The 57671-nt window shown below is 40.6% G+C and carries 57 protein-coding genes and 3 pseudogenes (2 of these 60 cut by a window edge); 35 read left to right on the forward strand and 25 right to left on the reverse strand.

Features of this window, described 5'->3' with window-relative positions; genetic code table 11:
- Both dltD and HBA50_RS00300 read left to right on the forward strand, forming a co-directional pair.
- Nucleotides 1-909: the 3' portion of a D-alanyl-lipoteichoic acid biosynthesis protein DltD gene (gene dltD, locus HBA50_RS00295; protein WP_045500008.1), read on the forward strand. It extends 363 nt beyond the left edge of the window; only the last 909 of its 1272 coding nucleotides appear in the window; its start codon lies off the left edge, out of view; the stop codon is at nucleotides 907-909.
- A 24-nt stretch (nucleotides 910-933) separates the two neighbouring features.
- Complete coding sequence (locus HBA50_RS00300; RefSeq protein WP_045500011.1) at nucleotides 934-1413, forward strand: GNAT family N-acetyltransferase; 480 nt, start codon at nucleotides 934-936, stop codon at nucleotides 1411-1413.
- A 31-nt stretch (nucleotides 1414-1444) separates the two neighbouring features.
- On the opposite strand, the gene HBA50_RS00305 is transcribed toward HBA50_RS00300, so the two are convergent.
- The 4 genes from HBA50_RS00305 to HBA50_RS00320 form a co-directional block, all read right to left on the reverse strand.
- Nucleotides 1445-2272, reverse strand: a complete 828-nt coding sequence (locus tag HBA50_RS00305) for a Cof-type HAD-IIB family hydrolase (RefSeq protein ID WP_045500014.1) — start codon at nucleotides 2270-2272, stop codon at nucleotides 1445-1447.
- Between the two features lie 41 nt (nucleotides 2273-2313).
- The gene (locus HBA50_RS00310) at nucleotides 2314-3060 is read right to left on the reverse strand and encodes a DeoR/GlpR family DNA-binding transcription regulator (protein ID WP_045500017.1); all 747 of its coding nucleotides are present in this window, start codon (nucleotides 3058-3060) and stop codon (nucleotides 2314-2316) included.
- A 232-nt stretch (nucleotides 3061-3292) separates the two neighbouring features.
- Complete coding sequence (locus tag HBA50_RS00315; RefSeq protein ID WP_045500020.1) at nucleotides 3293-4465, reverse strand: CynX/NimT family MFS transporter; 1173 nt, start codon at nucleotides 4463-4465, stop codon at nucleotides 3293-3295.
- A gap of 76 nt (nucleotides 4466-4541) precedes the next feature.
- Nucleotides 4542-5063 carry a TetR/AcrR family transcriptional regulator gene (locus tag HBA50_RS00320; protein ID WP_045500023.1) on the reverse strand — a complete coding sequence of 174 codons (522 nt, stop codon included), beginning with the start codon at nucleotides 5061-5063 and terminating at the stop codon, nucleotides 4542-4544.
- Nucleotides 5064-5232: 169 nt separating this feature from the next.
- Here HBA50_RS00320 and HBA50_RS00325 point away from each other — a divergent pair, with 169 nt between their 5' ends.
- The 4 genes from HBA50_RS00325 to HBA50_RS00340 all read left to right on the forward strand — a co-directional run bounded on the left by HBA50_RS00325 (nucleotide 5233) and on the right by HBA50_RS00340 (nucleotide 7721).
- Nucleotides 5233-6093 carry a cation diffusion facilitator family transporter gene (locus tag HBA50_RS00325; RefSeq protein WP_045500026.1) on the forward strand — a complete coding sequence of 287 codons (861 nt, stop codon included), beginning with the start codon at nucleotides 5233-5235 and terminating at the stop codon, nucleotides 6091-6093.
- Nucleotides 6094-6244: 151 nt separating this feature from the next.
- Nucleotides 6245-6847: a DUF3796 domain-containing protein gene (locus tag HBA50_RS00330; RefSeq protein WP_045500029.1), complete on the forward strand. Its 603-nt coding sequence runs from the start codon at nucleotides 6245-6247 to the stop codon at nucleotides 6845-6847.
- Nucleotides 6848-6849: 2 nt separating this feature from the next.
- The gene (locus HBA50_RS00335) at nucleotides 6850-7077 is read left to right on the forward strand and encodes a helix-turn-helix transcriptional regulator (protein ID WP_045500032.1); all 228 of its coding nucleotides are present in this window, start codon (nucleotides 6850-6852) and stop codon (nucleotides 7075-7077) included.
- Nucleotides 7074-7721 carry a Maf family protein gene (locus HBA50_RS00340; protein ID WP_045500035.1) on the forward strand — a complete coding sequence of 216 codons (648 nt, stop codon included), beginning with the start codon at nucleotides 7074-7076 and terminating at the stop codon, nucleotides 7719-7721. The genes HBA50_RS00335 and HBA50_RS00340 overlap by 4 nt, the downstream gene beginning before the upstream one ends.
- A gap of 98 nt (nucleotides 7722-7819) precedes the next feature.
- Here HBA50_RS00340 and HBA50_RS00345 read toward each other — a convergent pair whose 3' ends face one another.
- Both HBA50_RS00345 and HBA50_RS00350 read right to left on the reverse strand, forming a co-directional pair.
- Nucleotides 7820-8992, reverse strand: a complete 1173-nt coding sequence (locus HBA50_RS00345; protein WP_045500038.1) for a family 1 glycosylhydrolase — start codon at nucleotides 8990-8992, stop codon at nucleotides 7820-7822.
- 40 nt (nucleotides 8993-9032) lie between these two features.
- Nucleotides 9033-11684 (reverse strand): hypothetical protein, encoded by a 2652-nt coding sequence (locus HBA50_RS00350; RefSeq protein ID WP_045500041.1) that lies wholly within the window; start codon nucleotides 11682-11684, stop codon nucleotides 9033-9035.
- A gap of 242 nt (nucleotides 11685-11926) precedes the next feature.
- Here HBA50_RS00350 and HBA50_RS00355 point away from each other — a divergent pair, with 242 nt between their 5' ends.
- The 3 genes and pseudogenes from HBA50_RS00355 (at nucleotide 11927) to HBA50_RS00365 (ending at nucleotide 13265) form a co-directional block, all read left to right on the forward strand.
- The gene (locus tag HBA50_RS00355; RefSeq protein ID WP_045500044.1) at nucleotides 11927-12445 is read left to right on the forward strand and encodes an AAA family ATPase; all 519 of its coding nucleotides are present in this window, start codon (nucleotides 11927-11929) and stop codon (nucleotides 12443-12445) included.
- Nucleotides 12446-12449: 4 nt separating this feature from the next.
- A pseudogene (locus tag HBA50_RS00360) lies at nucleotides 12450-12620 on the forward strand (phosphomethylpyrimidine kinase); the annotation flags it as partial.
- A gap of 27 nt (nucleotides 12621-12647) precedes the next feature.
- Nucleotides 12648-13265 (forward strand): SAP domain-containing protein, encoded by a 618-nt coding sequence (locus HBA50_RS00365; RefSeq protein WP_045500047.1) that lies wholly within the window; start codon nucleotides 12648-12650, stop codon nucleotides 13263-13265.
- A 389-nt stretch (nucleotides 13266-13654) separates the two neighbouring features.
- Here HBA50_RS00365 and HBA50_RS00370 read toward each other — a convergent pair.
- From HBA50_RS00370 to HBA50_RS00415, 10 genes and pseudogenes are all read right to left on the reverse strand, one after another.
- Nucleotides 13655-14919 (reverse strand): annotated as a pseudogene (locus HBA50_RS00370) (tyrosine-type recombinase/integrase).
- Between the two features lie 88 nt (nucleotides 14920-15007).
- A complete protein-coding gene (locus tag HBA50_RS00375; protein ID WP_024408500.1) occupies nucleotides 15008-15256 on the reverse strand; it encodes a MerR family transcriptional regulator in 249 nt (82 codons plus the stop codon).
- Nucleotides 15249-15851, reverse strand: a complete 603-nt coding sequence (locus HBA50_RS00380; protein WP_045500050.1) for a replication protein — start codon at nucleotides 15849-15851, stop codon at nucleotides 15249-15251. Before HBA50_RS00380 ends, HBA50_RS00375 begins: the two co-directional genes overlap by 8 nt.
- 204 nt (nucleotides 15852-16055) lie before the next feature.
- A complete protein-coding gene (locus HBA50_RS00385; protein ID WP_045500052.1) occupies nucleotides 16056-16664 on the reverse strand; it encodes a hypothetical protein in 609 nt (202 codons plus the stop codon).
- Entirely contained in the window at nucleotides 16661-17761 is a 1101-nt protein-coding gene (locus tag HBA50_RS00390; protein WP_045500054.1) for a P-loop NTPase family protein, read from the reverse strand. Before HBA50_RS00390 ends, HBA50_RS00385 begins: the two co-directional genes overlap by 4 nt.
- Nucleotides 17761-18081 (reverse strand): hypothetical protein, encoded by a 321-nt coding sequence (locus HBA50_RS00395; RefSeq protein ID WP_003032314.1) that lies wholly within the window; start codon nucleotides 18079-18081, stop codon nucleotides 17761-17763. The genes HBA50_RS00390 and HBA50_RS00395 overlap by 1 nt, the downstream gene beginning before the upstream one ends.
- Before the next feature lie 201 nt (nucleotides 18082-18282).
- Nucleotides 18283-18732: an RNA polymerase sigma factor gene (locus tag HBA50_RS00400; RefSeq protein ID WP_045500059.1), complete on the reverse strand. Its 450-nt coding sequence runs from the start codon at nucleotides 18730-18732 to the stop codon at nucleotides 18283-18285.
- A gap of 319 nt (nucleotides 18733-19051) precedes the next feature.
- Entirely contained in the window at nucleotides 19052-20467 is a 1416-nt protein-coding gene (locus HBA50_RS00405) for a helix-turn-helix domain-containing protein (RefSeq protein ID WP_045500061.1), read from the reverse strand.
- A 50-nt stretch (nucleotides 20468-20517) separates the two neighbouring features.
- Nucleotides 20518-20856: a Cd(II)/Zn(II)-sensing metalloregulatory transcriptional regulator CadX gene (cadX, locus tag HBA50_RS00410; protein ID WP_045500064.1), complete on the reverse strand. Its 339-nt coding sequence runs from the start codon at nucleotides 20854-20856 to the stop codon at nucleotides 20518-20520.
- Nucleotides 20857-20867: 11 nt separating this feature from the next.
- Nucleotides 20868-21482, reverse strand: a complete 615-nt coding sequence (locus HBA50_RS00415; RefSeq protein WP_045500067.1) for a CadD family cadmium resistance transporter — start codon at nucleotides 21480-21482, stop codon at nucleotides 20868-20870.
- A gap of 28 nt (nucleotides 21483-21510) precedes the next feature.
- Here HBA50_RS00415 and HBA50_RS10210 point away from each other — a divergent pair, with 28 nt between their 5' ends.
- Complete coding sequence (locus HBA50_RS10210; protein ID WP_071788395.1) at nucleotides 21511-21696, forward strand: FanG protein; 186 nt, start codon at nucleotides 21511-21513, stop codon at nucleotides 21694-21696.
- A 78-nt stretch (nucleotides 21697-21774) separates the two neighbouring features.
- On the opposite strand, the gene rpmG is transcribed toward HBA50_RS10210, so the two are convergent.
- Both rpmG and rpmF read right to left on the reverse strand, forming a co-directional pair.
- Nucleotides 21775-21924 carry a 50S ribosomal protein L33 gene (gene rpmG, locus HBA50_RS00425; protein ID WP_001265622.1) on the reverse strand — a complete coding sequence of 50 codons (150 nt, stop codon included), beginning with the start codon at nucleotides 21922-21924 and terminating at the stop codon, nucleotides 21775-21777.
- A gap of 15 nt (nucleotides 21925-21939) precedes the next feature.
- Nucleotides 21940-22122 carry a 50S ribosomal protein L32 gene (gene rpmF, locus HBA50_RS00430; protein ID WP_000290416.1) on the reverse strand — a complete coding sequence of 61 codons (183 nt, stop codon included), beginning with the start codon at nucleotides 22120-22122 and terminating at the stop codon, nucleotides 21940-21942.
- A 252-nt stretch (nucleotides 22123-22374) separates the two neighbouring features.
- Between rpmF and ilvD the strand changes: the two genes are divergently transcribed.
- Entirely contained in the window at nucleotides 22375-24096 is a 1722-nt protein-coding gene (gene ilvD / locus HBA50_RS00435) for a dihydroxy-acid dehydratase (protein WP_371259007.1), read from the forward strand.
- A 69-nt stretch (nucleotides 24097-24165) separates the two neighbouring features.
- Here ilvD and HBA50_RS00440 read toward each other — a convergent pair whose 3' ends face one another.
- Nucleotides 24166-24507 (reverse strand): metal-sulfur cluster assembly factor, encoded by a 342-nt coding sequence (locus tag HBA50_RS00440; protein WP_005591447.1) that lies wholly within the window; start codon nucleotides 24505-24507, stop codon nucleotides 24166-24168.
- Between the two features lie 184 nt (nucleotides 24508-24691).
- Between HBA50_RS00440 and hisS the strand changes: the two genes are divergently transcribed.
- From hisS to HBA50_RS00550, 23 genes and pseudogenes are all read left to right on the forward strand, one after another.
- Entirely contained in the window at nucleotides 24692-25972 is a 1281-nt protein-coding gene (gene hisS / locus HBA50_RS00445; protein ID WP_045500078.1) for a histidine--tRNA ligase, read from the forward strand.
- 202 nt (nucleotides 25973-26174) lie between these two features.
- Nucleotides 26175-26462: a WXG100 family type VII secretion target gene (locus HBA50_RS00450; RefSeq protein WP_045500081.1), complete on the forward strand. Its 288-nt coding sequence runs from the start codon at nucleotides 26175-26177 to the stop codon at nucleotides 26460-26462.
- 77 nt (nucleotides 26463-26539) lie between these two features.
- A complete protein-coding gene (esaA, locus tag HBA50_RS00455; protein ID WP_045500084.1) occupies nucleotides 26540-29518 on the forward strand; it encodes a type VII secretion protein EsaA in 2979 nt (992 codons plus the stop codon).
- Between the two features lie 11 nt (nucleotides 29519-29529).
- On the forward strand, nucleotides 29530-29994 hold the full coding sequence (gene essA, locus HBA50_RS00460; protein WP_045500087.1) for a type VII secretion protein EssA: 465 nt from the start codon (nucleotides 29530-29532) through the stop codon (nucleotides 29992-29994).
- 94 nt (nucleotides 29995-30088) lie between these two features.
- Nucleotides 30089-30337, forward strand: coding sequence for an EsaB/YukD family protein (locus HBA50_RS00465; protein WP_045500090.1), 249 nt, complete (start codon nucleotides 30089-30091; stop codon nucleotides 30335-30337).
- Entirely contained in the window at nucleotides 30330-31586 is a 1257-nt protein-coding gene (gene essB / locus HBA50_RS00470) for a type VII secretion protein EssB (protein WP_045500093.1), read from the forward strand. The genes HBA50_RS00465 and essB overlap by 8 nt, the downstream gene beginning before the upstream one ends.
- A gap of 23 nt (nucleotides 31587-31609) precedes the next feature.
- A complete protein-coding gene (essC, locus tag HBA50_RS00475; RefSeq protein ID WP_045500095.1) occupies nucleotides 31610-36010 on the forward strand; it encodes a type VII secretion protein EssC in 4401 nt (1466 codons plus the stop codon).
- Between the two features lie 12 nt (nucleotides 36011-36022).
- Entirely contained in the window at nucleotides 36023-36340 is a 318-nt protein-coding gene (locus HBA50_RS00480) for a hypothetical protein (protein ID WP_045500097.1), read from the forward strand.
- Nucleotides 36341-36377: 37 nt separating this feature from the next.
- Nucleotides 36378-38516, forward strand: coding sequence for a hypothetical protein (locus HBA50_RS00485; protein WP_045500100.1), 2139 nt, complete (start codon nucleotides 36378-36380; stop codon nucleotides 38514-38516).
- Complete coding sequence (locus HBA50_RS00490; protein ID WP_045500103.1) at nucleotides 38482-39390, forward strand: hypothetical protein; 909 nt, start codon at nucleotides 38482-38484, stop codon at nucleotides 39388-39390. The genes HBA50_RS00485 and HBA50_RS00490 overlap by 35 nt, the downstream gene beginning before the upstream one ends.
- A gap of 18 nt (nucleotides 39391-39408) precedes the next feature.
- A complete protein-coding gene (locus HBA50_RS00495) occupies nucleotides 39409-39810 on the forward strand; it encodes a hypothetical protein (protein ID WP_045500107.1) in 402 nt (133 codons plus the stop codon).
- A gap of 334 nt (nucleotides 39811-40144) precedes the next feature.
- Nucleotides 40145-40828 (forward strand): hypothetical protein, encoded by a 684-nt coding sequence (locus HBA50_RS00500; protein WP_045500110.1) that lies wholly within the window; start codon nucleotides 40145-40147, stop codon nucleotides 40826-40828.
- A gap of 131 nt (nucleotides 40829-40959) precedes the next feature.
- Nucleotides 40960-41823: a hypothetical protein gene (locus tag HBA50_RS00505; protein ID WP_235285278.1), complete on the forward strand. Its 864-nt coding sequence runs from the start codon at nucleotides 40960-40962 to the stop codon at nucleotides 41821-41823.
- Nucleotides 41820-42215 (forward strand): hypothetical protein, encoded by a 396-nt coding sequence (locus tag HBA50_RS00510; RefSeq protein WP_045500115.1) that lies wholly within the window; start codon nucleotides 41820-41822, stop codon nucleotides 42213-42215. Before HBA50_RS00505 ends, HBA50_RS00510 begins: the two co-directional genes overlap by 4 nt.
- A 113-nt stretch (nucleotides 42216-42328) precedes the next feature.
- Nucleotides 42329-42847 (forward strand): annotated as a pseudogene (locus tag HBA50_RS00515) (type VII secretion protein EssC); the annotation flags it as partial.
- Nucleotides 42848-42887: 40 nt separating this feature from the next.
- Nucleotides 42888-43346 carry a hypothetical protein gene (locus HBA50_RS00520; protein WP_045500121.1) on the forward strand — a complete coding sequence of 153 codons (459 nt, stop codon included), beginning with the start codon at nucleotides 42888-42890 and terminating at the stop codon, nucleotides 43344-43346.
- On the forward strand, nucleotides 43347-44351 hold the full coding sequence (locus HBA50_RS00525) for a hypothetical protein (protein WP_045500124.1): 1005 nt from the start codon (nucleotides 43347-43349) through the stop codon (nucleotides 44349-44351). It begins immediately after the preceding gene.
- A gap of 56 nt (nucleotides 44352-44407) precedes the next feature.
- Complete coding sequence (locus HBA50_RS10455) at nucleotides 44408-44542, forward strand: hypothetical protein (protein WP_257000650.1); 135 nt, start codon at nucleotides 44408-44410, stop codon at nucleotides 44540-44542.
- Complete coding sequence (locus HBA50_RS00530) at nucleotides 44539-45540, forward strand: hypothetical protein (protein ID WP_045500127.1); 1002 nt, start codon at nucleotides 44539-44541, stop codon at nucleotides 45538-45540. Before HBA50_RS10455 ends, HBA50_RS00530 begins: the two co-directional genes overlap by 4 nt.
- Nucleotides 45518-45880: a hypothetical protein gene (locus tag HBA50_RS00535; protein WP_045500130.1), complete on the forward strand. Its 363-nt coding sequence runs from the start codon at nucleotides 45518-45520 to the stop codon at nucleotides 45878-45880. The genes HBA50_RS00530 and HBA50_RS00535 overlap by 23 nt, the downstream gene beginning before the upstream one ends.
- A 187-nt stretch (nucleotides 45881-46067) precedes the next feature.
- Nucleotides 46068-46280 carry a hypothetical protein gene (locus HBA50_RS00540; protein ID WP_045500133.1) on the forward strand — a complete coding sequence of 71 codons (213 nt, stop codon included), beginning with the start codon at nucleotides 46068-46070 and terminating at the stop codon, nucleotides 46278-46280.
- A 167-nt stretch (nucleotides 46281-46447) separates the two neighbouring features.
- On the forward strand, nucleotides 46448-48202 hold the full coding sequence (gene aspS / locus HBA50_RS00545; RefSeq protein WP_045500137.1) for an aspartate--tRNA ligase: 1755 nt from the start codon (nucleotides 46448-46450) through the stop codon (nucleotides 48200-48202).
- Entirely contained in the window at nucleotides 48189-49124 is a 936-nt protein-coding gene (locus tag HBA50_RS00550; protein ID WP_166492626.1) for a YitT family protein, read from the forward strand. Before aspS ends, HBA50_RS00550 begins: the two co-directional genes overlap by 14 nt.
- A 130-nt stretch (nucleotides 49125-49254) precedes the next feature.
- Here HBA50_RS00550 and pulA read toward each other — a convergent pair whose 3' ends face one another.
- The 6 genes from pulA to HBA50_RS00580 form a co-directional block, all read right to left on the reverse strand.
- Nucleotides 49255-51330 (reverse strand): type I pullulanase, encoded by a 2076-nt coding sequence (gene pulA / locus HBA50_RS00555; protein WP_045500142.1) that lies wholly within the window; start codon nucleotides 51328-51330, stop codon nucleotides 49255-49257.
- 15 nt (nucleotides 51331-51345) lie between these two features.
- On the reverse strand, nucleotides 51346-52329 hold the full coding sequence (locus HBA50_RS00560; protein ID WP_045500145.1) for a LacI family DNA-binding transcriptional regulator: 984 nt from the start codon (nucleotides 52327-52329) through the stop codon (nucleotides 51346-51348).
- 9 nt (nucleotides 52330-52338) lie between these two features.
- Nucleotides 52339-53151: a DUF1189 family protein gene (locus tag HBA50_RS00565; protein ID WP_045500148.1), complete on the reverse strand. Its 813-nt coding sequence runs from the start codon at nucleotides 53149-53151 to the stop codon at nucleotides 52339-52341.
- A 104-nt stretch (nucleotides 53152-53255) separates the two neighbouring features.
- Nucleotides 53256-54098 carry a sugar ABC transporter permease gene (locus HBA50_RS00570; protein WP_005592080.1) on the reverse strand — a complete coding sequence of 281 codons (843 nt, stop codon included), beginning with the start codon at nucleotides 54096-54098 and terminating at the stop codon, nucleotides 53256-53258.
- Between the two features lies 1 nt (nucleotide 54099).
- Nucleotides 54100-55389: a carbohydrate ABC transporter permease gene (locus tag HBA50_RS00575; protein ID WP_045500151.1), complete on the reverse strand. Its 1290-nt coding sequence runs from the start codon at nucleotides 55387-55389 to the stop codon at nucleotides 54100-54102.
- 145 nt (nucleotides 55390-55534) lie between these two features.
- Nucleotides 55535-56794: an extracellular solute-binding protein gene (locus tag HBA50_RS00580; RefSeq protein WP_045500153.1), complete on the reverse strand. Its 1260-nt coding sequence runs from the start codon at nucleotides 56792-56794 to the stop codon at nucleotides 55535-55537.
- Between the two features lie 326 nt (nucleotides 56795-57120).
- Here HBA50_RS00580 and malQ point away from each other — a divergent pair, with 326 nt between their 5' ends.
- Nucleotides 57121-57671, forward strand: partial view of a 4-alpha-glucanotransferase gene (gene malQ, locus HBA50_RS00585; RefSeq protein WP_045500156.1) — the 5' portion only. 958 nt of this gene lie beyond the right edge of the window; the window shows 551 of its 1509 coding nt (coding positions 1-551); the start codon lies at nucleotides 57121-57123; its stop codon lies off the right edge, out of view.

A 57671-nucleotide genomic window follows, 5' to 3' on the forward strand; every position in this document is an offset into this window, starting at 1 on the left:
AATAAGACGGCTGTCTACGTCGTTTCTCCACAATGGTTTACCAAAAAAGGCTATGATGCAGCAGCTTTTCAGCAGTATTTCAATAGCGACCAGCTAGCTGGTTTTCTTAGTTGGCAGGACGGTGGAGTAGGCGCTCAATATGCAGCCCAGCGACTTTTGCAGCTCTATCCCAACATTGCTATGGGGGATATTGTCAAGAAAGTTGCCGATGGGAGCCAACTGACTTCTTTTGAGCAGCAGTATATCCATACTATGAGCCGGATTTATCAGCGGGAGGATGCATTTTTCAGTACATTTGCTGCTGGTAATAATGGCAATTATGACACGAAGGTCTTGCCTCAGCTTTCTCGTCTTCCAGATGAATTCTCCTATGAAGAATTGGAAAAACTGGCTACGGCAGATGCTGTCAAGCAGACCAATAACAATGATTTAGGCATTGATAACGACTTTTATAAGAAGCGTTTGGCTAGAAAAATCAAGAAGTTCAAAGGCTTCCAATCCAAACAGTCTTACGAAAAGTCTCCTGAGTACAATGATTTGCAGCTAGTTTTGGAACAATTTGCCAAATCCCATACGAATGTTATCTTTGTCATTCCACCAGTCAATGCCAAATGGATGGCCTATACTGGGTTGAGTGAAGAGATGTATCAGCGGACGGTTGAGAAGATTAAGTTCCAGCTGGAGAGTCAAGGCTTTACAAATATTGCTGACTTTTCTAAGGACGGCGATAAGCCTTACTTCATGCAGGACACGATCCACATGGGCTGGAATGGCTGGCTGGCTTTCGACAAGGCTGTCGATCCTTTTGTGTCTAATCCTCAATCTGCTCCGAATTATCAGATTAATGAAAAATTCTTCAGTAAGGAGTGGGCTAATTACACGGGGAACTACGAGGAATTTGTCAAATAAGGTAATAGGCTGGAAGGAGGCGACATGATTCGCTTGGCGGAAATGCAGGATATCCCAGCGATTTTAGCAATTTTTGATCAGGCTAGGGAGTTTATGCGGACTATGGGAAATCCCAGTCAGTGGCCAGCTTCCTATCCGAATCGTCAGCTGGTAGAGGAAGATATTCGGGTAGGTCACTGCTATGTCTTTGAAGAGGCTGGGCAAGTTGTTGGAACCTTTGCGTTCATCATCGGACCAGATCCAACCTACCAAGAGATTGAAGGTGCTTGGCATTTTTCAGAGCCTTACGGTACAATCCATCGTATCGCTTCAAATGGACAAGTAAAGGGTCTGGCTCATCAATGTTTTGACTTTTGCTTGCAGCAGATTCCTTATCTCCGCATCGATACGCATGAAGATAACCATCCGATGCAGTCAGCCATTCGCCGCTACGGTTTTAGCCAGTGTGGTACGATTTATTTGCCAGATGGCAGCCCTCGCCTTGCCTATGATTACCATCAATAAAAAAATCTGCTCAAGGGCAGATTTTTTTGCATTATAGTAAAACATATTCCTCAATAACTTTGGCGACCCCATGCTGGTTGTTGCTTTTAGTGACGACTGTTGCCTCAGCTTTAACTGCTTCAGGGGCATTGCCCATGGCAACTCCCAGACCAGCCAGTCGCAGCATTGGAAGGTCATTGAAGTTGTCTCCAATCGTCATGACCTGCTCCAGCGGAATCTGGTAGTGTTTGGCCACTTCTAGAAGGGCCTGCTCTTTTGACACCTGTTTATGTGTGACTTCCAAATAGTTGTCCTTGGACAGGTAGAAGGCTGTATTTGGAAAATCTATCGTTTGCAAGTAGGCATGGAGCTGCTGGATAACAGCTGCTTCATCAATCAACAGCAGCTTATGGGCTGGAATGAGCATATCTAGAACGGGCAGTAGAACATTTTGAATAAGAGGCTGCTCACCTGTAATCTCGGCTTCAATCTGCACCCACTTGTCCAAACGGTCAGCAATCCAATCTTTGCCAGAGTAGAGATTGATGGAAACACTAGGAAACTTAGTTTTGACCAACTCCAGAAAAGTGCGAATTTCTTTTTTATCCAATGGATGCTCGATAATGGTCTCGTAATTTTGCGGATCACCCTTGATGACCAGAGCACCGTTGTAGCAGGCTAGTGGGTTATCACCCAGTCCCAGCTTGCGCGCAATTGGCTCCATGCCCAGAGGAGAGCGGGCAGAGGCTAGAACAAAAGGGATGTTTTCTTTTTTTAGCAAGGGAATCTGCTCCCTCAGCTGCGGATCTACTTGGTGCTGGTCATCGAGAATTGTGCCGTCAATGTCGCTGATAATCAAACGAATATCTTGCTTGGTCATGGTTGCTTCCTCCATAAGCTACAAAATGAAATCTTGTCGAGCTAGTAAATAATGGTGACTTTCCCAGCCAGAAGAGCTTCTAGCTCAGGGCTAGGTTTTTGATCGGTGATCCAGTAGTCAAAATCGCTGATATTTCCTAAAATATAGGTTGATTCTTTCTTAACTTTGGCCTGCTCGGCCAGCAGAATCTTTGTCTTGGCCCGTTTGAGAGCTAGCTTCTTCAGATAGGCATCTTCCTGATCTTCAAAGCTGATTTGGCCATTTTTCAGCCCTGCAGCTCCGATAAAGGCTAGATCAAAAGAAATTTCTCTGAGCAGCTCGGCTTCATTGAGGGCGTAGTAAAAACGATTTCTCGGATAGAACTTCCCACCTAAAAGATGGAAAGCAACCTGCTCTTGGTCACTCAGCATGATGGCATTATCCAAAGAATGAGAAAAAATTGTCATCGGTTGCTGAACTTGCTGAGCCAGCTTGAGAACCACCGTTGATACATCAAAGAAATTGACCTGATTGGGTTTGAGAAAGTCCAGAGCCTTGTGAGCAATGGCCTTTTTTTCTTGGTTTAGTTGGCCGACACGGTCGTTGAAAGAAGGAATTTGCCGACTATTTTCCAAAGGAATAATCCCACCATGGGTGCGTTGGACCAGTTTTCGCTCGCTCAAAATTGAGAAATCACGGCGAATAGTGTCCTTTGAAACCTGAAAATAGTCTACCATATCCTTGGCTGCCAGCTGTCCTTTGTCCTCTAAAAGTTCCAGCATTTTTGAAAGCCGCTGCTCTTGATACATCTTTCTCATCCTTTCTGCTTCTTTATAAGTTCATTATAATCTATTGTTTAAGTATATGCAAGTGTTTATAATGAAGTGTAAGTTATTTTGTCGAATATAAAAAAGTCGTTTAAAAGTTATGTTATAATCAAAAAAATCAAGCAGGTAAGATGAGGAAAGATGATTTCAAGTGAATTTCGGAAATTACAAGAAACTTGGCAGTAAAAAAACTCCTGATGAAGAATCAGAAGTTTTATAGAATCTTATCAAATTTTTCTATGTAAAAGAGGCTCATAGTCATGATGACGGTCAGTCCGAGGAGGATGAGGATGGCTGGTGTCCAAGAATGGAACAAATCAAAGCTGTAGCCAAAGAGGCTCGGGCCGAAGGCAGCTAGGATGTATCCTCCAGTTTGAGCCAGTCCAGATAGTTGAGCCGTTTGCGCAGGTGTAGAGGTCTTGAGGGAGAAGGTCACCATGAGATAGGGGAAGAGGGCGCTGACAGACATACCAATGAGCAGATTAAGAATCAGCCAATAAGCAAAGGAATCTGTCCGAATCAAGAGCATGGTAATGCCGATCAGACCTGCCGCAGAAACCAGGCTAATCATGACCAGACGTTGACGAGCCTTCAAGCGCGCTGTCAAGCTAGGAATTGTCATCGAAAAGGGCAGGCTAATCAGAGAAAAGACCGCTGCTAGTAGTCCGGTCGTATCAGTAGAAAGGCCAGCTTGCTGCCCCAAGGTTGGCAACCAAGTCATACTGGTATAAAAGAGTAGTGACTGTAAGCCACCAAATAAAATTAAGGCCCAGACTCTTGGATTTTTTAGAAGAGCTCCTTGCTCTTGCTTTCCTTGCTGTTTAGCCGCCAAGCGATGGCTATATTTGACATTGGGCAACCAAACCAGAAGAATCACAAAGCAAATCAGGGTCGATACCCAAATGAGACCTTGCCAAGAGCTCATTTGAACGATGGGAACAGCCAAAGCAGACAGAATCGTGATCGACAGTCCCATCGATGTGATATAAAGAGTTGTCAAAAGACCGACACGATGTGGCTGATTGGCCTGAATCAAGCTCGGAAGAAGGACATTTAAGACAGCAATAGCCGCTCCTAAAATAATAGTTCCCGTATAAAGTAAGGGAAGATTAAATACGCGAATCAGCGAGCCTAGAGTTAGCACGAGTAAAACAAGTGTAAACAGTTTTTCCAAGCTCATCTTTTGCGCTAAGCGCGGAGCAAAGACCGAGCAGAGGGCAAACATAATCAAAGGCAGACTGGTCAAGAGGCCCAGGGAACTAACTGGCACCTGTAGCCCCTCAGCAATGTCTGTCAGAACGATAGGCAAAACAGTAAAAGGAGCCCGCAGTGCTATTCCGATCATCACTATACCTGGAATTAAAAATGGTGAGTGTTCTTTTTTCATAAATAGTCAATCTCCTTTCGTATGTCAAGGAACGATTATACCATATCTTTTTAGAAAATGATAGGTGAATTGCGGCTTAGTCCATCAAGTCCAGAAAATAACGAGAAATCGTGTCTTCGTCAACCTGATTTCGTTGCTGCAGCCACCAGCTGACCGTCTCCACAAAAGTTGACGTCACATAATTTTTTAAAAAGTTGTCCGGCAGATGGCTTTTTTTCTGCAATAATGTCTGCTCAATCATGGGAAAGAGATAGCGCTCTAGCTCGATTTTCAAGCGGTTGATGAAATAAGTATTTTTAGCTAGGAGGAGGGTGGCTATCCGATCCTGATTTTTCCGAAAGTGATGGAAAATATGGGCGGTCGCTTCAAACAAATCGCGTCCTTCAGATCGCTCGATAAAGGTATGCTGAAAGAGATCTTGGCAGAGTTCCTCCAGCAGGGTTTCTTTGGTCTCAAAGTGGCTATAGAAGGTGGAGCGGCCCACATCTGCTAGGTCAATGATTTCCTGAACGGTGATGCTTTCGTAGCTTTTCTGATTGAGCAGGCTGATAAAGGCTTGGTAAATGGCTGCGCGTGATTTTTTTACTCGTCTATCCATGGAAATTCCGTACAAAAAGAGCTTTTTGTCTGCTAAGAGACAAAGGGCATGAACTGGCTCTTGTTTCCTTTCTGATAATAGTGGATAATATAATTGAACAGAGTGTTCGGTATTGATTAGATTATACCATAAATAGTATTCGTTTAAGCAAATATATAAGGAGGTTGTGATGAAATCCAGTAAAAATATGACAATCGCTTTTCTCTTGAATTTTTCTTTTGCTATTATTGAGTTTATCTTTGGCCTTCTCTTTCATTCTAGTGCTGTCTTAGCGGATGCAATTCACGACACAGGAGATGCCTTGGCTATTGGCCTATCGACTCTTTTTGAGAAGATTTCCACCAAAAAAGAAGACCGAGAATATACCCTAGGATATAAGCGCTACAGCCTGCTGGGTGCCCTCTTGACCTCGGTGATTTTGCTGGTCGGTTCGACCTTGGTAATCGTGGAAAATGTCCCCAAATTATTTGCTCCTGAGAAGGTAAATTATGATGGCATGCTGGTTTTGGGAATTGTCGCCATTGTCGTCAATACAGCAGCCAGCCGAGTGGTCAGTCATGGGCACAGCCACAATGAATCCATTCTTAGCCTGCATTTTCTTGAGGATATTTTGGGCTGGCTAGCGGTTGTCGGAGTGTCTATTATCCTGCGCTTCACCGACTGGTATTTTCTGGATCCGCTGCTTTCTCTGATCATCGCAGGCTTTATTCTCAGCAAGGCTCTACCAAAATTTTGGGAGAATATCCAGATTTTCCTAGACCATGTGCCCAGCGATGTGGATCTCAGTCAGCTTTATCAGGAAATAGCAGTGCTGGAAAACGTGCGAGCCATCACCCAGCTCAATGTTTGGACAACGGATGGTTTGGAAAAATATGCCATGCTTCATATCTGTTTGGAAAATCCCAATTTGCTGGCCGAAACGCAGGCTGTCCTGCGCCAAAAGCTTTTGGCTTATGGCATTGCCAAAGTAACCATTCAGACCGATAAAAGCTTGAAAGAACACCAAGAATGTTGTATTGGTAAAGAGTAGTTTAGAGCCCCAGAGAAATTCTGGGGCTTTTGTTTGCGGAAATAAAAAATTTTCCCAAACAGCACATAAATGCTTGTCTTTTATTCTTGTGTGTGATATATTTATAACATAAAGATGTTAAATATTTCTAACACTACGAAAGGAGTCTATCATGAAAAAAAGTCAAAAAATGGGTGGCCTCATTTTGATGGTTGCCACGGCTCTCTTTATTGATGTTACTGTTTTCCTTGCTCCCAGCAATCTCAGCTGGTCAGCCAAGTGTATGATTGTCGGTTTGGTAAGTATAGGTCAGCTTATAAGCATCTGGTCTTGGTTTCACATGAAACCATGGCCTAAGAAGATAAAAGAGTTTCAAGAAAAGCAAGTCTATGATCTGACCATGAAATTTTATAATCTGTTGAATCTTACGGCAACCTCTATCTATACTATCGGAATCTGGTTGTGGACGCCGAGCACCAATCCGCCCATTATAAAGCACATTGCTTTGGGAAGCCTCCTCGCTATCCAGTTTCTCTTTCTTTTATTTTTTGCCTTGAAAAAGGTCAAGGAGAGAGCAGACGAGCGCTTTTATGCCAATCTAGCAAAAGCAGCGACTTTGATGTTTGCTATCTGTATAGCAACTTTGCTGGTGCTTGCAGGGCTTAGTGCTAATGTAGGTTCCATCACAGTCAATGCTGGAATATTTTTCATCATGATTGGTGTCTTGGTTTTGCTCTTTGGATTTGTCTTCTTTTTATTTGAAAAGAGAGGTTAAAAATGGCCAAGGAAAGCAATATTGTCACCAATCTCAAATCTGTCCGCGAATCCAGAGGCATGACCCAGCAGGAATTAGCGGACCGCATTGGTATGCGGCGCGAAACGATCTTGCATTTGGAAAATAATCGCTACAATCCCTCGCTAGAGATGGCTTTAAAAATCGCTCAGGTTTTTGATTTGCGGGTGGAAGAACTCTTTCAATTAAAGGACACGGGAGGACAATCATGAAGACGGTTTTTGACTACCAAAGGGAAGGTGAGAAAGGAAGGATTCGTCACTTTGTCTTGCTATCTACGTCGCCCAGACGCAAGGAATTGCTGAGTTTTTTGAATCCAGAGATTCAGGCTGTAGAAGTGGACGAGCGAGCTATCGAAGAGCATTGCATGGTAAGCATCGATGATCAGGATTTCCTGACCAAGGCAGCCAAGATTTGTTGTGAGATTTCCAAGGCTAAGTCCGATTTGAACTTGGAAGCTGAAACCCTTTATATTTCAGCTGATACCATCGTCGTAGTGGATGGTCAGATTTACAATAAACCACAGGATTTAGCTGAAGCCAGTCGGATGTTTCGCTCTTACTTTGGCAAGAGCCACCATGTAGTGACCTCGGTCTGCCTACGTATGCAGGGTTTTCTAGAAGTATTTTACACCTTGGCGCAGGTGGACTTTGTGGATTATTACCCAGAATTAGAGCCTATCATCGAGGCCTATCTGCATGAGAAGCGTCCGCTAGACAAGGCAGGTGCTTATGGTTTTCAGGAGCTGGATCCTCGCTTTATTCGCTCAATTACAGGCGATATGCACACCATCATCGGCCTGCCTGTCGCTGAGACCAGCTATCGGATTTTTAGAGGTAGCAAAGGAAAAGAGTAAGGATTTGATTCTATTCTAAAACATTAAAAATCTCCCCGCAAGTGGCTATCCACTTTCTTAGGGAGATTTTTTCTATGTTTTGAACTTGGGACTGGATCCTAGATGTTTACATCGCTCCAGCTAAATGGTGTGTAGCCAAGCAACTCAATCCCGTCAATCTCAACGGATTTAATAATTTCTTGAACGTTGTCTTGAATGTTCTTAGCTAATTGCGGGTGGTCAGAGACCTCAGAACAAGTCTCAATGACCAACAGAGGCTTGTGGTAGCGCTCGTATAGCTCAGACATGGCAATCCGAAGAAGAACAGGTTGTGCAAGGCAAGTTTCTACATTTTTGCGGACATATTTGTTAGTAAACAAATCTTGGATATTTTCTGCCGCATAATGTGAGAAGGCAATAAAGTCCACGACTCCTTCTCTTAAGGCGAAGACATCCTCTTCCGTAATGCCCAGATCCAGCTGATTTCGCTCAATGTAGCGAAGGAAGTGATTTGGATAGTGTCCCTTGGTCTGCACATCTGTAAAAATGTAGTTTTTACGTCTGTTCAGCTCATGGCCCAAGGCATCAGTAGCTGAGTGATTTTCTTGGTGGGAGTCACTATTGATGGTAATCAAGCTACCAAATTGGAAGGTTGGATTGATGGTTTGACCGAGCTTAACCACGTTTGCGGATGCGATTAGCTGATGGTGAGCAGCCAGCCAGATTTGTTGCTCCTGGTTTTCCGTGCTATCAAAGTGTAGCCCAGCGCCCAAGAATGGCAAATAGGAAAGAGCACTCATTTCTTTAAAGGTAATCCAGTAAGTGACTTTTTCTTTAAAGTGGGTCAAAACGGCTTCGCAATACTTTTCATACATGGCAATCATTTGACGACTTTTCCATGCGCCGTATTTTTCATACAAATGAAGCGGGAAGTCAAAATGAGACAGGCTTACAATTGGTTCGATGTCATTCTCGAGCAGTGCATCGATAATTGACTCATAGAAAGCAAGGACCTTAGCATCGGGTCTCCGCTCTTCTCCAGTCGGGAAGAGGCGAGTCCATGAAAAGGACAGCTGGTAGGTATTGAAGCCCATCGTTTTAATTTTTTCAATATCCGCCAGATAATCCTGTTTGCTGGAGCCTTGTTTGAACAAATCGTAGGCTCCTAGGGGGATTGTTCGATAGTCAACTGTTCCGTCCATGACAGAGAGACGATAGTCTTCACCATACTGGGGTAGAATGTCGGTGATTCCTAGACTTTTACCATTACTTGATAGAATATTTCTAATCATATTAGTTCCTTTCAGTATTCATTCGCTGTTTGTTCTGAGCTTATTTTTTATGTCTCTTAGTAATCATGGCTAAGGTTGATAGATTCTGTGTGACAGTGGTGAACTCAGAAGCCATGCTTTGCGATTGATATACGGCAGCAGACAGACTGATCGAATGGGCTCTCTCTGCACTGATTGATTGTTCAATGATCATTCTTTGTGACTGTGATTCAGCGATAGATAGACTGATTGAACGCTCTCTTTCCACGATCATTGATTGCTCAATAGCGATACTTTGTGATTGTGATTCAGCAATAGACAGGCTGCGTGACTGTTCTTGCTCTAGGCTGATAGACTGCTCAATGATCTTACTTTGGGCTTCAGATTGGGCAAGGTAAATGCTGAATGAATGATCCTGTTCGACGCTGATTGATTGTTCAACGGCTCTGCTGAGGACTTTAGATTCTGCAGTAGATAAACTAAATGATTGTTCTTGCTCCAAGCTGGTAGACTGCTCAATAGTATCTCTTTTGGCTCTAGATTCCGCAGCTGCCAAACTGTATGAATATTCCTGTTCCAGATTGCGGGATTGTTCTACCGCCGCATGTTGTGATTGCGATTCAGCGATAGATAGGCTGCGTGACTGTTCTTGTTCCAAGCTGATAGACTGCTCTACGGCCACGCTTTTCGCTTGTGATTCCGCGATAGACAGGTTAGTAGATACTTCATTTTCTAGGCTGATAGACTGTTCAATAGCGATGCTTTGAATTTCATTTTCAGTAACAGATAGGCTTAGCGATGCCTCGTTTTCAGCACTAATAGATTGTTCAATTGCCCGACTTAATGCTTCAGATTCCGCTACAGATAGGCTGATAGACGCTTCATTTTCCGCGCTAATTGATAATGCGATCGCTTGACTTAATGCTTCAGACTCTACGATAGATAAGCTCGTAGACACTTCGTTTTCCGTGATAATAGACTGCTCAATAGCTCTATCTAAGACTTGGGATTCCTCTACAGACAAGCTGTTAGACGCTTCGCTCTCTGCACTGATTGATTCTTGGATAGCAATGCTTTGAGACACAGACTCTGCTACAGATAAGCTGTTAGATGCTTCGATTTCCGCGCTGATTGATTCTTGGATAGCAATGCTTTGAGAAACAGATTCCGCCACCGACAGGCTAGCAGACGCTTCGATTTCTGCGCTGATTGATTCTTGGATAGCAATGCTCTGAGAAATAGACTCCGCCACCGACAGGCTAGCAGACGCTTCGATTTCTGCGCTGATTGATTCTTGGATAGCAATGCTTTGTGAAACGGACTCTGCCACCGATAGACTAGTAGACGCTTCGATTTCAGCACTGATTGATTCCTGAATCGCGATACTTTGTGACACCAATTCCGCCACAGACAGGCTCTTAGATGCTTCGATTTCTGCGCTGATAGATTCTTGGATAGCAACGCTTTGAGAAATAGACTCAGCCACAGACAAGCTCAGCGACGTTTCCAATTCTGCGCTAATGGATTCCTGGATAGCAATGCTTTGAGAAATAGACTCGGCTACGGACAAGCTGGTAGATGCTTCCAATTCTGCGCTAATGGATTCCTGAATCGCGATGCTTTGAGACACAGACTCAGCCACAGATAGGCTCAGCGAAGCTTCCAATTCCGCGCTGATAGATTCTTGGATGGCAACGCTCTGAGAAATAGATTCAGCCACGGACAAGCTGGTAGATGCTTCCAATTCTGCGCTAATGGATTCCTGAATCGCGATACTTTGAGAAACAGATTCTGCTGCCGACAGGCTAAGAGATGCTTCGAATTCCGCGCTGATAGATTCTTGGATGGCAATGCTCTGAGAAATAGACTCAGCCACAGACAAGCTCTTAGACGCTTCGATTTCTGCGCTGATAGATTCTTGGATAGCAATACTTTGCGAAACAGACTCTGCAACAGATAAGCTCAGCGACGTTTCCAATTCTGCGCTGATTGACTCTTGGACTACAATGCTTTGCGCCACAGACTCAGCAGCAGATAAGCTCAGCGATGCTTCGTTGTCCGCACTGAGAGACTCTTCAGCGGCCATGCTTTGAGAGACTGACTCAAAAATTGATAAGCTAAGAGACGCTCTATTTTCTTCAAGGATTGATTGCTCGAAGGCATAACTTTGCGCAATCGACTCAGCAATTGATAAGCTAGCAGAAGTATCTGTTTCTTTGCTGTCAGATTGGCCAACTGCCAAACTTTGCGTTTGTGATTTGGAGACGGATAAGCTCCGAGACGCTTTTTTACTTTCAATACTCAATGATAAGGATATTGAGTCTGCAGCGCTCTTCAAGCCTCGCTTTTTCCGAGAATCTGCCGCTGTTGAGAGACTTGTTTCAGCAGAATCTGCCTCGCTAGTTGAAGGACCCTTAGCTGTCACTTTTTCTTGAGCTAGACTAGATTCACTTTCTACAGCTTGAGATTCGTCAGGATCTTCTTCTCCGCCGATATTCATAACATCTAAGCGGTCGTAGTATTGGATAGATTCCAAAGCTTTCTCAATGAGGAAATTCTCTCTATCTTCTTGGGTCATATTGACCTGTGGGGTGATTCCTTGATTATTATTGGAAGCAGACGATTCTTCCTCTTGCTCTTCTCCTTTTATAAGACGCTTAAAGCCTCCTAAAAAATTACGCAACATACCTTTGTTCTCTTCATTGCTTGGCATGGACATACTCTCCCTAATTCTAATAATAATACTATTATAAAGGCTATCAGACCATCTGTCAAAATTTATTGCATTAAAATGAAAATTTCCAAAAGAAAGGGTTTTCTTGCTTCTTTCTGAGAACTTTTTTCCGAATTTTACCCATTTCCACACTCTTTTTTGAAGGATTTGAAGTCGATAGAAATAATGATATAATATGAGCAGTTATTCTCAGAATCGTTAGAATTGATAGAGGTATTAAATTGGAAAATTGTGTTTATATTGTTTCTGGTCCTCCAGGCGTTGGAAAAAGCACGGTCAGCAAAGAATTAGCTTACTCTTTTGACAAAAGTGCGGTGATAGAAGGCGACATGATCTACTTAATGATTAAAAGCGGACTAGTAGCTCCTTGGGAGGATGATGGCTACTACATGGATTTATTCTGGGATAATGTCATTAGTCTGACCGATAATTTTATGGCCCGAGGCATTACAGTCGTCATAGAATATGTCATATTTGAGGAACAATTGAAGAAAATCGCAGAGTTCTTAAAGACAAGACAGATAAACTTAAAATACTGCGTCTTGCTAGCAGAAGAACAAACGCTTAGAGACCGAGATTCTTCTAGAGAAGAAATTGAAAGAACAGGCGATTTATCTATCCAGTCAAGAAATGAGTTCTTAACTAAAAATATTGAGAAAAATCATTTGCTGTATACAGATGATTTGGACGTCAAAGAAACAGCACATATCATAAAAACTTCAGATAGATTTTTGGTTTAGAGGGATATATAATATTGCAAACTTAAAAGAATATGTGATAAAATCGGTCGGAATTGCTTTAAGGGATATTAGTAAGAAATTTCCAGAGTTGATTAAAATTGAGCTCGATAGCTGGAACTTAGAAAGTAAAGTGATAAGACGGGTTTATAAGTTAGCAAGTAAATTGATTGTCTGACAAATTTGAATGTATTAAGGTGTGCATATGGGAGAAAAAAGACCTGATTTTCGAGATATAAAATCATTTGAAGAATTTAATAGATACTACTGGTATCGAGAAGAACTTTCACAAATTTGTAAGTCCCTTGGATTAGAGTATAGATGTACGAAGCAAGAATTAAACTATATTATCGAACAGTATTTTAAGGGAAATAAAGTAGAAAAATTTTTGAGTAAAGGAAACAAAAGTCAAGTCGAAGTGATAACCTTGGAGACTCCGTTACTTAACTGTGGTTTTTCTTTTAACCAAAAATTTCGAGATTATTTTTCAGCTGTAACAGGGATTAGTCCGTTTAAATTTAGTGCTGATATGGCAACGGCTTGGCGAAAAGTAAAAAGGGATAAAGATATAAAATTCACTATTCAAGATATGATTAAAATATATTATGGTGAGTCAGATTATGCCAAGTATGATAGTTCGGCTTGCCAATGGAATCAGTTTCTAAAAGACTTTTGTTTAGATGAATTGAGCGATTGTTATTCTAATAAGTTAAAAGTTGCAGCTATTCTCTGGAAAGAAGTTAGAAACTCGACACATGAAAAAGTTTACTCACGGGAACTTTTAAAAAAGTATGAATCTAAACTAGAGGAATACCGTAAGTAAATAGATTCCAGCTTATCGAGCTGAATAAAATCGAATGCATTAATTCTTATGCTATTTTACTATAGCGAAATAGATGTTGGAGCGAGCATAGAAAAAGAGGAGCCTCATAATGAAGTTCCTCTTACTTTTGATTGTCCGAATCGATATTCTCATTTCAAATAAAGGTAGTGAAAAAAGTAGTGATTCGCTTGATTTATATTGCGATGTACTGAATTTGACAAAAAGAAAAAACGCTTGAAATCAGCGTCTTTCTTCTGTATTGATTCGTATTGAATGCTTACTTCACTTCTGTAAAGGTTAAGTATTTTCTATTTTAGCTATTAAAAACGTTGGTATGTCAACGTTTTTGTAACTCTACTTATTAAAAGGTAGAGTGAATGGTAGAGTAGTTATTGCGTTAGCTCAGCAATCTTATCAAGATAAATACCTACAGCTTCTAACTTTCTTTGCGGTGCTAATTCAGCGTAAGTATCCATTGTGGTTGAAATTGATTTATGCCCCATTCTGACCTGGAGTTCTTTCCAATTTGTGCCAGCATTAAGCAACATTGAAGCATGGGTATGTCGGAATAAATGGAAACCATAATCGGGTAATCCTAGACTAGCTAATCTTTTCTTGAGAGTTGTTCGCTCGTTTCTATCACACATATAGTTTCCGTAAATTGTTGGGAAAACCAACTTTGTTTCAGGTCTATTGTGTAATTTAAGATACTTGTTCATTTCTTTGTGAAAATCTTGAAGTTCTTCAAGTATAGATAAAGGAACTGGAATAGAGCGATTGCCTGCGTCAGTTTTTGGTGTTGCCTTACAGATAACTTCCCCTTTTGTTCCTGCCTTTTTATTAGCGGTTTTCCAAAGTAATGTTTTGTTGACACTAATAGAGGATTCTTCAAAGTTCAAATCATCATTTGTCAATGCCAATAACTCATTTATACGCAAGGCTGAAGCCAAGAGAGTATTACAAATCAACTTAAACCTTCGATTGGCTCTACTGTTATCTAAATTTTTAAGATAATTAAGCCACATAGCAAGGCTATCATCATGTAGTACCATGATACGTTGCTTATTTGATTTTGGCTTAGGTGGAATCTTAACGGTGCTGACGGGATTAGCGGTTAGACCATAGTTTGTAATACCATAGTCAAAAATATCTTTCAACTTATGGATGACCGCTCCGAAGTCTTTTGGCTCCCCTTATTTGCACGTTTCACACCAGATTCAACAGATTTCTTTGATTTTTTGGCTAGGTCATTTAGCCATAACTGAATATCAGCAGATTCTATTTTATCTGGTTTATAATCTCCAAATTTTGGGATAATATAATTATCTAGGTAACCTCTCACTCTATTTAATGTGTTATGCGAGCTAACCCAAGTTTGATAAGATTGAAACCATGCTTCAGCTAAATCTTCAAGTGTAGCAATAGTTATAACTTCTTTTCGAGTAAATCCATTTCTTTCAAAATCTAGCCGTGCTTGGATAACTTCTCTATCAAGCTGTTTTAGTGTTTTTGCTGTAATGGTTGTAGTAACCTGTTTGCCAGTCTTAGCATCCTTACCGAGAAATGCCCCCTTCAAAGTGTATGAGACGGACTTATCTTTTTTGATTTTTTTAATGACTTTTTTGCCATTATGGACAATTGTTTCAGTTTCCATATTTGCCTTTCTTCAGGATATTGAAGCAGGCTAAAATAGTTACCACTCTTTCTTTTAGATAATACTATTTTAGCACAAAACTTCAACATTAGGAGTTCAAGAAGTCAATAACATCGTCTAATAAATAGAAGACGGTTCGAGTCCCCTCTATAGGAGGTTCTAATCTTTTTAATCCTTTTTGTTCCCAAGTTTTTAGTGTGTTTGGAGAGATATTTAGTTGTCTCAGCAATTCTCGTTGCTGAATTATCTTTAGTGGTCTGCTCTGCTCTTTGATTTGAATGAGCTTGATAAGTGTTTGCAATAACTGTTCAATTTGTTCTAACTTTTCGTTATTCATCATTGTCTTTCTCCTCTGTATTGGCAGTCTGTAACCGATTTGGATTATGCCGTCGTGAATCTAAATACTTAGCAAAGAAATAGGTACGTTCAATAATGAGATCTAGTAGATTGATATTGTTTGCTCGTGCATACCAGACCAGTTCTTCAAATTCTGTAAAGTCGTTCTCTTCGATGATATCGACTACTTCATTGATAAAATCAGAGGTTCTCATCTCTATTAAAAATTTATCTAAATCAAAGCCACAGCCAAATTCAATATCTTCAATATTATAGGGGGTCTTCTCTGGATTCTCAGCATGGGTAAAGTAGTCAAATAACCCAGTAGGAGACATGACGGCTTCCACATGTGCTGGACCGTTTAACTTGTCGCTGATAATATTGGACACTTGGGAATAGCTTTTCAGTGAATCAAAGAAGAAAGCACCGTGCTTATGTGCCTTTTTGAACTCTCCGGTTTGTCTGTTCACATCTTTATCGTGCCAAGGGCTAAGGATAAATGGGATATGAAGTTCTTCCAAGACGTTCAAGTAGTCTTCTGGAGCGTTCTCTTTGTAAAAGAGAAATGTCCATTTGCTAGTACGTTGTTCTGCCATAGGCAAATGCCTCATTTCTATTGGTTATATTACTAAGGAGAAATGACAGGCTAAATGCAAAGTTTTTTGGGAGATTTTTTCAAAATTTTGTGATTATTGATTATTGACCTATTGGGGGTCGTAGTAACCCCAATAGGTCATGGTGGAGCAGAGTATAAAGAAGGGGCTGTTTGGCTCTTGCTTCGCAAGCCACAGCCCCTAGGATTAACGCTTTTGACCCGTGAACCATAATTGGTTACGAACTCGAACAGGAGAAGAGAAATAATAATCGCCGTGTTGGCTAACAATTTCTTCTTTCAGTTGTGCTTCCATTTCTTTTAGGATTTTTTGTCCCTGTTGGTCTCTAGGAACTTTTAGAAAAATAGTGATGGTATCTTTTCGTATATCTACGATACATTTACGGACAGAACGGTTAAATCCATTATGGATTGGATTGATAGTGGTAATAGTTTGATGTTCAAGAAGGTTACTTATATTCTGTACTCGTTCACGCTGGAAAAGGAAGTGTCTTAATAAAAAGGTGCGATAGATAGATAAACAGTAGTTCCAAAGACTATCTGTTTTCAATCGTTGTATAATCTCTAATCCAGCTAAAAATAAGGCAAGAAGTAAAGAAATAAGAGTGAATCCGTGACAAACGGAACTAATGGTATCAGTAATGTTTTTAACCGTATCTAGATTGACAAGTGTGACGGTAGATAGTTGAACTGAAACAAAATTGAACAGCCAACCAAACACTGAACAGATTGGAGCAATAAGCAGTAAGTATAATATGAGATTAAAGCTTCTCATGAAATAGGTTTTAGTGGTCATAGGATACCTCGTTTTGTGTAATAGGTTGGACAGAGTAGGGGTAGAACTTGGTAGGGGTGTTCATTGTCGATAACTTGAATGATACCTGTTCCGTGTCCTGTCGGAATGACAATCCCCTCTGGGTCTAGGTCTGGAAATAAGAATTGAGTGGTTTTCTGATTGATATTTCCAATTTGCAATAATACGTTTAGCTGTTCCCTCACTGAAATGGGGATAGTGTTATGGTCAAAACGCTGGCTTACTAAAAAGAGATGGATTTTGGTAGCACGTCCCAACAAGGCAATTTGTGAGAGTAAAGAGAAAAAGGCTTCTTTGATGTTCTTATTGACTCCCTCTGATAGGGCTAGGACTTCATCAATGACAATGGTTAGATGAGTAAATTGATGGTTGGGGTTATCATATAAGATAGCTTGTCGTTTCTGAATGAGGGTTGCACATTGGCTTAATTGTTCATTGACTTGTGAAACGAAATCAGATTTTGAACGGTTTTCGACAGGGTGGATAACTGCAATGTGATTTTCCCTTGCCCATCGGCTTGGTGTATCGAATTTTGGGTCAATTATAATTAAGTCAGACATATGTTTCAGAACACTCAAAAAGTACGTTAAAGCATAGCTTTTCCCAGAGCCTGAATTTCCAGCAATAGCCCAGTGATTTATCTTTTCAAGGTTTAGTTCAAAGTGCTTCATAATGGGAATTTTTCCTTGTGGTAGGCTAGCTGAAAATTTATCCAAATCAGGAATAGTTAAACGTTCTGAAATTCCCTTTTTCCAAGGGAAAAACAATCCACGTTGAATGTGTAAGTCATCTGTTTCGAGTGGAACAAAATAGGTTGCATTTTGTTTCAAGAGAGTAAATTGAGGGTAGAGAGAAGCGTTAGCAATCAGAAAAATTTTCTTGTACAAGTCATCATCAAGAATATAAGCACAAGGCAGGCGAGGGACAAAGACAAAGCCGTCTTCTTGAATAATGACGTTAAAAGAATTAGTATAGCTGGTTTCCCCCTGCATTAAAGCCCCCAGAGCCATGTTTAGGCTCTGGAGCAGGTAAGATTGCAGGAAAGATTGGTTCAGCGCATCACGAGATTGTGAGGTCATTACCGCACCTCCTTGATACCATTTGCTTTGAAGTAAACGTTATATTTTACTTCGCAAGCTTGTAGGGTGTCAAATTGAATCATGGATTGGAACGATGGAAGCTCAATCCTATCTTCGAATTTTACTTGGAAAGGGTCTTGCCCTTCCTGTACAAACCATGCTTTATAGGCTACGATTTCTCCTGTTGGTTTTCCTTCTTCAAACCGTTGTTGTGGTTCAAGTTCGGTACTAAGTGAGTAAATCGGTTGTTTTTGACTGATAATTTTATCAGCCAATGTAGTTGTATAACCACCTTTTGTGGTTTTCATTTTAAACGCCATAGGGCTGTTCCTCCTTTATTATTGAGAAATAATGCGAATGCGAGTTGCTCGGTTTTGGTCGTGAGCTGGACGTAGTTGTTTTGGTTGTGTACCACCTCCTTATTACTAAGGAGAATGAGACAGCTAAACGCAAAGTTATTTGTTGAATTTTTAATTTTTTTACAAAAAAATCCAGTGATAAGAGACACTGGATTTGAGGGATTAGCAATAAGTTTTTAATAAAGGGGCTAATTTTTTTAGCGCTTTACAATAATGGGATTTAACTGTTACATCACTCATTTTTTTATAATGTTCAGTGACATAGCGAGCCGTTTCTTTATAGCTTGAACCTTGTTCTGCTATCATTTCAACAATTTTACGGTCAATTTCTGATAAGGATGCTTTAGCTTCACGAATAGCTTGTCTTAACTCTTCTAGGATTAAAGCTTCTTCGGGATTCAAATCAGAACTTGCAACTACTTCATAGCGTTCACGTCGTTTACCCTCATTACGAGAGACGCTCTCTTCAAGGCTTCTTTTATGGTGGTATCGGTCACGACGTTCAGCATTGCTTTGTTCTTGCTGGAGAAGCCGACTTACTTCGTCCCAATTTTTAGCTTCAACAGCTTTTGCGATTTTCGCATCTCTGCGTTCTTTGACTTTATTGCTCATAATGATGAGCTCCTTTCCGTCCTTGGACAGAAGGAAACAAAATGAGCAAATATTGAACGCCGAGTATGTCAAAAGGCACACCAAAGAAACAGCGAAACAATTCTATGCAAGACATGACCTTTATCGTCATATCATCATATTTGTTTCAATCTGTCCTTTGATGGCCATCAATTTGGACTATTAAAATTTTTATCAAGAGTTTTTCTTGATGTACTCAGTATAAAGCATAATGTTCTTTTATTTTTTACTTCATTTTTTACTTTAATAGGCTAATTTGTAAAATGAAGCGCAAAAAAAGACTAGGCGATTTACCTAGTCTCTAAAGAGCAAATTTTCGTATTTCCTCTTCGCTTAATAGTTTAATAAATGCTTGTTGAACTCTATCTAAAGCCGAAGCCATTGCGAGTAATTCCTCGTTTAATTGTTCTTGGAAATAGTATGTTACTTGTGTATTATTCGTCAATAATCCCTCAATATAGCGAGTGACATTTGTATTATCTAAATTGATATCATAGAGTTCAACTAAATCAACAAGGTCGATGTCGTTTATTCCCTGAGAGGCAATTTTTTCAATATGTTTCTTATCCTCTAGTGAAAATCTTGTTGGCTCTAATTGAATAGTGTGCCTTTCTTGAATTGGTCTTGTTGCATAAGGGTTGGAAACCCAACTGATAATTTCATCAAAAGTTCTTTCCTCAGTCCTTTCTATATCATTGGATTGATAAATATTAATGCCTAGATTTGCCAACTCTTCTTTAGAATATTTTTGATATAACTCTGTGATATCCTTACCTTGACTGAGTAATTTCATATATTCCTCAGATATCTGTTTGAATTTCACTTCATCTATTTGTTGACCACCAGTCATACTAAACGAAGAGGTTGTTCTTCCTTTTTGAGAAATAACTAACGGGACGGATGTAAGGTAAGATTTTGGAATATTCTCTTTATACATTCTTTCTAATATATCATTTACCATAAATCCGATATTAAACAAGGGATTTTCTCTAAGTTTTTTTATGAGGTTGGGGATTATCTCTGTTGAGACATTCTCAGACCACCATTTATTGATGAGAGGATCAATGTTTTCTTGCCTAAATGTTGAGGGTATGCCATTTCCGTCTAATTCAAATAGGATACCACAGACATTAACTTCAAATGATTTAATTAAATTATCCCCTAACATCAACCAAAGAATATCAAACATTTCTTCAAAATCAATGACAGTCAATTCATTGATGGTACGGGTTCTAAAACTTCTAGCGAGGTTATAACTTTTTTCACCAACAGTAATATCAATGTCATCTTTCTTGTGAAAAGTATCCATTTCAGTTTCATCAGAAACCAAAAAATTTTTTCTTTGAATATTGAAATTTGCAAATGTCTTGGCAATACTTAGACAACTTGATTGGATTGAAATTAAATCATCACTCATGAAAGAATATAGTTTTTCATCTACAGCCTCTAAATCTCTATATAAAATAGAACTGAAAAAATAATGAAACAGATTCTCAATAAACTCATCTAACTCTCCAAAAACGATATACGTATAGCTCGAAGCGGTTAGAGCATTTAAATAAACTAACATCGAACTCGTAATTGGTCGCTTACCACTTTCAACTTGACTAACTTGACCTGCATTGCCTAGTTCGCTTTGTGTAATATTGTATTTTTTTCTTAAATTTTTGATACGAGTAGGTATTTCCTGTGAATAATTTTCTTCAAAAAATTTCATATATAATCCCCCTATAATCATGGAAAAGTATAAAGTAGTAAAAATAGTTGTTATCCTAGTTGATTAAAAAAATCTCTGATTTCCTCATCTTTTATAAAATAATATATAATTTTCCCCTCTCTTCTAGTGTCCAAGATATTTTGATTGGCTAGTTTACGAAGATGGTGGGAGGCAGATGCCATACTGAGATTTAGTAAACAGGCTATATCACAGACACAGAGTTCTTCAACAGTAAGGAGATAAAAGATGATATTTATCTGTTTATTATCGGTAAACTTTGATAAAATACGAAGTGATTTTTGGACTTTTTCCTTTTCAAGGTAGTTCGTTGCGGTTGTAACATTTTGTTGATTTATAATATTCACTTGGCAGATACTATCTTTTTTCATAATTTTTTCTCCTAGCCGAACACAGTCCTTAGCATGTCAAAGCTGTTGTTTTCAATCAGGATATACATCCCCAATCCTAAATAGACAACGGCAATAAACCATCTGCTATATTTTTCCAAAGTTTCTCCAACAGAAGGGACTTGTGCCAATTTTTGGGCAGAAAAAACCAAGAGATAAATCATGACTAGAAAGGTAAGTAAAGCCACAATCAAATTCGCTAAATTTAAGGTAATAAAATATGGGACAAAAACACCAATATTGTCAGCACCACAACTTGCAAAAGTAATCATAGCGACTAGAAAAATCAGGTTTTTATTATCTTTGCGCAAACCATCTTTTGCAATAGCTTCTCCATCAGAATCTCCTAAAAGCAAAACTTTGAGTCCTAGGAAAATTGGAATCAAACCGAGCAAACCTAAAATCTCTTTACTAGGAATATAATTTAAGACAAATGCAAAAAGCAAACTTAGGAATATTAGACTAACAGAGCCTAGAAATTGTCCTAAATAGATGTTAATGATGTCCTTTCTGCTTTTTCTTTTGGCAAAAAATAACATTAGGATAATAAGTAAGTCTACGGCTGTCCCAGAATACAGGATTATTGAAGTAACAATATTTTGAATCATAAAACACCTCATTCAAATATATTTTTGAATGTATTCTAACATTAACCTTTGTAGATGTCAACTTAAAATCCACCAAAATATAGATAAGAAGTTAGTGTACCAAATATTAAAAAGCCCTGCCATCGAAATGATAGCAGGGCTTAACTTCAATATCCAGATGATATATTTATCTAAAAAAGGTAGAGTAAAAGGTAGAGTTTTTATTGATTTGTAGTGCGATATAATGAGTTTCAAAAAATCAAAAATTACTTAAAATCAATATTTTGACGTCTATTGACGTGTACTGAAACCCTTACTTAACCTCTGTAAACACAACATGCTTGCGAAGTTTTGGTGAGTATTTCTTCAATTGAAGACGGTCTGGAGTGTTACGTTTGTTTTTAGAAGTAAGGTACAAGCGTTCACCAGATTCTTTGTGTTCAAGTGTAATATTTACGCGCATGGTATCTCCCTTCTATTATTCAGCTGCAGCAGCTTTAGCGATTTTACGTCCTTTGTAGTATCCTTTAAGTGATACGCGGTGAGAACGTGAGTAATCTCCAGTAGTTTCGTCAAAGTTTACAGATGGAGCTGTTACTTTGTAGTGTGTACGACGTTTGTTTTTCTTCGCTTTTGAAGTGCGACGTGCAGGTACTGCCATTGTTTGTTTCTCCTTTTAGAATGTAATTCGATGCAATCTCATGATTTTCATCAACTTTAACAGTATAACAAAACTTTTTTGTAAAGTAAAGTTACTTGACAGAAATTTTTGATTTTCTTTTGGACAATAGTAAGGCTTTTTAGCCGTTGCATCTATATTTTAGATTATTATTCCAATATTCTGAAAATTTAAAAATTTTCTTCTGTCCAACAGAGCATAAGTGTGGTATAATAAAGCACAAAGATGACTACAATGAAAGGGAAAGACATGACAGATAAATTAGATACACGCCACAGAAGTAAGATTTATGATAGTATGGTCAAATCTCCTAACCGCGCCATGCTTCGCGCGACAGGGATGACAGACAAGGACTTTGAGACTCCGATTGTCGGAGTGATTTCGACTTGGGCAGAAAATACGCCTTGTAATATTCACCTACATGATTTTGGTAAACTAGCCAAGGAAGGAGTAAAAGAACAAGGTGCTTGGCCTGTTCAGTTCGGTACGATTACCGTAGCAGACGGGATCGCCATGGGGACACCGGGCATGCGCTTCTCTCTGACTTCACGCGACATCATCGCAGACTCCATCGAAGCTGCCATGGGCGGACATAATGTGGATGCCTTCGTCGCTATCGGTGGCTGTGATAAGAACATGCCTGGATCTATGATTGCCATTGCCAATATGGATATTCCGGCCATTTTTGCTTATGGTGGAACTATTGCACCGGGAAATCTTGACGGGAAGGACATTGACTTGGTGTCCGTCTTTGAAGGAATCGGGAAGTGGAATCATGGCGATTTGACTGCTGAGGAAGTGCGCCGCATCGAGTGTAACGCCTGCCCTGGCCCTGGTGGCTGTGGCGGTATGTATACGGCTAATACTATGGCGACAGCTATTGAAGTTCTAGGTATGAGTTTGCCAGGTTCTTCTTCTCACCCAGCAGAATCTCAAGATAAGAAGGATGATATCGTGGAAGCTGGTAGAGCAGTTGTCCGTATGTTGGAAATGGGGCTCAAGCCGTCTGACATTCTGACTCGCGAAGCCTTTGAAGATGCCATCACAGTGACCATGGCTCTGGGCGGCTCTACCAATGCTACTCTGCACTTGTTAGCTATTGCTCATGCGGCCAATGTGGAGCTGACCTTGGATGATTTCAATGTCATTCAAGAGCGCGTGCCGCATTTGGCGGATTTGAAACCATCTGGCCAGTATGTCTTCCAAGACCTATACAATGTCGGTGGTGTGCCTGCTGTTATGAAATATCTCTTGGCTAATGGCTTCTTGCACGGTGATCGTATCACTTGTACAGGTAAGACGGTGGCGGAAAACTTGGCTGACTTTGCTGACTTGACGCCAGGTCAGAAGGTTATTATGCCGCTTGAAAATCCAAAACGTGCGGACGGTCCATTGATTATCCTGCATGGTAATCTAGCTCCAGACGGCGCGGTTGCCAAGGTATCAGGTGTTAAAGTTCGTCGTCACGTCGGACCTGCTAAGGTCTTTGACTCAGAAGAAGCTGCTATTGATGCAGTGTTGGCCGATGAAGTAGTTGATGGCGATGTAGTCGTGGTTCGCTATGTTGGTCCAAAGGGTGGCCCTGGTATGCCAGAAATGCTGTCACTTTCTTCTATCATCGTAGGGAAAGGCCAAGGAGATAAGGTAGCACTCTTGACAGACGGTCGCTTCTCAGGTGGTACCTACGGTCTCGTTGTCGGACATATCGCTCCGGAAGCTCAGGATGGTGGCCCGATTGCCTACCTTCGTACAGGCGATATGGTCACGGTTGACCAAGATACCAAGGAAATTTCCATGGCAGTTTCTGAAGAAGAACTTGAAAAACGCAAAGCAGAAACAACCATTCCACCGCTTTATAGCCGCGGTGTACTTGGTAAATATGCCCATATGGTATCTTCTGCTGCTAAAGGTGCTGTTACCGACTTCTGGAAAACAGAAGAAACAGGTAAAAAATAGCTTATATATGACAAAAGAACCCGCTAGTTTTTCTAGCGGGTTTATTAATTTGGATGAATGTTCAGCTTCTTATCTAGGACTAATCCCTAACGCAATCCGTCCAAAGCGACTGATACGAGTGATTTTCCACGCGGGCGACCAAGTGACTTCAACGGAGACAGTTTCGATGCCCTCGATTTGCTTCAGGGACTCGACGATTTCAATGGGAACGGTCTCGGTACAGTCGCAGGCTGTGTCTGTGAAGGTCATGACAATCTTGCAGTGGCCAGTCTCGTCAAGATTGATTTCATAGATGAGCCCGAGATTGTAGACATCAAGCTCGACCTCTGGATCGTAAATCGTTTCGAGTTTTTTAATTAATTCTTCTTGGATAGCTGCTGCTCGGTCATTGATTTTGATATCGTCTCTCATCTTCAGTCCTTCTTTCTCTATAGAATGGTGGTCTTATTTTCTCATAATTCTGACAATTTTTCAAGAAATTCTAGCGAATGAAAACGGATTTAGTCTCTCGGAGGGAATTTTTCTGCTCTAACTCCTCAAAACATCTGATTTATGGTAAAATAATAGATATTATATAGTTGCAGAGGATTAGAAAATGAAATTACAAAAACCTAAAGGAACTCAGGATATCCTCCCTCAGGAATCTGCTAAATGGCAGTATCTGGAGGAGTTTGCTCGTAAGACGTTTAAAAAATACAACTATGCGGAAATTCGGACACCGATTTTTGAGCACTATGAGGTCATCAGTCGTTCTGTTGGAGATACGACAGACATCGTGACCAAGGAAATGTATGATTTCTACGATAAGGGAGACCGTCATATAACCTTGCGACCAGAAGGAACTGCACCAGTCGTTCGTTCTTATGTGGAAAACAAGCTCTTTGCACCAGAAGTTCAAAAGCCAGTCAAGCTTTATTATATGGGCTCTATGTTCCGCTATGAGCGGCCTCAGGCTGGTCGCTTGCGCGAATTTCACCAAATCGGGGTGGAGTGCTTCGGCTCTGAAAATCCAGCGACAGATGCAGAAACGATTGCTATGGCGGCTCAGTTCTTCAAGGAAATTGGAATTGGACAGGTGACGCTGCAGCTGAATAGTTTGGGTAATGCGGCGAGTCGGGCTGCCTACCGTCAGGCCTTGATTGATTATTTGACTCCGCTGAAAGACAGTCTTTCTAAGGATAGTCAGCGTCGTTTGGAGGAAAATCCGCTGCGGGTGCTGGATTCGAAGGAAAAAGAAGATAAGGTAGCCGTTGAGCAGGCACCTTCGATTTTGGACTTTCTGGATGAGGAGAGCCAGGAGCATTTTGCGGCTGTCCGCTCAATGCTAGAGTCTTTGGACGTTCCTTATGTCATTAACACCAATATGGTGCGCGGACTGGACTACTACAATCACACGATTTTTGAGTTTACGACTGATGTGGCAGGCAGCGAACTAACTATCTGTGCGGGTGGCCGTTATGATGGCTTGGTTGACTACTTTGGTGGGCCAGAAACCCCTGCCTTTGGTTTTGGTATGGGAATGGAGCGTCTCCTCTTGATTTTAGAAAAACAGGGAGCAGCTTTGCCGCTTGAGACAGGCTTGGATGCTTATATTGCCGTTTTAGGTGAGACCGCTAATCGCAGTGCTTTAGAATTAGTGCAAGCCCTCCGGAATCAAGGATTTGCAGCGGAGCGAGACTATTTGGACCGCAAGCTTAAGGCACAATTCAAGTCAGCAGATGCTTTCAGGGCCAAGACCATCATTACTTTAGGTGAAAGTGAAATCGAAAGCAACCAAGTCACTGTGAAGAATAATGAAACTCGTCAAGAAGTGGTGGTTGGGCTAGATCAAGTTCAAGAAAACTATCAGGCTGTTCTCGAAAAATTAGGTTGTTAATAGACTTTTAGATTTAAATAACCAATTTATTAAAACTGAAAAACTAAGCTGAACCCAGTAAATCAAGTTACAATTAGGCTTTAAATTATCTGTAGATTATTAGTATTTATACAAAAATGTATTTATTTTTATCTAAATACTTGAAATTATAGATATTAATTGTTACAATTATATTACCATTATTTATTTTAAGGAGAAAAATATGGCACAAATTAAATTAACTCCAGAAGACCTTCGTCAATCTGCAACTAAATATACTAGCGGTTCTGAAAATGTGACCCAAGTTCTTAATGACTTGACTCGTGAGCAAGCAGTTATTGCTGAAAACTGGGACGGTTCTGCTTTTGATAGTTTTGAAGCACAATTCAATGAATTGTCTCCAAAAATCAAAGAATTTGCACAATTACTTCAAGATATCAATGCTCAGTTGGTTAAAGTTGCTGACATCATTGAGCAAACTGACCAAGATATTGCAGCACAGATCCATTAATTTTTTATAAGTGGCTTTAGGAAGGCGAGAGCCTTCCTGTTTTTATATCATAACAACATAGAGATTAAATAAGGTAAATGCGAAACAATAAAATTTTAAAATATATAGGTAATACTTTAATAGTGGCTTTCTTGCTTGCTACGATGATTATTCTAAATATAGCTGTACAAAAAAATACGAGCAGTAGTAATGAAACGAAGTTGAAGGCAAGCCAGCAGACAAAGCTTAATGTGGCGATTGTCAATGAAGACCAATCCGTTAATGTAGATAAGAAAGAATATAATCTTGGCGCTAGCTATGTTAAGAATATTGAACGAGATAATTCACAAAATTGGTTTGTTGTGACACGTGGAGTGGCGGATGCTGGTTTAGAAAAAGGGAAGTATCAGCTGGTTCTAACTATTCCGAGTGACTTTTCTGAAAAGATCTTAGATGTTAACAGCGTCAACGTAGATAAGACAACTGTGACTTACAAGGTTAATTCATCAGGGAATTTGCAGATTGAAAATGATGCGAATAAGTTAGCAAAGGATATCATTGCTGACCTGAACAGTCAATTGGTTGATATGTATATGGCGAGTATCTTGAGTAATCTATATACGGCTCAACAGAATGTGCGAGCTAGTTCTCAGGTTCAAATCACCAATATCGGGAATTATAAAACGAATTTGCTAGATACTGCTATTAGTTCTAAAAATATTTTTCCGACACTATATAGTTTATCCACATCTTCTGTTGATGCGAATAACACGTTAAAAACGACCTTAGAAAGTTATTCTCAAGTATTTGATACTTTAGGTCACTCTCAGACAACTTATGGTAATAACTTTAATAGTTTATTGAAGCAAAGAGGTGAGGATCAAATTAGCTATGCTGATTTCATGAATCAGCTGATGGGGATGAGCCGTGATACTTTAAGTGCTGAGACGAAGAAGCTTTATGACGATTTACAAACAGGACAGGAAGCACTTGATAAAAAGATTGGTTCGTTTGGGCAAGCTGATGTGAAAGATGCTAGGACATATGCGGGATTAACAGAGAATATTACACAACAGGTTGATGATTTAGAGAAAAATCTTGAAGCTGAGCGTACAAAGTTTAAAGAACATGAAAATAGGATTAATGAATTTATTTCTAAAAAGCTGTCAGACTACTATAGTGTAAAGGAAGGTGATGTAATTACTCTAAGTCAAGTACTTGATAAGGGTAATATTACTGCATTGACCGATGTAGAAAATACGCTAAAAGCAGAACTAAGTTCAGCTATTGCAGCTTTACCGTCTGAAGACTTTAGTGGAAAAAGCTTCACTGCTTTTGATCTTTCTATAAATATACCGACTCTTAATCCTGATGTGAAAAACTTTGGGACTCCTAGTGATAGCACTACTAGCGCTGAACTCAATGCTTTAGCTGCTAAAGCTATCACGGCTAGCAATCCTCTTCCTGCACCAGCTGGTACGAAGGTAAAAGTAGCTTGGAAGGCGAAAACGGGTGTAACAGTGGACTCAGTTTCTTATAACGGTGCTACTATCACAGAAAACCAAGAGGTCTTACTAGCTGAGAATGCACAGTTTGAAATTCACTATAGTGTGACGAATGATGTTGCATCTACAACGACAGCAGGGGCTATAGAGATTTCTCTAGATGGAGTACCTGCTGCTAGTGCACCTATTGATGTTCAAGCTCTTCAGCAGGCAGCGGCTAGTTACGGAGATAAAGCGCAAAGAATCGCCTCCGCTTATCAGCACGTCAATTCTTTACTTCAAGTTTATTCTTCTATAGAGCAATTGAAAACAGGGAGAATGAATGAAGTGCTATCATCTCTTCTATTGGAAGCTATCCAATCTAATTTAGATGAGTATAAAGTAAGCCTTTCTAAGACGGAGAACACTTCAGATAACAAAAGTGTGCAACAAAGACTTGATGATACATTGGGGCAGTTGAAAAAAACAGGTCCTGAGTTAAAGCAGAATTTAGAAGAAATTGCTAAGAACAATGAACAGCTAGCGAGCGGTATTACTAAACAGATGGCGCATTATGAGAGTTTGAAGGAGCGCTTGGCTAATATAGCTACTGCTCAGACTAGCAGTACGGCAGCTTTAGCTAAAACGGACTCCGATTTGTCTGCACTTAATTCTGAATTTAGCTCGTTGTTAACAGAAACATCGGGTGTGAAGGCTTCATCTCAAAGTAATATTCAGGCCGCTGAATCTGCAAATCAAATCTTTACTAACTTTAATCGTGAGCTAGCTACTGCTCAAGGTAGTACAGAAAAGTTGTCTACTGATGCGGAGACCCTAATGGCGCAGTTTAATGAAGAGTTAGCTACTAATGGAAACTTTGTTGAATCCTTTGTCAAAGTTCTTAATAATGCCTATGAAAATGGGGTTCCAAATGAAGTTCTACTCAAATTTTTATCTAATCCAGTGGCACAAAATTCATCTTCTGTTAAGGCAACAATCAATGTTTATCGTCCATTTACCTGGATTTTATTATTAGAGATTGTCAGCTTATTTACAGCTTATCTTTTTGCGACACAAAATATTATCCGCAAGGTCAAAGATAAGTTTAAACTAGATAGACTACATGATACAGATGTTATGAATGTCGGCATCTTATCTTTCTTGGCTTTGACTATTGGCTTGATTGTTGGGGTTGTATCTAGCGTCCAGCTTCAAGTTGGTAGAGAATATTTACCGTCATGGGTCCTATTAATAGTCTCAGCTTCCTTCATTCTGGTTCAAGGACAATATTTGTTGCTTAAGCATTCTCGTGTTATTGGTATGGGCCTTGCCTTCTTTATGATGATTAGCTTTGTTTATCTTTCGAATGCTATAGGTACAACAGCTAGCTTGACAGGCTTCCCTTCCTTTATCAAGAGTCTCAATGTCTTGTCAGTTTTAGAAGGTCTTCTTTCAGGATACTTTGACGGTCAGCCAGCAAACTTCTTTGTCTTCTTTGCAATGTTGATTGTTATAACTTTGTTACTTATGACAAATATCTTTGTTAAAGTGAAAAGTTTGCAATATGAAATGCTTCAAACTGAGAAAGTATAGAAAATAAGGATATGAAAAAAATAGTTCTCTTATTTCTTTCCTTGGGAATAACTGCAGCAGTCTCAATGGCTGCTGCAGATGACCTGAAGGACAATAGCCTACAAATTGATAATTCCAGACTTGAGAGAGAAGAGGAATTGAGTTTTGGCGTGCAGTCTGAACAAATCAAGGATCTTTTTAATGAATCAACTCGACAGAAACTGCAGGAAATCCAACACTATCAAGACGAACAGTTGATCACCGAAAGGGGCCAGCTGTTTTCTGCTATACAGGGGCCAATGAAAAAATCACCTGAAGAGCAGCTGTTTCAACTTGATTCTCAAAAATTATCTAAATTACAAACAAACATAGGCGATGAAGATGCTAGTGATTTGAGTGACGTTCTTCCTGGGATTCTTTACTCTGTACTCGTTATATTGCTTATTGGAGCAACAGGTATTATGAGCTATCGAGTAGCGACGGCGGAGATGGATTAGCTGCATTTGGGGAAGACGGCTTTGTGTGATTAGCTGAATCGACTCAGTAAGTAATAATCATAGAATGACATATCAAATAGGAGAGACGTGAGAAATGGAACAACATATCAATATTACTCTGCGCTTAAGAAATAGGGATGTAGATATCAGAATTCCCCAGCGGATTGAAGTACGCAGGCTGATTCGAGAAATTGATAATATTTTCAATCCAGATATAAAGCGAAAAAAGTACCAGCTACGGATTGTCAATAAAGGTTTACTAATTGATGAGGGTAAATACTTGTCGGATTATCCTATGACGACAGGAGATTTAGTAGAGATAGAGGAGATACTAGGTGACTGAAGAAAGATTTGTATTTGGCGAACAGCCATTTATCTATGAAAAAAATGAAACAAGCTGGCAGCTGAGACTGAAGAGATCTGATGTAGCCAGTCAGGATTTGCGTGAGCTCCTGCTTTTGGATTTGCATCATCCCCTCTTTTTGGAGCAGACTATGGAGGCAGATGAGGATAGTGTGGCGTTTACATATGAATTAGAGCCTTACGGACTTAGCTATGGAGAACTCAAGACTCGTACGATTTCAGAGCGGCTTCGTTTAGCGCTGAATGTGTTTTCTCTAGAGTCAGCCTTAGATCTACCAGTGACTTTTCTGCTCCATCCAGATAATCTCTTTATCACTAAGAATGCTCAAGCTAAAATCGCTTATAGAGGTGTACCAGGGATCATGACTCCCCATTCTTTATCAGCAGAGGACTTTTTACGTCAGGCTAAATGTTTTACAGTGACACTTTTTAGCGACTTAGACTTTATGGATCTCTACAATGGATCGCTAGAATTAGAAACTCTACCAGACTTTCTTAACGAGCTACGCCAGACAACGACCATATCAGATGCGATAGCTGTCTTAGAAAAATATTATTTGGAGAAAGCGGCTCAGGAAAAGGCAAATTTAGTTTTGGTGCCAAGCAGGCGCCACCGAGTTTTTAAATTAGCAACGATCTGGTTGACAGCAGGTATCATTCTGCTCTTCATTCCTTTAGTCTATCTGATTTTCCTACAAAATCCTTTTAAAGAAAAACTTTTGCAGGCAGATACTGCTTTCATCAAAGTTGACTATAGTGGGGTAATCACAGAGTTAGAAGGAGTAGCACCCTCTAGCCTGCCAAATACTCAAAAGTATGAATTAGCTTACTCTTATATTCAAGGTTTGGAGTTTTCTTCCGATCAAAAGAAGGTTATTCTTAATAATGTGACCCTCAAATCAGATGAGCTTTATCTGATTTATTGGATTCAAATTGGTCGCAATAAGTTTGAGGATGCTCTAGATACTGCGAAGCGTATTAATGATAGCGACTTGATTCTTTATGCTTTGACCCAAGAAATCAAGCAAGTTCGTGAGGATGATAAGTTGTCAGGCAAAGACCGTGAAGCCAAACTGGATTCCTTGGAAAACGAGTACAAGAAATATTGGGATAGTCGAAGTGAGCTTTTAGCAAGTGAGTCTAGCTCTAGTACATCCAGTCAGCAAGATGAAGCCTCTGATAGCAAGTCTTCAACTGAGACGAAATCTAGTGCGTCCTCGAGCAACTAAAATAGGCCAAGGAGTAAGAAAACATGACAAAACAAGTAATTTTCTATACAAAAGGCCTACGCTATGAAGTAGGAGTGGAAGGAGATAAAACATTCCTGCTCGGTGCAACGGAGAAGGCTCAAGTCTATCTCCAGCAACAAGACAGACCTATACAGCTGAAGTCAGATGGTGAGGAGGTCTTCTACCAATATGGTGAGGAAGTTGGACTATTGAAGGACGGCTTGGCACTGGGGGATACAGTCTTTTATCTGCGGGATGCCGAGCCACGAGTCTATGATCTTTTAGATCAGCAGGAGCTCCATGTCGGATCTCAAAAAGGCGCTCTTATCAAACTGGACGAAGATATTGAGCTTCTTTTGAAAAAGTCTCAAGGTAGCTGGACTCTGACACGGCTCAAGGGAGACTTTTATCGAAACAACCACTTAGAAAAAAAGGATCAGCAGATCCTCAACTTTGGTGATGAAATTAGTATTGGATCTGTGACTATCAAGATATATCCAGATGAAGTATGGCTTTATGGCTTTGCTCAGGCTGGTAGTCAGTTAGCTTTGAGGGATCCGTCTCGTTACGGATTTTATGAAGATTATCCCGACTACCATCGTTCCCCTCGGATTATCTATCGAAGCTCAGAGGAAAAAATCCAGATTGCTCCGCCAAGTAAAGAGCCTAATAAGCCTAGTGATGAGCTCTTAAGACTGATTGTGCCTCCCCTTCTCATGGTTGGGGTGACGGTGCTGATTACACTAGTCCAGCCACGGGGGATTTATATTCTGGCTACGGTTGTTATGTCTATTGCCAGTGTTATCTTTTCTGTTCGTGGCTTCTTTAAAAATCGTAAGAAATATAAGGCTGATAAGAAGGAACGGATCGATCTTTATCGTCTCTATTTGAAAGATAAGGCCATAGAATTGGCTCGTTTGGAGCGGGAACAAAAAGAAGGAATGCATTATCACTTTCCGACTGTTCTGGAGTTGACCGATCTAGTTGAGAGCTACAATCACCGGATTTATGAAAAGACATCACTTCATTTTGACTTTCTTTACTACCGTTTGGGGCTAGGCAAACTCCCAACTAGCTACCAGCTGACCTATGGGCAAGAGGAGCGCAGTGGGAAGAAAGATGCGCTAGAGGAAGAGGGATACGCTCTCTATAGTCGTCATAAAAAGATTCCGGATATGCCTATTCCTGCTAATCTTAGCCATGGTCCAGTGGGCTATGTTGGCCCGAGAAATCTAGTATTGGAGCAGTTGCAACTTCTAGTCATGCAGCTTGCCACCTTCCACTCTTACCATGATGTGCAGTTTATTACGATCTTGCCTGAGGAGGAGAGAGACCAATGGTCTTGGATGCGTTGGCTTCCCCATGCTAAGCTTCAAGAGCTAAATGTTCGCGGTTTTGTTTACAATCAACGGACACGGGACCAAGTTTTAAACAGTTTGAACCAAATCTTAAAACTGCGCCGTAGCCAAAAAGAGGAAGCCTCTCATAAGGAGAGCACGCTTTTCCATCCCCATTACGTTGTTTTAGTGACAGATGAAAAGCTGATTTTGGATCATGTGATCATGGAGTTCTTTACCGAAGATCCGACGGAATTAGGCTGTTCTCTCGTATTTGTAGAGGATGTGATGAGTTCCTTGTCTGAGAATATCCAGACGGTTATCAATATCAAGGACCGCAATACGGGACAACTGGTCATGGAAGAAGGAGTCTTGAAGGAAACCGACTTCCGCTTGGATCATTTCCCAGCAGATTATGACAAGGAGCGAATTGCTCGTACCTTGGCACCGCTCAATCACTTGCAGAATCTCAAGAGTTCGATTCCAGATACCGTTACCTTTATGGAGATGTATGGAGTGGAGACCTTTGAGGACTTACAGGTATCAAGTCGTTGGAAAAAGAATGCCCCTTATAAAAGCTTAGCCGTGCCGATTGGGTTACGTGGCAAGGATGACCTGGTTCAGCTCAACCTGCATGAAAAGGCCCATGGGCCTCATGGTTTGATTGCAGGAACGACGGGTTCAGGGAAGTCAGAAACCATCCAGTCCTATATTCTGAGTCTGGCTGTCAACTTCCATCCTCATGATGTCGCCTTTCTCCTCATCGACTACAAGGGTGGGGGAATGGCCAATCTCTTCAAGAACCTGCCCCATCTCTTGGGGACCATTACCAACTTGGATGGTGCCCAATCCATGCGGGCTTTGGCTTCTATCAATGCGGAGATCCATCGTCGTGAACGGCTCTTTGGAGAGTTTGAAGTCAATCACATCAATCAATACCAGAAGAAATTTAGGAATGGGGAAGCGACCGAGCCCTTACCTCATCTCTTTCTCATCTCGGATGAGTTTGCAGAGCTCAAGGTTAACCAGCCCGACTTTATCAAGGAGCTGGTATCTATCGCTCGGGTCGGGCGTTCCCTCGGAGTTCACTTGATCCTAGCCACTCAGAAGCCGTCTGGGGTCGTAGATGATCAGATCTGGTCCAACTCCCGCTTTAAGTTGGCGCTTAAGGTAGCCGATCGTGGCGACTCTATGGAAATGCTTCATACACCAGATGCGGCAGAGATCACTCAGACAGGCCGAGCTTATCTGCAAGTCGGCAATAATGAAGTCTATGAACTCTTCCAGTCAGCTTGGTCGGGGGCGGACTACCAGCCGGATAAGGATGATATGGGGATTGAGGATCATACCATCTATCTGATCAATGAATTGGGTCAATATGAGATTTTGAATGAAGACCTATCCGGCTTAGAAGAGGCAGATGAGATCAAGGAAGTTCCGACCGAGCTGGATGCGATCGTGCAACATATCCAGCTCCTGTGTGAAGAGCAGAATATCCCGCCAGTACCACAACCTTGGTTGCCACCGTTGAAAGAGCGAATCACACTAGAGGACTTGGAAGTCGTGCAGCCAGCAGAGGCTTGGAAGCAAGAGAAGTCTCTTTCCTTCCTACTCGGGATGGCGGATATCCCACAGGCACAGAAGCAAGAAGCTGTCTCTATCAACCTCTCTAAGGATGGGCATGTCCTTCTTTACGGAAGTCCAGGTACAGGGAAGACCACCTTCCTGCAAAGTGTGGCTATGGACTTAGCGAGAAAGCACAGTCCCAAGGCCCTTACTATGTACTTGATGGACTTTGGGACCAATGGTCTAGCGCCCTTGTCTAAGCTTCCGCAGGTGGCAGATACCATGCTTTTAGATCAAGCAGAGAAGATTTCTAAGTTTGTGCGGATTATGGAGCGAGAGCTCAACCGCCGTAAGAAACTCCTATCGGACTATGGCGTTGGGACCTTGGATCTCTATCGTCAGGCTAGCGGTCAAGAAGAGCCTTCTATTGTCATTCTCTTAGATAGCTATGAGGCAATCAAGGAAGAGGCCTATGAGGCAGAGGTCTTCAAGCTCTTAGTGAGAATCTCCCGTGAAGGTCTCAGCATCGGAGTGCATCTATTAATGACAGCGGGCCGTCAGTCTAACCTTCGGGCCCAACTCTACTCTAACTTCAAGCACCAGCTGAGCCTGCCACAGAATGATGTGAGCGAAGTTCGCTCGATTGTGGGATCTACGCCATTAGCTATGACCATGGAAGATATCAAGGGTCGAGCGCTCATTAAGCGTGAGGAAGTTGATGTCATCCAGCTGGCTCTGCCAGTAGCGGGTGTCAATGATGCGCAAGTCCTCAATAACCTTCGTCAGGAAGTCGCTTCTCTCCAAGAAGCTTGGAGCGGACAACGACCAAGTGCCATTCCGATGGTACCAGAGGAGTTGACGGAGGCAGAATTCTATGGTCGTGCAAGTGTACAGGCTGCCTATGAACAAGGACTCGTACCTCTGGGACTAGACTTGGAGACAGTTGAGCCGGTTACGTGGAATCTAACTAAAGGAAATCTCCTCTACTTAACAGATAAGGAAGAGCAGATGGTAACCTTCGTGAAGCACATTGCCAAAGGGCAACAGAAGGTCATTGTCTTGGCGCCAAAGTATCATAATCTGCCTGAAATGGAAGGTGTGACGATTCTTGCAAGTCCAGAGGAATATCTAGAAGGATTAGATATGATGGAGTTCAAGGTTCAGGAGCGTTTAGAAAAGAAACAGAGAGACCATGTCGCAACAGTAGTTGTTTACAATTTAACCGAATTGGTGGGAGAATTAAACTCAGAAGTGCTTGATACTCTAGCTTATGTCTTAGAAAAGGGATCTCGGGCTGGTTATGGCTCAATCGTAATGAGTTCACCAGCGCTCGCTAAACATATTGATGTGGTCTCAAAAATTGCTCGTTCTTATAAGCAGGCTGTTGTAGGACTTCGGTTAAGCGACCAATCAGTTCTGACCGTGACTAATAGGTCTGTCCGTGAGCCACAGTTGGAAGAACAAGAACACTACTATGTAGCCGATGGATTGGCAAGTAAAATGAAAGTATTAATGATATAGAAAGGGGAAAAAATGGCTGTAATTTTAGAAAGTGAAACAGAAGGGAAAGAGGCTCAATTGGCAATAATTAGATCCAGAATGCGACAAATTGAGAAAGTCATTGCTGGTTTGAAAGGTATCACTACCAAAGTTGAGTATGTTTTATCTGATAATGAAACAATAAAATCCATATATCATTTAGCTGGTAAAAAATATGAAAATTTAACCACTGATGAAGAAGCGATTCTATCTGATGTTGAGGGAGCTTTTAATAAGAAAAGATCAACTGTTATTGGTGATTTAGAGTCTAAATATAGAGCCCTTCAGCAAGAAGCATCACTTTTGCTTTAAGCGTAATATTTTTCACGTTTATAGAATAGGAGTACGAATGGCAACTATTACAATAACCAATTTGGAGCAGCTTAAATTTTTTGGCGAAAAGATGAAGGAACTAGCTAAAAAGTATGAGTCTGGAGTAGTACAAGCAAATAATAAATTTAAATTAAAAGTTTCGGGAAATGAAGGACTTGTGATTAAAGAGTTTGTAAATAAACTAAACACAATCCAAAGTCAAGTTTTTGAGAGCTATCCATCTTATCTTGAGGCTTTTGGAGCAACAATGTCTAATTATGAATCTTTTATGACTGCTTTGGGATTTGACAAGGAAGCTTGGTCAAAGGATGGAGAAGAAGGAGTTGAGGGAGCTACACAAAAGCTCAAAAAAGATCAAAAAACTAAGATTGAAGATATCCAGAAAAGCTTAGATAGTTATTTTGCGACAGCATCGGCGATTCTAGGTTATGGGGAAATTAGTGTATTTTCAGAATATGAAAATGCTTCAAATTCGCTGGATGCTGCCGCAAGCAAGCGTACAGGTGTAGATGGGGACATGCAGTCCTACTATGAACTATTTATTAGTGGACTAAAAACAGCAAAAAGCAACCTTGATGCCATACAAAATGTTTTAAATCATGCTCGCTATTTAGGGGAGTTGGATCCAAGCGCGGTTGTTCAAGCAATTGCTGAGAAACGCATCACAAGCGTCAGTCAACTAGACGCTATAGATGCTATCAGTGATTCTGGAGATGGGAAAGTCATAGAGGCGCTTTATTCTCCAGCTCCCTATGATAATCTTGGGAAAATAGATGCGACACATGTTAGCGAGAACATGATGACGGTTGTATATGGATTTATTTTTACAGAAGTTGAGCGCATTCAAGAAGGGAAGAGTGATTTTTCAAACATAAAAAACTTTTTAGATGCACTTCAAGATCAAGATTCTCCTCATGTAAAGATTTATACAGAAAAGTTGATTAAGGGAGGGGATCGCTATGGCTTGTTACTTATCGGAAAAGCATTTGAAATTAAACCTGAATTTCCTGAGAATGGCTCTGTTGAGGATTATGAGAAGTATAAAGAGGAATTGTTGAAAGCTGAACCAGAATTAGCTAAAATTCGTCAGAAACTTTTTTTAGCAAATTCTTTGACAGGTTTATTTGAAGGGATGAATGTTTTCCAAGTAGGGACCGATAGAATTCCTCAATCAATGGGAGAAACTGTAGTGTCTCATCTGATGGATACAAAATCTCTTAAATTGACAACACAAGGTCTCGCTTTTAACATGAAGCACTATCAAGTTGGAAGTAATGGGCAGGTGCATGTGAGTTCTTATGATTATGCACTTTCCGTTTTTGGAGAAAAGGAGGCGAAGAATGCTCTTGAACTGGATGAGAGACGAAATAAAGCTGCACTAGATTTTTTGTCAAATGTTATGAAGATGGGAGCTTCAATGGCGGCAGGTCCATACGGGCCACTCGCTGCAATGGGGATTACTGTTCTCTCAGATACATTCACTTATAAAGATGGAGTGTCAGACCATATTGAAGCCGTTAGAAATAATAAGGACTACTTTTCTGGTAAGTTTGCTAAGCCGGCCGGTTTATCCTTGGATGCACTGTATGCCGTAAGTAAATATATAGAAACTTCCAATGAGATTACAGAGCAAATGGTTAAATCAGATACAGCTTTGAAAGCTGCATTAGTTGACTATGGAGGTCGCTCTATTACGGATACAGTTAGAGGAGATTACAGTTATAAGGCTGTTAGTTTTACTCCGCAGTATGATCTTCAGTCGGCCCTACAGATTCATGACATGGATAGGACAGGCTTGAAAGCTCTCACATTCCATAAGGCCTTGGAAAATGGAAAAAGTGTTGAGGCAGCTTTAAAAGATGTAGAAAAATCCCAAAAAATCCTGGAAAGCATCCCAAGTGATAGTGGTCCCTACACAGAAGAAGTGAAAAATTATCTCCGAGGAAAAGGAGACAAAACAATTGATCAAGTCGGGATTACCAAAGTCTGGAAGGGATTACATGGAGCGAGTGATAAGAAAGCACTCATAGATTCTAAAGGTGAGTCTTATACTCGAGAGAGATTAGCTAGTGAATATATTGATGTTTATAAAAAAATAGCAGAAGGAGGATTCTTACCAAATGAAATACCTAAAGACTCTCAGCTTCCGAACTAAGGTGTTTGTGGGATTGCTTTTAGTTTCTTTGGTGGGCTATGGTGTCTATTCCTATACTTGGCCCATATATGTCCAATGGCAGGAAGACCATGAGGTATTGATAGTTAAAACGGAGGTGGAGCGTATCGAAACCTTTGGTTCCCAGAATCGCTATGTTTACTATAAAATGAAGGAACTTATGACTCCAAATGTTCTATCTAACTATTTTGTCACAAGTAATGCAAAATTTGTTGGGAGGAGCGACAGTAATTTAGTGGAATTAACACTAGATGTTTATGATCTCAATCATTTAGAGAACCTACCAAAGACGATTGATGTAGTCAAACTGATCCAAACCTATGACCAAAATTATAGAGTAGATTTTTATTCTACAAGAAATTACACTAATGATGGGAAAGATTATTTAGTTTTTTCTTTGAGGAATAAGCAAAATAGAGAAGATAAGAAGGAGGTTGCTTTGGATGTAGCTTCTGAACAGATAGTGCCAGCTCTACCTACAGATAAAGCAGAATCAAAACGAACCCCTTTTTCGTTCGATTATACCAATCTAGATAAGATAGCTACTGAATACGGCTTCATACCCACTTACGATTTAGCCTACAGTAATGATTCAAAAGTGAGAGAAGATACTAATATAAACTTTATTAGGGACTACCCCGAATATTATAAGGCTATGGAGGGAGCCGCTAATATAGTAGTTAGAAAAGGAGCCTATTCCGATCCGGAAGCTATTTTCCAAGATATGCGCCATTGGTTTGCGCCGGTCGGTCAGGATAAGCTAGATGTTGTTGGGATAGATCCCAAAACAAAGGAAGAGACTCCGCTCAACAGTTACCAAGAGTATCAGGAATGGTATGAGAAACACATAAAATAGATTTGGAAGGAGGATAGTATGATAAAACGACAAATTAAGGTGGATGAGATACAGTCGATTCAGGCTTACTTAGAAAACTATATGGGAGCAGAAGGATCCAACTTTGTCTCTACCGGTGTAGTAAATGATGATTCTGCTCAGTACCTAGACGATGCATTTGGAGCTGCGGCCAAAAGTAGTAAAGACTTAACATCAGTAGTAACTGGACTAAATTCATTTTTAAGTAAGGTTGCAGGAGCTTTCCAAAAATCGGACCAACAGTTAAAAAACATGATTGATGGGAAGCTGGAAGAAATCCCGACTGGAACTCGTGAACAGAGACAAGACTATTATGTTTCGCAGGGAAAAGACAGCCAAGAGAGAGGCATGCGAAGAAAACAAGTTGAAATGAATAATGAACGTTATCGTGATTTTCCGTAATGACGACTTTCCTCGTAACGGGAAATAATCGTTCCTTATCCACTCTAATGGGTTAGCGAAAAAAGTTAAGCTATTTTTCAGAGGCTTTCAAATATTTTCTTACAACAAATGGAAGAAAACCACTTGCTTCTTATGTTGATTAATCGTTTTAATCTTGATGCGATGACAGTATAAGTAAACTCCACCTGAATTATTTCAGGTGGAGTTTACTTTTCTCATCTTATCTTAGCACGGTATCTCTCATATGGTATAATGGGAGAAGGGGTGTTTCTCATCTCAGATGAGTTTGCAGAGTTTAAGGTCAACCAGTAATACAACTAAGAACATTGTGTCTATGAACCCGGCTGTAGGTTTCTTTTGGAATATTGTAGAAGCAGCAGCGACAACTAATGAGGAGAAGAACCTACTTAATGAGGTGGCTAAAAGTGGTACAAAGGCACTTAGTGAAGCCGATTTCAAAAAATATGAGAATCTAAAAAACGCTAGTTCGCATGTTGTTGGTGGTGTTCTTGAACATTTTGAGAAAGCTCAAAAGATTCAAGAAAAGTTGCAAAAAATTGATAAAGATCTTTTGATTCAAGAAATGGATACTGGGGCTACAGCCATAAAAGAAGGGGATAACACCTATAAGAATATTTCTGGTCAATCTCGTTATGACTTTGAGGCCAATCTTCGGATGGCAGACCTCCAGCAAAATGGTTTGCGAGGCTATTATTTCCGTCAGACTTTAGAGAAACAAAAAGGTAATGTGAAATTAGCAGTTACGGACTTAAAAAGTATAGAAGAACAGTTAAATGCGATTGAACCATCTGGGGACTATACAAAAGAGGTGAAATCTCTTTTAAGCGGAGAGGATACTACTAGTATTAATCAACTGGGTGGAGAGAAGCTAGTAAAGGGGATGAAAGAATTCAAAAATGTGACACAGGATATGGGAGACTATAAATTTAATTATGATGAATATAGTAAGAATGAGGATCTCTATTTCAATCATTTAGTTGGCATAGGAGGTAACTAATAGTGAACAAACAAGTATTTAGGAATCGAAAAGTCATCGGATTATTCCTTCTTCTTTTTCTAGTCATAACGGGATCTTGTTTCTTTCTTCTCTTGAAGCCAAGTCAGAAATCCAAAGAGCTAGAGTATTTAATGGGAACTGCTAGGGTAAAATCAGATTTTCAACTATTTGGAGATAAGAAGCAATATGTCCTTGCATCTACAAACAAAGGGAGTTTCTTTGTCAGTAAAACATATGCGATCACAGATGAATACAAGACTTTTATAGTAGAGAAAGAAGGAGAGATACATGAAATCCCTCACCTTCAGATGGAGGGAGAGTATTGGAACTTGATTTTGTATAATTTAGACGAGGAGGGCTTGCCTGAACGAAAGATTGACCTTTTTCAGGCAGTGCGAAACTACAATCCGAAAGGCGTTCCTACAAGACTGATTGGCTCGTATTACGTTGAGGACACTCACTACTTTGGGTTAAAAATTGTAGATTTAACGGATGAAGAGAGTCGAAGTTACAAAACAGTCTATCTCAATTTGGAGACCGAAAAAGTAGTGGATCTTCCAAAAGACACAAAGTTTGGGATGGATTCAATTATCAGTAGTACTGCAAGAACAACAAACTACGATAAGGTTCTAGACTCTAAGGGTTATATTGATCCATCAAATGAGATCGTCACAACTAGGCTTGAAGGACAAGTTCCAGATCCTAACATCAATCTCTATAGCCTTTATCCAGACCTAGAAGATAAACTCATCAATCAGGACTGGTCGCTTTATATCCGTCCAGATAAGGTCACACCGGATGAGTGGTTTGACACCCTTCTTCATTGGTTCGCACCCAAGGGGGAAGACATCCTAACTGTTTATGGACGTAATGATGATGGGAAAGCCTCAGATGTTCAGATTCATAACAGCCAAGAGGCGAATGCCTGGTTGGAGAAACATCCTGCCCTTCGGAATGTAGACTACTATAGAGCAGACGGGAGTGATAAAGAGTGAGTAATAAGAAAATTAATCCAGATAATCTCAGCCGTGTGAACGGAGCTTTTAAGGATATGAGTGGCGAGTTAAAAAACAATGTTTCAGACTTAATTTCTTCTAGTGCGACAGAGAAGCTTCAAGCTGCGACAGATGGCATAAAAAAACTATCAAAGGAAATGGTTGCGACGATTAGCTCCTTAGATGAGTATCTTGGAGCAGTAGGTGAGGCTTTTAGAAACGCAGATGCTAGTATGGCTCAGTCCATCGGACAGAATATGTATACGAAAGCACCTGAGTCACGAGCGGAGCGCAGAGAACGCTATATCCAAGGTGGAAAAGATTCCCAAGAACGCCACAATCGTAGAAAAATGGCAGATATCGCAGAGGGTCGATATCATGATTTTCCATAATTATATGAACTCACCTGAAAATAATTCAGGTGGGTTTCTTTTGTTTTTCCCATCTTCTAACGGTATCTCTCATATGGTATAATGAGTTGAGGATTGTTCCTCATCTTATGTTAGATGCGGCCGAGATCACCCAGACAGGTCGCGCTTATCTGCAGGTCGGAAATAATGAAGTCTATGAACTCTTCCAGTCAGCCTGGTCAGGGGCGGACTACCAGCCGGACAAGGACGATATGGGGATTGAGGATCACACCATCTATCTGATCAATGAATTGGGCCAATATGAAATCTTGAATGAAGACCTATCGGGCTTAGAAGAAGCCGAAGAGATCAAGGAAGTTCCGACAGAGTTGGATGCGATTGTGCAGCATATCCAAGTTTTGTGTGAAGAACAAGAAATTCCTCCAGTACCACAGCCTTGGCTGCCACCGTTGAAAGATAGAATCACGCTAGAGGACTTGGAAGTCGTGCAGCCAGCAGAGGCTTGGAAGCAAGAGAAGTCTCTTTCCTTCCTATTGGGAATGGCGGACATCCCGCAGGATCAGAAGCAAGAAGCTGTGTCTATCGATCTATCCAAGGATGGGCATGTCCTGCTCTACGGAAGTCCGGGTACTGGAAAGACCACCTTCCTTAAAAGAAGCATTCAATTCGTTTAACGATGTTGGAGGAGGAAGTGTGTCAACTGGACTTGAAGGAAACCAAAAGGTAATCTCGACACGTTTTTCTTCAGCTTTTGATTTGCAGTCTGCTCTATCTTATGCAGACTATCAAGAAAATGGCTTGCGAAACATCGTTTATCAACAGGCTTTGGCTGAAACGGGTGATAAAAATATAGCACTTAATAGTTTAAAAGCCTTTGATGAAAAGATGAAAGACGCCAAAATTTATAATAGTACGGTGACAAACTTTATTAAAGGGGATAACATTGTTACACCTAAGCCATCTGAGCTTTTTAATGCGTTTAGTCAAATTCAAGATGAAAAAATTATTCCATCTAAAGGACATTGGCAAGAGTATCAAGAATCAATCTTAATGCAAGGGAAGGATGCTGATATAACTTATCGTAGAGGAGAAGATATCCGAATCCAACATAATCAACTGTTTGATCGTTTAGTTGGTTCAGGAGGACAATAAATGAATAAAAGAAAACAAATTATTTTAGTGATTGCTGTCTTACTGGTGGTCTTTTGTAGCTTTGTTTATCTAAAAAAACAATTCTTTTCTTCCTCCAAGCCAAAGGAAGAGACCATAAAGAAAACTCTTGTATTTGATTCTTCGCTGAAAGATATTACTCTGATAGATGATGAGCGCTATGTCTTAGTTAGTCCTAAAGATGTAAATTGGCAATCTAACGATTTAGTAATTACAAGAAATTATGTAGTTTCCTCTTTTGTATCATATGATCAAACATATTCTAAAGAATATAAAAGATTATCTAGTAAGCTCACAGCATTCGAAATTTTAACCTATGATCTGCGTAAGAAAAATTTTGAAGAAAAGCGTATAGACCTCAAAAAGACTGTAGAGAAGTATACTTCAGAGTATAGCTTGATAGATGATGGTTCTATGGAAAATATAGGGTTCGGTATTCATCATGATAACATAGATTATATAGAAGTTTTTGTATCTAAAAAAAATAATATAAAAGAAAGAAAAACACTATTGTTAAATCTGGAAAATGGGAAATTGACGGAGCTTAGTGAAGCGATGGAAGAGGTAGTTCTCGCACAAAATAGTTTCCCTTCCCTATCTAGAACAAATCTTGATGATATTCTATATTTTAATGGATTTTCAGATTTAAATGATTTAGGTTATATTAATGATAAAAAGAAGAACAAGATTGGACAGGATATTAACTTTAGCCATGAGTTTCCTGACTTGGTAAAGCGTTTAAAGAAAAATAGAATTACAGAAATTCTATATCGAAGAGGCTTGGTTTCTCCTGCAGATTACTATGAAGATCTTCGCCATTGGTTTGCGCCAGTTGGTCAGGATAAGCTAGATATAGTCGCAAAGGATTATGAAACGAATGAAGAAACTCCTTTAAATAATTACCAAGAATTCATTGATTGGTCCAAAGCGGAAGCTCAAAAAGCACAGGAAAGCATAAACGCAAATAGGAAAAAAGAGACAAATTAATACGCCATACGAAACATCTGTTCGGTTAGATGCGGCAGTAATGTCGGGAGGTCAAAATGATGCTTCAGAGTGGGTTGATGATGAATGATTTGCAGTCTGCTCTATCTTATGCAGACTATCAAGAAAATGGCTTGCGAAACATCGTTTATCAACAGGCTTTGACTGAAACGGGTAATAAGGACAATAAATGAATAAAAGAAAACAATTTATTTTAGTGATAGCTGTCTTACTAGTAGCTTTCTGTAGCTTTGTTTATCTAAAAAAACAATTCTTTTCTCCTTCCAAGCCAAAGGAAGAGTCCAGAAAGGAAACGATTGCATTTGATTCTTCGCTGAAAGATATCACTCTAACAAATGATGGGCGCTATGTCTTAGTTAGTCCTAGTAGCTCAAAGTGGCATTCTAATAATTTAAGAATTAGTCGGAACTACGTAGTCTCAACATTTATAACTTATGAGCACTTTTATGCAAAAAAGAATACCCTACCATCAAGTAAACTCGTAAAATTTGATATTATCACTTATGATTTACGTAAAAAAAATTTCGTTGAAAAGCGCATAGACCTCAAAAAGGTCGTAGAAGAATACGATTCAGATTACGGCTTGAGAGATGACGGGTCCCTCCAAGTAGTTGGTTCTAGTTTCTATTTTGAGGGTAAAGATTATGTACGGCTTTTTGTTTCAAAAAGAAAAAATTTAGAAGAAACAAAAAGCCTAGTATTAAATTTGGAAAATGGGAAATTGACAGAGCTTAGTGAAGCGATGGAAGAAGTGAGTACCGCACAAAATAGTTTCCCTTCCCTGTCCAGAACCAATCTCGATGATATTCTATATTTTAATGGATTTTCAGATTCAAACAATTTAGGTTATATTAATGATAAGAAGAACAAGATTGGGCAGGATATTAACTTTAGCCATGAGTTTCCTGACTTGGTAAAGCGTTTAAAGAAAAATAGAATTACAAAAATTCTGTATCGTAGGGGCTTGGTTTCTCCTGCAGATTACTATGAAGATCTTCGCCATTGGTTTGCGCCAGTTGGTCAGGATAAGCTAGATATAATCGCAAAGGATTATGAAACGAACGAAGAAACCCCTTTAAATAATTACCAAGAATTCATTGATTGGTCCAAAGCGGAAGCTCAAAAAGCACAGGAAAGGATAAAAGCAAATGGGAAAAAAGAGACAAATTAATACGACACAAATTTACGAAACATCTGTTCGGTTAGATGCGGCAGTAATGTCGGGAGGTACAAATGATGCTTCAGAGTGGGTTGATGATGTGTCTACAGAATTATTTGCAGATTGCAATACCTTATTGGATGAGGCTTCAGCAGATATTCATACTATGGTAGAGAATCTTAATAACTACTTAAATTCTGTAGCAGCAGAATTTGAGAAAGCTGATTCAAAAATGGCAAAATTAATATCTGCAAATAATGGCTTGGAATCTATCCCAATGGAAAATAAAAAAGCTGCAGAAAAGGAAAAAATTCGCTCGAATGATTATTATAATGAATTGAAAAAAAAGTAAATAATCTCTATACTCTTTCCGATTTTATATTTAATGTTATGATATAACAATGTGGTTATTTCTTTTAGAGCGAGTGATACTTCTCTAGTTTTCATCAGCAATTCTGCCCTGTTATTCTCCAAAGGGTTATAGTTTTTGCCCTAACCTTCCCTGCTTATGCTATAATAGTCTATAGAAAGTCGAGGGAATGATGAAGAAAATATTATTAGTGGTTGTGGTACAGGGAGTGGCCTTGTTTGTTATAACGGGTCTACTCTGTTATTTTATGCGAGGGGATTTTTTCTTCCGTGCTTTGGCGCCGATTTTTGGTCTGGCAGCTGGAGCCTTTCGCTTCTTGACAGCCATGGTGACAAAAACGCTTGCCCCCAGTCTATATGATGATGGGAAGAAAAAGGAATAGTCTATATGAAATTAGGAGGTCTGAGAATATTGATTCCAGACCTTTTTTATAAAAGTGGTCACTAGAATAAAGACTTTTAATTTTTTTCAGAAAAAGGACAGGTAGGGAGGCTTTCCTAGGCTCTTTGTGGTAAAATAGTAACAGAATTAAAATTTTGGAGAGTAAAGATGAAACGTTCAATGTATGCGGGACGTGTTCGTAGTGAGCATGTCGGTCAGGAAATTACTTTGAAAGGTTGGGTTGCCCGCCGTCGCGATTTGGGAGGCTTGATTTTTATTGATCTGCGTGACCGTGAAGGGATTATGCAGCTAGTTATTAATCCTGAGAGTGTTTCAGATGAGGTCATGAAGACAGCTGAGAGCCTGCGCAGCGAATTTGTCATTGAAGTGACTGGCAAGGTAGCCGCGCGTGAGCAGGCCAATGACAAGCTGGCCACAGGAAGTGTAGAACTTCACGTAGACAGTCTGACAGTACTGAATACTGCTAAAACGACTCCTTTTGAGATTAAGGATGGGATTGAAGCCAATGATGATACGCGCTTGCGCTACCGTTATTTGGATCTGCGTCGCCCAGAAATGCTAGAAAATCTCAAGTTGCGTGCTAAAGTGACTCATTCCATCCGCAATTATTTGGATGAGCTGGAGTTTATCGATGTAGAGACACCATTTTTGACCAAGTCAACGCCTGAAGGAGCGCGTGACTATTTGGTGCCGAGCCGGGTCAACCAAGGTCATTTCTATGCCCTGCCTCAAAGCCCACAGATTACCAAGCAGCTGTTGATGAATGCTGGCTTTGACCGTTATTACCAGATTGTCAAGTGTTTCCGAGACGAGGACTTACGTGGAGACCGTCAACCAGAGTTTACACAGGTGGACTTGGAAACTTCTTTCCTATCTGAGCAAGAAATCCAAGACATTACAGAAGGCTTGATTGCCCGTGTCATGAAGGAAACCAAGGGAATTGAAGTGACCTTGCCTTTCCCACGGATGAAATATGACGATGTTATGGCTCTCTATGGTAGCGACAAGCCAGATACTCGCTTTGACATGTTATTGCAGGACTTGACAGAGCTTGTCAAGGGTGTTGACTTTAAGGTCTTTTCTGAGGCACCAGCTGTCAAGGCGATTGTAGTGAAAAATGCTGCTGACAAATACTCGCGTAAAGACATTGATAAGCTGACAGAGCAAGCTAAGCAGTATGGAGCCAAGGGACTTGCTTGGGTGAAAGTAGTTGATGGAGAACTGGCCGGGCCTGTTGCCAAGTTCTTGACAGACCTGTCAAGTGAGTTGACAGCTGCTTTACAATTAGAAGAAAACGACTTGGTTCTCTTTGTAGCAGATACATTGGATGTTGCCAACGCAGCTTTGGGGGCTCTTCGTGTTCGCCTAGGTAAGGAATTAGGTTTGATTGACCCTGCTAAGTTTAACTACTTGTGGGTGGTAGATTGGCCAATGTTTGAGTGGTCTGAAGAAGAAGGCCGCTATATGAGTGCTCACCATCCATTCACTCTGCCTCAAAAGGATTCTGAGCAGGAGCTGGAAGGAGACTTGAGCAAGGTTCGTGCAGTTGCCTATGATATCGTACTCAATGGCTATGAACTAGGTGGTGGTAGCCTACGGATCAACCAAAAAGATCTGCAGGAACGTATGTTTAAGGCTTTAGGCTTCTCAGCTGAAGAAGCGCAAGACCAGTTCGGCTTCCTTCTAGAAGCCATGGATTATGGTTTCCCACCACATGGAGGTCTGGCTTTGGGTCTGGATCGCTTCGTCATGCTTTTGGCTGGTGAAGAAAATATCCGTGAAGTCATTGCTTTTCCTAAGAATAACAAGGCTTCTGACCCAATGACGCAAGCACCAAGCTTGGTTGCTCCAGCACAATTAGAGGAATTAAGTTTACAAGTAGAATCACATGAAAAAGACTAGTTTGCGGAAACTTTTTCGCTATTATCTTCATCGCTTTGCCTATCATGTCAAGTTGCTAGAAGTTCTGAAAAGTATTTCGCGTGAAAAATATGATGAGAAATTTTCGGCCTCTCTGGTATACGGCTTTCTCTCAGCGGTAGCGGTCAATTTCTTCTTTCAGCCAGGTCATGTCTACTCAAGTGGTGCAACGGGCTTGGCGCAGATTGTCTCGGCTTTGAGTGGTCGTTTTATCGGCTTTACCATTCCAGTTTCCATTACTTTTTATGCGATCAATATTCCACTGAGGATTTTGGCTTGGTACCAAATCGGGCATAAATTTACTGTTTTTACGTTTATCACTGTTTCGATGAGCTCGCTTTTTATCCATTTTGTGCCAGAAGTGACATTGACGACCAATCCCATTATCAATGCCTTGTTTGGGGGAGTTGTCATGGGGACAGGGATCGGCTTTGCCCTCAAGTCAAGCATTTCAAGTGGAGGGACAGATATTGTTAGTCTGACCATTCGCAAGAAAACAGGCCGTAATGTAGGCAGTATCTCCCTGATTGTAAATGGCATTATTATGCTGATTGCTGGTCTGACCTTCGGTTGGGAATACGCTCTCTACTCGATGATTACCATCTTTGTATCGAGCCGTGTAACGGATGCTGTCTTTACGAAGCAAAAGCGGATGCAGGCTATGATTATCACCAGTCATCCTGAAGAGGTAATTAACAAGATTCACAACAAACTCCACCGCGGTGCGACCATTATCAATGGAGCGGAGGGAACTTACAATCACGAGCAAAAGGCGGTACTGATTACAGTCATTACCCGTGCCGAGTTTAGCGAATTTAAGTACATCATGAAACAGACGGATCCGACCGCCTTTGTATCCGTATCTGACAACGTACATATTTTAGGAAGATTTGTAGAAGAGTAGGCTTAGGTATTGCGACCTTGCTGTCGAATCCTACTCAAACTCAATGATTATATCTATACATAAAAAAGAACAAGTTCAGCTGGATGTCTTTCCATCCAGAATGGACCTGTTCTTTTTTATAGTTATTGCTTTATTTCAAAACCAAGACTTGCTTAGCAGGAACCGTATAAGAGTCTGCTAGCGGGGCGATTGGTTTTTTAGCGTTAATGTGCGGATACTGAAGGTGGATGCTTTGCTTCATTTTGTTTTCATAAGTCGCTGCTTCAGTACCAAAGTTAATCAAGATGGTCAGCGCTTGTTTATCTTTTTGAATCTTATATTCAACGAGGCTAGGGCTGAGCCATTTGACCTGACAAGCCTTTTGAATAGCAGAGCTAGTTGTCAGAGTCAAAAGCGGATGAGCCTTTCTAAAGGCAATGAGTTGCTTCAAAAATTCAATGTCTTCAGTGTAGTGAAGTGAGCGCAGCCAGTCTAGCTTGTTGACATCATCAGGCAGGTTGTAGGTGTTGTCAATCAGATTTTTAGTCCGATAAAATTCCTGCCCGCTGTGGAGGAAAGGCACCCCTTGTGCTAAGAGAACGATGTGCAGTGCTAGACGAGAGTTAGCTAGGCGCTGACGGAGGCTGATATTTGGATTTTGAATATCAAAATAATCAAACACCGTTGCATTGTCATGGCATTCTACATAGTTGATCGCCTGATGAGGCGCTAGGAAATGTTGCTCTCCTGTCAGGCCAACATTGGCTGTCAGGACATTTTCTAGCCAGCTGGTCGCATGCTCTTTGTCCAGTCGGCTACCTTGGACGATGGTTTGCTTGATCGTATCACGGAAATGATCGCTGAAGAATCCATACTCAGGTAGTTGTTCAGCGTTGAACTGATGAGCTAGAAGGTCGCTATCAAGACCAGTCGGCATCTGCCAACCTTCTCCGTAAAGGTAGATGTTGGGATGGATGGCTTTTAGTTCCTGAGCGATTTGCTTCATGGTGGTTATGTCGAGAATGCCCATCAAGTCAAAGCGGAAACCGTCAAAGCCGTAGAGGCTAACCCATTGCTGGACGGATTGTTGGATATAATGGCGCACCATAGCTTTTTCGCTGGCTACATCATTTCCGCAAAAGGTACCGTTTGTCCGTAGGCCTTGCTCATCGAGACGATAGAAGTAGCCTGGGACAATTTTTTCAAAAGCATAGGCATCTGCCTCATAGACGTGATTGTAGACGACATCCATGATAACGCTCATATCAGCCTGGTGATAAGCTGCAATCGCGTCTTGTAGTTCAAAGATACGGCTATAGGGATTGTGTGGGTCGCTTGAGAAGCTACCTTCAGGAACATTATACTGGACGGGATCATAGCCCCAATTATAAACGAGTTCGGGGTGTTTTTCGTCAACACTGCCAAAGTCATAGACTGGCATAAGCTGAACGTGTGTAATGCCTAAATCTTGCAAGTATTTGAGACCAAAGGTCTGGCCGTGTACGGTTGGAGATTCGGACAGAGAAGCAAATTTACCAGGTTGTGAAAAACCAGCTTCCTTTTGCATGGAGAAATCACGCACGCTCATTTCATAGATAACGGCTTCTGTTGGTTTTACTTGGCTGGCAGCGCGCTGAATAGGTTTGCTAATCTTTTTTCGATCAATGACATAACTATGACCAGAGTTGGCATCTGAAGAGAGGGCGTAGGGGTCATGTACTTCTACCCATTTTCCGTTCACCTTATGGATATAGTAGTAGGCCTTGCCTTCTAAGTCCCCAAGGACCTGCGTATGCCAGACACCTCTATCTTGCCTTTGGAGGGAGATGACCTGATCTTCCAGATGAAGCAAAACTTTTTCCGAAATAGGCGCCCACAGTTTGAAATCTGTTGCCTGAGGGCTATAGCTAGCTCCCAAATCTCTTTCTTGGTAGCTAAATAATTCATCAAAAATTGGCTTTTGGACAATGTGGCGATACTGGAGAATGGTGTGGTTGCGGTCCTGATCATAGACTGTATAGGATTCGGTCAAATCAATTGGGTCATTGACTGAAAGGGTATAGACAATTTGATGTTCTTGATTCTCAATTTTTTTGATGGTCAAGGGACTAGAGCTATGCTTGTCCTCTAGAGTAAAGTGGATAGAATAAGCGTCAAAGGACTTTTCCAATTCGATAGTGATGCTATTTTCATCATCTAAGTAGGCTTGGAAAATACGATAAACCATGAAATTTCTCCTTAACTAACGAGTAAGAATACTGTGTGGGATGACTTGGCGATAGCAAGTATGCTTGTCATCCTTATTATCTTTAATGATTTGGAGCAAGGTTCGGAAAGATTCCCTCCCCAACTCGAGGGTGTTGATATTAATATAGGCATCCACGTCGATGCGTGGCTTGATAGAGTCAAAAGTGATAATCGGGAAGCGGTAGTCGATGTCTTTAAGATAGTGGAGAGCCCCTTCGGCAACCATACTATCCGATGTCACAAAGGCTTCAATTTCCTGAATAGGCATCTTTTCCATAATCTTATAACTGCTATCTTCCAAGAGGAAACCGAAAGAAAACTTGACGATGTTTTCATCGAGAGGGATGCCTGCTTCTTCCAGGGCTTGTTTGTAGCCGGCAAAGCGGTCTTGGGATACGACAAGCTCTTTATTCCCAGCTAGAAAGGCAATTTTTTTATAACCTTGATCTAGGAAATATTTGGTTGCATCGTAGCCAGCCTTGATATTATCATTATCGACCAAAGAAACAAATGGTGACACTGCTTTCCCTAAAATCAAGAAAGGAAACTGATTTTTAATCGCAAAGTCAACCAGCGGATCGTTTGGCTTAGAATAGAGAAAAATCAAACCATCAACGCGTTTTCCGAAAATCATTTGTTTAATATTTTCTAAACGACGCTCTTCGTCCTGTCCGGTGCTAATCTGAATGGCATAGTCATGTTCAGACGCGATGCGCGAAATCCCCCGCAAGACAGTTGGGAAGAATGGGTTTTGGTAAAAAAGATCCGAATCATCGGGCAGCACTAGGCCGATGACTTGGGTTGATTGGCTGACCAGACTTCTAGCGTTGAGATTTGGATGATAGTCCAGCTCTTTCATGGCAGCACGAACCCGTTTTTTAGTTTCATCGCTGATAGTTGACTTGTTTTGTACGACGCGTGTCACAGTTGAGGGAGACACACCCGCTAGTTTCGCTACTTCTTTAATCGTAACGCGCATAATAACCTCCTAATTTCTGAAATCCTCATCACGAAAATGTGTTTTGTAGAAAATAATCACCAAATAAAGAACAAACAAGATATTTTGAACGGTGATAATCGTAGGCAGGCTTTGCCCAAATAAGCCGCAGATAAGGCCGATAATCGTTGGTAATCCTAGGCAGTTGAGGATAAAATGATAGCATTCTTTAAAGGTTCTAAAAGAAAATAACCGTGATTTCTTGGTCAGATAGAGCAAGAAGGAAGCACCGAGTGCTAGAAAGGTAAAGTTGATGCTAAAGAGGAAGCCTGCGGAGAGGACTAGAAAGAGGCTGATTACCAGGCGGTTTTGCTGGAACCAGTCTTTAGAAATGGCTTTGGTCAGGGCTTCTTTACTTTTTAGAGCCTTCTGGTCAATGGCTTGGTAGCGGATATTGGCCAGTTCTTTTCCTCCTTTAGTGATTTTAAGATTTTCTTTGTCGAAGTAAAGGGTCAGCTCCTTGCCTAATTTGAGCTCCTCGTGATGGCCGATAATGACAGTCCCAGCGGCATTGTGATGAATGCCTTCAGGATTTTCAGTGGTTAGTATATGGTCTTTTATCTGGGCATGATGGTCAAAGTCAATCATCACGTCTTCATCCAGAGTGTCAAATGCCTTATCAACAAAAGTATCCAGAGCATAGCTCGTCAAAGATGCTGTTTGAACGGCCACGGGAATCAAAGACAGAGAAATCAAAAAGATGCTGGTAAAGATGAGCTGGAACCAGCTAAGCATCCGACGATTGGCGAAAGTTTTTCTAAAACCAATCAAGCTCGAAAAATAATTAAAAGGATAAGGTAACATAGCTGTCTCTTTCTAAAATTATAATCAGGTGGTGGCCAATAAAGAACTTATTGGCTGCCATATAACTATAATTGTCTTTAAATCAAAAACAGGGTGGGACAAGATTATCCCTTGTCTCCACCACTTGTTAAACCAGATACAAAATTCTTTTGCAGGAAGAAGAAGAGAATACAGATTGGAAGGGCAGTGAGAATCGCACCGGCAGCAAAGAAGGCAATTTTTTGATTCTTGACATCGCTGACGAAGGTACGAAGACCAACTGCAACCGTATAAAATTCTTTTTCACGAAGAAGGAAGCTAGAGAGGATATAGTCTCCGAAAGGTCCCATGAAGGCCCAGAGAGCTTGCACAGCAATCATTGGGCGAACGAGGGGCAGGACAATCTGCCAGAAACGTCTGAAATGACCAGCACCGTCTAATTTAGCTGACTCATCTAGAGACATAGGAACGGTATCGAAGTATCCTTTCATCAACCAAGCATTCATTGGAATACCACCACCCACATAAAGGAAGATGAGGAACCAGCTTTGGTTGAGGGCATTGAGCATCAGCGCCATAACGAAGAAGGCGGTCAGAGCTGCAATGGTTGGCACCATTTGGATAATCAAGAAGAAAACCAAACTTTGCTTTCTTGCGATGAAATTGTAACGGCTGTATGCATAACCTGCAAGTACCACTATACTGGTTTGGACAATCATTGTCAAGACGGCAATGATAATGGTGTTAAAGTACCAAGTGCCATATAGAGTCTCTGAGAAGAGACGAGAGAAGTTTTCCAGACTGAAGTTGATGTCTGTGTCTAGCTTGAAGGCTACGACATTCCCCGTCTTGAAAGCAGACATGATCGTAATCAAGAGCGGGTAGAGAATGATAATGGAAAGCACTACAAGGTAGAGATAGGTCAAACTATGGTTGATAAAACGTTTAAATTTAACAGAACTATTCATCTTATACATCCTCCATATCAAATGCGTGTAGTTTCTTGAAGGCAATCATAGAGATAGAGATGACGATGATGGAGATGATGAGGGTAACGGCCGCCGCCATTGAATATTGCGGTGCTGTACCTGTGGTCAAACGATAAATCCAAGAGATCAGGATATCGGTTGAACCAGCTCCTCCACCGACACTACCAGGACCACCTGCATTGAAGAGGTAGATGATTGAGAAGTTATTAAAGTTAAAGGTGTATTGACTGATCAAAGTTGGTGCCGCAACTGCCAAGATCATTGGGAAAGTGATGTTGCGGAATTTCTGCCAAGCATTGGCTCCGTCGATGTAAGCTGCTTCGTAAAGGTCATTTGGAATAGACTGCAAGATACCCAAGGTCAGGACGTAGATATAAGGGAATCCAAGCCAACCTTGCATCATAATCAGAGCAATCTTAGTCCAAGTCGGATCAGTCTTCCACGGAATCAGATGTCCATCTAGGAAGGGAAGAACCTTGCCGAGAAGCGGGATGACTTGAGTGTTGATGGCACCGATACTATCGTTGAACATGTTTGAGAAAGTCAGGATAGTGATAAAGGCTGGAACTGCCCAAGGAAGCAGGAAGATAACACCGAAGATGCGTTTTCCTTTGATGAATGGTTGGTTGGCAATAATAGCAGTGAAAATACCGATTACGATTTGCAAAGTAGAGGCTGCCAGTGCCCAGATGATAGTCCAAGTCAAGACAGAACCAAAGGCCGCACGGAAGGTGCTCAATTGCCAAATATTAGCAAAGTTGGTAAAGCCAACCCAATCCAATAATTTATTTGGTGGCAAGTGTTTGAAATCATAGTTGGTAAAGGCGATCAAGAGCGTTACCAATACAGGGAAAATGATAGCAAAGGTCATTGCCAGATAAGAAGGGATGATGAGTAAGTAAGGGAAGCCATTTTCATAGATTCCATCAAACATTTCCTTCAAGGTAGTATGAACAGGATAATCATTGTTCCACTGTTTAGCAACCGTCTGAGCATCCTTCAAGTTAAATCCATAGAAAATCAGGAAAAATACCACGAGGATGAGGTGGAAGGCGCCGCGGATCAGCATGAAGAGTGAGTTGTCACCACGGACTTCACCAAGGGTGATGAGATTTTCAATTTCTGGTAGGGCAATAGCTACGAAATAAGCTAAGAATGCAACCGTAACCCCAAGAAAGATGTATCCTTTGGCCTTTTGATCATTATAGATTTGCCCCAACCCTGGAATGAGGGAGCGCAACATGGCTTGTTTGGGATCTTTTTTTGTCATTGTAGTCTCCTTAGATACGAGAAAGATTGAGGAATTGCAGTAAGTACAAGTCCTAATCCGAGTTTTTCTTATTAGAAGATAGAGTAAATCCTTATTCTATCAAACAAGGGGTAGGGAAAATTCCCACCCCTTTATTTAAACTTGCTTATTTGTTGCCGAATTTTTGATCGATAGTTTCTTTGATCAATTTAACAGCATCTTCAGCTGAAGTTTTAGCATCTTTCTTGCCGCTTACAGCATCGAAGAGCATGTTCTTAGCTGGATCCCAAACAGTACTCATTTCAGAGATGTTTGGCATTGGTTCTGCAGATTTGAACTGTTTAACAACTGCGTCTGTCAATTCATCTTTCTTGCTTACAGCGTATTCACGTGCTTCTGTGTTAGCAGGAACTTCGTTTGTTGCATCGTAAAGAGCTTTTTGTTGTGCAGTTGATGCAAGGAAGTTAACGAATTTTTGTGCGCCGTCAACGTTCTTAGAACCAGCAGGGATGACCCAAGCTTTACCACCACCAAAGGCTTTGTATTCTTTTCCGTTTGGAAGTGTTGGGATAGTTGCTACGCCGTAGTTTACTTTAGCTTCTTTAAGAGATGCAGCTTTCCAAGGTCCGTCGATGATTGCAGCAGTTTTTCCACCTTGGAATTGAGTTTGGATCAAGTTAGAAGCGCCTTCTGTATCTTGCATACCTTTAGGCCATTTTGCATACCAAGTTTTAGCGTACTCAATTCCTTTGATAGAACCTTCGTTAGCCAAACCGATATCTTTAGGATCTGTACCGTCTTTACCAAAGACATAAGCACCGTTTCCAGAAAGGAGACCGTAAGCATAGTAGAAGTTTGTCCAGTCAGCAAGGAAAGCAGAAGTTTTGCCATCTTCACCTTCGAAAGCGTACTTGCTGTCTTTAGCCAATTCTTCAAGTTCAGCAAATGTTGTAGGAGCTTTTTGGATCAGGTCTTTGTTATAGTACATTACCAAAGTCTCGATAACAGCAGGAGCACCGTAAGTAGTTCCGTCGATTGTTACCAAAGATTTAGTAGTATTGTCAGCTTTTGCATCTTTGCCCAACTCAACTTCTGAAAGTTGTCCGTCAGCACCTAGGCTTCCCACGCGGTCGTATGGTGCCATCATGACATCTGGAGATTTACCAGACTGGTTGTCAAGTGAAAGGTTATCAAGACCTGTAAGAGCATCCCCAGTTTTAATAGTAACTTTAGTGCCAGTTTCTTTTTCGTAAGCTTTGGCAGCTTCTTCCATGTAGCTCTTGTAGCCTTCGTCTACATATGCAGTGAGCTCATTGCTTGCAGCAGTGTCTTTTTTAGAAGATTTGCTACCGCAGGCTGTCAAAATAAAACCTGCTAAAGCAACAGTACCGAGAACAGCAACGCTCTTCAACATTTTGTTTTTCATGATTATTCCTCCTAAAGAATAAAAGTATAATACCATCTAAGAACACGCTTGCATAGCGCAAACGTTTTCTTGAACTTAAAATAATTTTAGCACAAAAGGTAAACGCTTGCAAGCGTTTTTAAGAAAATTTTAAAAAATTTTTAAGGAAAGAGTGTTAATTTAAACGATATATAAGGAAAGAAAATGGAAATCTATGGTATAATAAATAAAAAAGTTTTTTAAAAAGCTTGCACTTGAAAAAAAAATAGGTTATAATTCAAGCAACGCAAACGTTTTCGCTAAATAAAGTAGGAAACAAGCATGAAAAAATTTTTGAGGTGTTACATATGAAAGCGAGACAAAGTGGTGTATTGATGCACATTTCCTCTTTGCCAGGCAAGTACGGGATTGGTTCTTTTGGTCAGTCTGCTTATGATTTTGTGGATTTCTTAGTTAGAACGAAGCAACGTTATTGGCAAATCTTGCCTTTGGGAACGACTAGTTACGGGGACTCCCCTTACCAGTCTTTCTCAGCCTTTGCAGGGAATACTCACTTTATTGATTTGGATTTCTTGATTGACGAAGGCCTGTTGGCAGAAGAAGATCTAAAAGGCGTTGATTTTGGTGATGATCCAAAAGCTGTAGATTATGCAAAAGTATTTGAAGCACGTCGTCCTCTTTTGGAAAAAGCGGTTGCTCGTTTCCTTAAAGTTGGCGATCTTGACAAATTCCGTCACTTTGTTGCGGAAAATGCAGCTTGGTTAGAGCTTTTTGCGGAATACATGGCTGTTAAAGAGCATTTTGATCTGAAAGCTTGGACAGAATGGCCAGATGAAGCGATTCGTCGTCGCCAACCAGAAAGCTTGGCTAGCTATCGTGAGAAATTGGCAGACAAGCT

This window comes from Streptococcus cristatus ATCC 51100 (assembly GCF_011612585.1).
GTDB lineage: Bacteria > Bacillota > Bacilli > Lactobacillales > Streptococcaceae > Streptococcus > Streptococcus cristatus_H.

Bases quoted from the DNA above. Each gene is read 5' to 3' on its own strand.
- HBA50_RS00300 (WP_045500011.1), top strand. From the start codon at position 934: ATGATTCGCTTGGCGGAAATGCAGGATATCCCAGCGATTTTAGCAATT.
- HBA50_RS00305 (WP_045500014.1), bottom strand. From the start codon at position 2,272: ATGACCAAGCAAGATATTCGTTTGATTATCAGCGACATTGACGGCACA.
- HBA50_RS00310 (WP_045500017.1), bottom strand. From the start codon at position 3,060: ATGTATCAAGAGCAGCGGCTTTCAAAAATGCTGGAACTTTTAGAGGAC.
- HBA50_RS00315 (WP_045500020.1), bottom strand. From the start codon at position 4,465: ATGAAAAAAGAACACTCACCATTTTTAATTCCAGGTATAGTGATGATC.
- HBA50_RS00320 (WP_045500023.1), bottom strand. From the start codon at position 5,063: ATGGATAGACGAGTAAAAAAATCACGCGCAGCCATTTACCAAGCCTTT.
- HBA50_RS00325 (WP_045500026.1), top strand. From the start codon at position 5,233: ATGAAATCCAGTAAAAATATGACAATCGCTTTTCTCTTGAATTTTTCT.
- HBA50_RS00330 (WP_045500029.1), top strand. From the start codon at position 6,245: ATGAAAAAAAGTCAAAAAATGGGTGGCCTCATTTTGATGGTTGCCACG.
- HBA50_RS00335 (WP_045500032.1), top strand. From the start codon at position 6,850: ATGGCCAAGGAAAGCAATATTGTCACCAATCTCAAATCTGTCCGCGAA.
- HBA50_RS00340 (WP_045500035.1), top strand. From the start codon at position 7,074: ATGAAGACGGTTTTTGACTACCAAAGGGAAGGTGAGAAAGGAAGGATT.
- HBA50_RS00345 (WP_045500038.1), bottom strand. From the start codon at position 8,992: ATGATTAGAAATATTCTATCAAGTAATGGTAAAAGTCTAGGAATCACC.
- HBA50_RS00350 (WP_045500041.1), bottom strand. From the start codon at position 11,684: ATGCCAAGCAATGAAGAGAACAAAGGTATGTTGCGTAATTTTTTAGGA.
- HBA50_RS00365 (WP_045500047.1), top strand. From the start codon at position 12,648: ATGGGAGAAAAAAGACCTGATTTTCGAGATATAAAATCATTTGAAGAA.
- HBA50_RS00375 (WP_024408500.1), bottom strand. From the start codon at position 15,256: ATGAATAACGAAAAGTTAGAACAAATTGAACAGTTATTGCAAACACTT.
- HBA50_RS00380 (WP_045500050.1), bottom strand. From the start codon at position 15,851: ATGGCAGAACAACGTACTAGCAAATGGACATTTCTCTTTTACAAAGAG.
- HBA50_RS00385 (WP_045500052.1), bottom strand. From the start codon at position 16,664: ATGACCACTAAAACCTATTTCATGAGAAGCTTTAATCTCATATTATAC.
- HBA50_RS00390 (WP_045500054.1), bottom strand. From the start codon at position 17,761: ATGACCTCACAATCTCGTGATGCGCTGAACCAATCTTTCCTGCAATCT.
- HBA50_RS00395 (WP_003032314.1), bottom strand. From the start codon at position 18,081: ATGGCGTTTAAAATGAAAACCACAAAAGGTGGTTATACAACTACATTG.
- HBA50_RS00400 (WP_045500059.1), bottom strand. From the start codon at position 18,732: ATGAGCAATAAAGTCAAAGAACGCAGAGATGCGAAAATCGCAAAAGCT.
- HBA50_RS00405 (WP_045500061.1), bottom strand. From the start codon at position 20,467: ATGAAATTTTTTGAAGAAAATTATTCACAGGAAATACCTACTCGTATC.
- cadX (WP_045500064.1), bottom strand. From the start codon at position 20,856: ATGAAAAAAGATAGTATCTGCCAAGTGAATATTATAAATCAACAAAAT.
- HBA50_RS00415 (WP_045500067.1), bottom strand. From the start codon at position 21,482: ATGATTCAAAATATTGTTACTTCAATAATCCTGTATTCTGGGACAGCC.
- HBA50_RS10210 (WP_071788395.1), top strand. From the start codon at position 21,511: ATGTATTCTAACATTAACCTTTGTAGATGTCAACTTAAAATCCACCAA.
- rpmG (WP_001265622.1), bottom strand. From the start codon at position 21,924: ATGCGCGTAAATATTACACTTGAACACAAAGAATCTGGTGAACGCTTG.
- rpmF (WP_000290416.1), bottom strand. From the start codon at position 22,122: ATGGCAGTACCTGCACGTCGCACTTCAAAAGCGAAGAAAAACAAACGT.
- ilvD (WP_371259007.1), top strand. From the start codon at position 22,375: ATGAAAGGGAAAGACATGACAGATAAATTAGATACACGCCACAGAAGT.
- HBA50_RS00440 (WP_005591447.1), bottom strand. From the start codon at position 24,507: ATGAGAGACGATATCAAAATCAATGACCGAGCAGCAGCTATCCAAGAA.
- hisS (WP_045500078.1), top strand. From the start codon at position 24,692: ATGAAATTACAAAAACCTAAAGGAACTCAGGATATCCTCCCTCAGGAA.
- HBA50_RS00450 (WP_045500081.1), top strand. From the start codon at position 26,175: ATGGCACAAATTAAATTAACTCCAGAAGACCTTCGTCAATCTGCAACT.
- esaA (WP_045500084.1), top strand. From the start codon at position 26,540: ATGCGAAACAATAAAATTTTAAAATATATAGGTAATACTTTAATAGTG.
- essA (WP_045500087.1), top strand. From the start codon at position 29,530: ATGAAAAAAATAGTTCTCTTATTTCTTTCCTTGGGAATAACTGCAGCA.
- HBA50_RS00465 (WP_045500090.1), top strand. From the start codon at position 30,089: ATGGAACAACATATCAATATTACTCTGCGCTTAAGAAATAGGGATGTA.
- essC (WP_045500095.1), top strand. From the start codon at position 31,610: ATGACAAAACAAGTAATTTTCTATACAAAAGGCCTACGCTATGAAGTA.
- HBA50_RS00480 (WP_045500097.1), top strand. From the start codon at position 36,023: ATGGCTGTAATTTTAGAAAGTGAAACAGAAGGGAAAGAGGCTCAATTG.
- HBA50_RS00485 (WP_045500100.1), top strand. From the start codon at position 36,378: ATGGCAACTATTACAATAACCAATTTGGAGCAGCTTAAATTTTTTGGC.
- HBA50_RS00490 (WP_045500103.1), top strand. From the start codon at position 38,482: ATGAAATACCTAAAGACTCTCAGCTTCCGAACTAAGGTGTTTGTGGGA.
- HBA50_RS00495 (WP_045500107.1), top strand. From the start codon at position 39,409: ATGATAAAACGACAAATTAAGGTGGATGAGATACAGTCGATTCAGGCT.
- HBA50_RS00500 (WP_045500110.1), top strand. From the start codon at position 40,145: ATGAACCCGGCTGTAGGTTTCTTTTGGAATATTGTAGAAGCAGCAGCG.
- HBA50_RS00505 (WP_235285278.1), top strand. From the start codon at position 40,960: ATGGGAACTGCTAGGGTAAAATCAGATTTTCAACTATTTGGAGATAAG.
- HBA50_RS00525 (WP_045500124.1), top strand. From the start codon at position 43,347: ATGAATAAAAGAAAACAAATTATTTTAGTGATTGCTGTCTTACTGGTG.
- HBA50_RS10455 (WP_257000650.1), top strand. From the start codon at position 44,408: ATGATGCTTCAGAGTGGGTTGATGATGAATGATTTGCAGTCTGCTCTA.
- HBA50_RS00530 (WP_045500127.1), top strand. From the start codon at position 44,539: ATGAATAAAAGAAAACAATTTATTTTAGTGATAGCTGTCTTACTAGTA.
- HBA50_RS00535 (WP_045500130.1), top strand. From the start codon at position 45,518: ATGGGAAAAAAGAGACAAATTAATACGACACAAATTTACGAAACATCT.
- HBA50_RS00540 (WP_045500133.1), top strand. From the start codon at position 46,068: ATGATGAAGAAAATATTATTAGTGGTTGTGGTACAGGGAGTGGCCTTG.
- aspS (WP_045500137.1), top strand. From the start codon at position 46,448: ATGAAACGTTCAATGTATGCGGGACGTGTTCGTAGTGAGCATGTCGGT.
- HBA50_RS00550 (WP_166492626.1), top strand. From the start codon at position 48,189: ATGAAAAAGACTAGTTTGCGGAAACTTTTTCGCTATTATCTTCATCGC.
- pulA (WP_045500142.1), bottom strand. From the start codon at position 51,330: ATGGTTTATCGTATTTTCCAAGCCTACTTAGATGATGAAAATAGCATC.
- HBA50_RS00560 (WP_045500145.1), bottom strand. From the start codon at position 52,329: ATGCGCGTTACGATTAAAGAAGTAGCGAAACTAGCGGGTGTGTCTCCC.
- HBA50_RS00565 (WP_045500148.1), bottom strand. From the start codon at position 53,151: ATGTTACCTTATCCTTTTAATTATTTTTCGAGCTTGATTGGTTTTAGA.
- HBA50_RS00570 (WP_005592080.1), bottom strand. From the start codon at position 54,098: ATGAATAGTTCTGTTAAATTTAAACGTTTTATCAACCATAGTTTGACC.
- HBA50_RS00575 (WP_045500151.1), bottom strand. From the start codon at position 55,389: ATGACAAAAAAAGATCCCAAACAAGCCATGTTGCGCTCCCTCATTCCA.
- HBA50_RS00580 (WP_045500153.1), bottom strand. From the start codon at position 56,794: ATGAAAAACAAAATGTTGAAGAGCGTTGCTGTTCTCGGTACTGTTGCT.